The organism is Sphingopyxis sp. J-6 (genome assembly GCF_046603995.1).
Taxonomy (GTDB): Bacteria; Pseudomonadota; Alphaproteobacteria; order Sphingomonadales; family Sphingomonadaceae; genus Sphingopyxis.
Genome location: NZ_CP145810.1, coordinates 901,355 through 955,445 on the forward strand (window position 1 = coordinate 901,355; position 54,091 = coordinate 955,445).

Annotated in this window: 59 protein-coding genes (2 of these 59 cut by a window edge); 29 read left to right on the forward strand and 30 right to left on the reverse strand. The window is 66.0% G+C overall.

The genetic code is table 11. The annotated features are described in order from the left end of the window. The 4 genes from V6U71_RS04400 to V6U71_RS04415 all read right to left on the reverse strand — a co-directional run. Window positions 1–331: the 5' portion of an NAD(P)-dependent oxidoreductase gene (locus V6U71_RS04400; protein ID WP_054588637.1), read on the reverse strand. Its footprint begins 1,112 nt before the window's first position; 331 of the gene's 1,443 nt are visible here — the first part of the coding sequence; its start codon is at window positions 329–331; the stop codon falls past the left edge of the window. A gap of 157 nt (window positions 332–488) precedes the next feature. Continuing rightward, complete coding sequence (locus tag V6U71_RS04405) at window positions 489–1,289, reverse strand: undecaprenyl-diphosphate phosphatase (protein ID WP_411341113.1); 801 nt, start codon at window positions 1,287–1,289, stop codon at window positions 489–491. Window positions 1,290–1,466: 177 nt separating this feature from the next. Next, a complete protein-coding gene (locus tag V6U71_RS04410) occupies window positions 1,467–1,853 on the reverse strand; it encodes a VOC family protein (RefSeq protein WP_411341114.1) in 387 nt (128 codons plus the stop codon). Then, a complete protein-coding gene (locus tag V6U71_RS04415; RefSeq protein ID WP_411341115.1) occupies window positions 1,850–2,266 on the reverse strand; it encodes a MerC domain-containing protein in 417 nt (138 codons plus the stop codon). The genes V6U71_RS04410 and V6U71_RS04415 overlap by 4 nt, the downstream gene beginning before the upstream one ends. Window positions 2,267–2,435: 169 nt before the next feature. On the opposite strand from V6U71_RS04415, the gene thrS reads away from it, so the two are divergent. The 5 genes from thrS (at window position 2,436) to V6U71_RS04440 (ending at window position 7,962) form a co-directional block, all read left to right on the forward strand. Next, window positions 2,436–4,439: a threonine--tRNA ligase gene (gene thrS, locus V6U71_RS04420; RefSeq protein ID WP_411341116.1), complete on the forward strand. Its 2,004-nt coding sequence runs from the start codon at window positions 2,436–2,438 to the stop codon at window positions 4,437–4,439. Beyond that, complete coding sequence (locus V6U71_RS04425; RefSeq protein WP_411341117.1) at window positions 4,439–5,290, forward strand: metallophosphoesterase; 852 nt, start codon at window positions 4,439–4,441, stop codon at window positions 5,288–5,290. Before thrS ends, V6U71_RS04425 begins: the two co-directional genes overlap by 1 nt. Continuing rightward, window positions 5,287–5,967 carry an AraC family transcriptional regulator gene (locus tag V6U71_RS04430; RefSeq protein ID WP_411341118.1) on the forward strand — a complete coding sequence of 227 codons (681 nt, stop codon included), beginning with the start codon at window positions 5,287–5,289 and terminating at the stop codon, window positions 5,965–5,967. The genes V6U71_RS04425 and V6U71_RS04430 overlap by 4 nt, the downstream gene beginning before the upstream one ends. Before the next feature lie 27 nt (window positions 5,968–5,994). Beyond that, window positions 5,995–7,152 carry a hypothetical protein gene (locus V6U71_RS04435; protein ID WP_411341119.1) on the forward strand — a complete coding sequence of 386 codons (1,158 nt, stop codon included), beginning with the start codon at window positions 5,995–5,997 and terminating at the stop codon, window positions 7,150–7,152. A 108-nt stretch (window positions 7,153–7,260) separates the two neighbouring features. Beyond that, a complete protein-coding gene (locus V6U71_RS04440) occupies window positions 7,261–7,962 on the forward strand; it encodes a sulfite exporter TauE/SafE family protein (protein ID WP_054588630.1) in 702 nt (233 codons plus the stop codon). On the opposite strand, the gene V6U71_RS04445 is transcribed toward V6U71_RS04440, so the two are convergent. Both V6U71_RS04445 and V6U71_RS04450 read right to left on the reverse strand, forming a co-directional pair. Further along, entirely contained in the window at window positions 7,959–10,460 is a 2,502-nt protein-coding gene (locus V6U71_RS04445; protein ID WP_411341120.1) for an ABC transporter permease, read from the reverse strand. The two genes, V6U71_RS04440 and V6U71_RS04445, sit on opposite strands and share 4 nt — an antisense overlap. Further along, a complete protein-coding gene (locus V6U71_RS04450; protein WP_411341121.1) occupies window positions 10,461–11,132 on the reverse strand; it encodes an ABC transporter ATP-binding protein in 672 nt (223 codons plus the stop codon). Between the two features lie 44 nt (window positions 11,133–11,176). Here V6U71_RS04450 and V6U71_RS04455 point away from each other — a divergent pair, with 44 nt between their 5' ends. Then, window positions 11,177–11,890 (forward strand): arylesterase, encoded by a 714-nt coding sequence (locus tag V6U71_RS04455; RefSeq protein ID WP_411341122.1) that lies wholly within the window; start codon window positions 11,177–11,179, stop codon window positions 11,888–11,890. Between the two features lie 97 nt (window positions 11,891–11,987). Here the strand turns inward: V6U71_RS04455 and V6U71_RS04460 are convergent, their stop codons facing one another. From V6U71_RS04460 to V6U71_RS04470, 3 genes are all read right to left on the reverse strand, one after another. Next, a complete protein-coding gene (locus V6U71_RS04460) occupies window positions 11,988–12,632 on the reverse strand; it encodes an MOSC domain-containing protein (protein ID WP_411341123.1) in 645 nt (214 codons plus the stop codon). Further along, window positions 12,629–12,958, reverse strand: a complete 330-nt coding sequence (locus tag V6U71_RS04465) for a YnfA family protein (protein ID WP_411341124.1) — start codon at window positions 12,956–12,958, stop codon at window positions 12,629–12,631. Before V6U71_RS04465 ends, V6U71_RS04460 begins: the two co-directional genes overlap by 4 nt. A gap of 306 nt (window positions 12,959–13,264) precedes the next feature. Next, window positions 13,265–13,594, reverse strand: a complete 330-nt coding sequence (locus V6U71_RS04470) for a UrcA family protein (protein WP_411341125.1) — start codon at window positions 13,592–13,594, stop codon at window positions 13,265–13,267. A 151-nt stretch (window positions 13,595–13,745) separates the two neighbouring features. On the opposite strand from V6U71_RS04470, the gene V6U71_RS04475 reads away from it, so the two are divergent. Beyond that, complete coding sequence (locus V6U71_RS04475; RefSeq protein WP_411341126.1) at window positions 13,746–14,627, forward strand: LysR family transcriptional regulator; 882 nt, start codon at window positions 13,746–13,748, stop codon at window positions 14,625–14,627. A gap of 32 nt (window positions 14,628–14,659) precedes the next feature. On the opposite strand, the gene V6U71_RS04480 is transcribed toward V6U71_RS04475, so the two are convergent. Continuing rightward, window positions 14,660–15,160, reverse strand: a complete 501-nt coding sequence (locus tag V6U71_RS04480) for a hypothetical protein (protein ID WP_411341127.1) — start codon at window positions 15,158–15,160, stop codon at window positions 14,660–14,662. A gap of 170 nt (window positions 15,161–15,330) precedes the next feature. Here V6U71_RS04480 and dnaN point away from each other — a divergent pair, with 170 nt between their 5' ends. Then, window positions 15,331–16,446, forward strand: coding sequence for a DNA polymerase III subunit beta (gene dnaN, locus V6U71_RS04485; RefSeq protein WP_054725211.1), 1,116 nt, complete (start codon window positions 15,331–15,333; stop codon window positions 16,444–16,446). A gap of 22 nt (window positions 16,447–16,468) precedes the next feature. Further along, entirely contained in the window at window positions 16,469–17,014 is a 546-nt protein-coding gene (locus V6U71_RS04490) for a hypothetical protein (protein WP_411341128.1), read from the forward strand. Between the two features lie 37 nt (window positions 17,015–17,051). Here V6U71_RS04490 and V6U71_RS04495 read toward each other — a convergent pair whose 3' ends face one another. After that, entirely contained in the window at window positions 17,052–18,392 is a 1,341-nt protein-coding gene (locus V6U71_RS04495) for a PQQ-dependent sugar dehydrogenase (protein WP_411341129.1), read from the reverse strand. A gap of 182 nt (window positions 18,393–18,574) precedes the next feature. Here V6U71_RS04495 and V6U71_RS04500 point away from each other — a divergent pair, with 182 nt between their 5' ends. After that, window positions 18,575–18,790: a hypothetical protein gene (locus tag V6U71_RS04500; protein ID WP_082396223.1), complete on the forward strand. Its 216-nt coding sequence runs from the start codon at window positions 18,575–18,577 to the stop codon at window positions 18,788–18,790. 99 nt (window positions 18,791–18,889) lie between these two features. On the opposite strand, the gene argC is transcribed toward V6U71_RS04500, so the two are convergent. The 3 genes from argC to V6U71_RS04515 form a co-directional block, all read right to left on the reverse strand. Continuing rightward, the gene (gene argC, locus V6U71_RS04505; protein WP_411341130.1) at window positions 18,890–19,816 is read right to left on the reverse strand and encodes an N-acetyl-gamma-glutamyl-phosphate reductase; all 927 of its coding nucleotides are present in this window, start codon (window positions 19,814–19,816) and stop codon (window positions 18,890–18,892) included. Between the two features lie 4 nt (window positions 19,817–19,820). Continuing rightward, entirely contained in the window at window positions 19,821–20,765 is a 945-nt protein-coding gene (locus V6U71_RS04510) for a C40 family peptidase (RefSeq protein WP_411341131.1), read from the reverse strand. 74 nt (window positions 20,766–20,839) lie between these two features. Continuing rightward, window positions 20,840–22,264, reverse strand: a complete 1,425-nt coding sequence (locus V6U71_RS04515; protein ID WP_411341132.1) for a leucyl aminopeptidase family protein — start codon at window positions 22,262–22,264, stop codon at window positions 20,840–20,842. Window positions 22,265–22,318: 54 nt separating this feature from the next. Between V6U71_RS04515 and V6U71_RS04520 the strand changes: the two genes are divergently transcribed. The 4 genes from V6U71_RS04520 (at window position 22,319) to V6U71_RS04535 (ending at window position 24,954) form a co-directional block, all read left to right on the forward strand. Further along, the gene (locus V6U71_RS04520) at window positions 22,319–23,149 is read left to right on the forward strand and encodes a DUF4163 domain-containing protein (protein ID WP_411341133.1); all 831 of its coding nucleotides are present in this window, start codon (window positions 22,319–22,321) and stop codon (window positions 23,147–23,149) included. 13 nt (window positions 23,150–23,162) lie between these two features. Further along, a complete protein-coding gene (locus V6U71_RS04525) occupies window positions 23,163–24,098 on the forward strand; it encodes an SDR family oxidoreductase (protein WP_411341134.1) in 936 nt (311 codons plus the stop codon). 40 nt (window positions 24,099–24,138) lie between these two features. After that, the gene (locus tag V6U71_RS04530) at window positions 24,139–24,321 is read left to right on the forward strand and encodes a DUF3008 family protein (RefSeq protein WP_037556545.1); all 183 of its coding nucleotides are present in this window, start codon (window positions 24,139–24,141) and stop codon (window positions 24,319–24,321) included. Window positions 24,322–24,387: 66 nt separating this feature from the next. After that, window positions 24,388–24,954, forward strand: a complete 567-nt coding sequence (locus V6U71_RS04535; RefSeq protein WP_411341135.1) for a hypothetical protein — start codon at window positions 24,388–24,390, stop codon at window positions 24,952–24,954. Window positions 24,955–24,957: 3 nt separating this feature from the next. Here the strand turns inward: V6U71_RS04535 and V6U71_RS04540 are convergent, their stop codons facing one another. Further along, window positions 24,958–26,502 carry a flavin-containing monooxygenase gene (locus tag V6U71_RS04540; protein WP_411341136.1) on the reverse strand — a complete coding sequence of 515 codons (1,545 nt, stop codon included), beginning with the start codon at window positions 26,500–26,502 and terminating at the stop codon, window positions 24,958–24,960. Between the two features lie 207 nt (window positions 26,503–26,709). Here V6U71_RS04540 and V6U71_RS04545 point away from each other — a divergent pair, with 207 nt between their 5' ends. The 3 genes from V6U71_RS04545 to V6U71_RS04555 all read left to right on the forward strand — a co-directional run bounded on the left by V6U71_RS04545 (window position 26,710) and on the right by V6U71_RS04555 (window position 29,507). Further along, window positions 26,710–27,834: a DUF47 family protein gene (locus V6U71_RS04545; protein ID WP_411341137.1), complete on the forward strand. Its 1,125-nt coding sequence runs from the start codon at window positions 26,710–26,712 to the stop codon at window positions 27,832–27,834. A gap of 127 nt (window positions 27,835–27,961) precedes the next feature. Continuing rightward, window positions 27,962–28,975, forward strand: a complete 1,014-nt coding sequence (locus tag V6U71_RS04550; RefSeq protein WP_054588609.1) for an inorganic phosphate transporter — start codon at window positions 27,962–27,964, stop codon at window positions 28,973–28,975. 70 nt (window positions 28,976–29,045) lie between these two features. After that, window positions 29,046–29,507, forward strand: coding sequence for a DUF1579 domain-containing protein (locus V6U71_RS04555; protein WP_411341138.1), 462 nt, complete (start codon window positions 29,046–29,048; stop codon window positions 29,505–29,507). Window positions 29,508–29,516: 9 nt separating this feature from the next. Here V6U71_RS04555 and V6U71_RS04560 read toward each other — a convergent pair whose 3' ends face one another. Both V6U71_RS04560 and rimO read right to left on the reverse strand, forming a co-directional pair. Beyond that, window positions 29,517–30,995, reverse strand: coding sequence for a DUF4403 family protein (locus V6U71_RS04560; protein ID WP_411341139.1), 1,479 nt, complete (start codon window positions 30,993–30,995; stop codon window positions 29,517–29,519). A 252-nt stretch (window positions 30,996–31,247) separates the two neighbouring features. After that, on the reverse strand, window positions 31,248–32,615 hold the full coding sequence (gene rimO / locus V6U71_RS04565) for a 30S ribosomal protein S12 methylthiotransferase RimO (protein ID WP_411341140.1): 1,368 nt from the start codon (window positions 32,613–32,615) through the stop codon (window positions 31,248–31,250). A 93-nt stretch (window positions 32,616–32,708) separates the two neighbouring features. On the opposite strand from rimO, the gene V6U71_RS04570 reads away from it, so the two are divergent. Beyond that, window positions 32,709–33,035: a DUF423 domain-containing protein gene (locus V6U71_RS04570; protein ID WP_411341141.1), complete on the forward strand. Its 327-nt coding sequence runs from the start codon at window positions 32,709–32,711 to the stop codon at window positions 33,033–33,035. Here the strand turns inward: V6U71_RS04570 and V6U71_RS04575 are convergent. The 6 genes from V6U71_RS04575 to V6U71_RS04600 all read right to left on the reverse strand — a co-directional run bounded on the left by V6U71_RS04575 (window position 33,032) and on the right by V6U71_RS04600 (window position 38,264). After that, window positions 33,032–34,093, reverse strand: a complete 1,062-nt coding sequence (locus V6U71_RS04575) for a potassium channel family protein (protein ID WP_411341142.1) — start codon at window positions 34,091–34,093, stop codon at window positions 33,032–33,034. The genes V6U71_RS04570 and V6U71_RS04575 overlap by 4 nt on opposite strands. A 5-nt stretch (window positions 34,094–34,098) precedes the next feature. Then, window positions 34,099–35,172: a peptidoglycan DD-metalloendopeptidase family protein gene (locus V6U71_RS04580; RefSeq protein ID WP_411341143.1), complete on the reverse strand. Its 1,074-nt coding sequence runs from the start codon at window positions 35,170–35,172 to the stop codon at window positions 34,099–34,101. A 73-nt stretch (window positions 35,173–35,245) separates the two neighbouring features. Continuing rightward, entirely contained in the window at window positions 35,246–36,010 is a 765-nt protein-coding gene (gene surE / locus V6U71_RS04585) for a 5'/3'-nucleotidase SurE (RefSeq protein WP_411341144.1), read from the reverse strand. 117 nt (window positions 36,011–36,127) lie between these two features. After that, window positions 36,128–37,402: a serine--tRNA ligase gene (gene serS / locus V6U71_RS04590; RefSeq protein ID WP_411341145.1), complete on the reverse strand. Its 1,275-nt coding sequence runs from the start codon at window positions 37,400–37,402 to the stop codon at window positions 36,128–36,130. Window positions 37,403–37,444: 42 nt separating this feature from the next. Next, complete coding sequence (locus V6U71_RS04595) at window positions 37,445–37,909, reverse strand: SRPBCC domain-containing protein (RefSeq protein ID WP_411341146.1); 465 nt, start codon at window positions 37,907–37,909, stop codon at window positions 37,445–37,447. A gap of 16 nt (window positions 37,910–37,925) precedes the next feature. Beyond that, window positions 37,926–38,264: an ArsR/SmtB family transcription factor gene (locus tag V6U71_RS04600; protein ID WP_054725263.1), complete on the reverse strand. Its 339-nt coding sequence runs from the start codon at window positions 38,262–38,264 to the stop codon at window positions 37,926–37,928. Between the two features lie 357 nt (window positions 38,265–38,621). Here V6U71_RS04600 and V6U71_RS04605 point away from each other — a divergent pair, with 357 nt between their 5' ends. The 3 genes from V6U71_RS04605 (at window position 38,622) to V6U71_RS04615 (ending at window position 41,115) form a co-directional block, all read left to right on the forward strand. Next, a complete protein-coding gene (locus tag V6U71_RS04605) occupies window positions 38,622–39,437 on the forward strand; it encodes a hypothetical protein (RefSeq protein ID WP_411341147.1) in 816 nt (271 codons plus the stop codon). 710 nt (window positions 39,438–40,147) lie between these two features. Further along, the gene (gene dksA / locus V6U71_RS04610) at window positions 40,148–40,609 is read left to right on the forward strand and encodes an RNA polymerase-binding protein DksA (protein WP_054588600.1); all 462 of its coding nucleotides are present in this window, start codon (window positions 40,148–40,150) and stop codon (window positions 40,607–40,609) included. A gap of 140 nt (window positions 40,610–40,749) precedes the next feature. Further along, complete coding sequence (locus tag V6U71_RS04615) at window positions 40,750–41,115, forward strand: PilZ domain-containing protein (protein WP_234716082.1); 366 nt, start codon at window positions 40,750–40,752, stop codon at window positions 41,113–41,115. Between the two features lie 35 nt (window positions 41,116–41,150). Here the strand turns inward: V6U71_RS04615 and V6U71_RS04620 are convergent, their stop codons facing one another. Next, the gene (locus V6U71_RS04620; protein WP_411341148.1) at window positions 41,151–41,309 is read right to left on the reverse strand and encodes a YdcH family protein; all 159 of its coding nucleotides are present in this window, start codon (window positions 41,307–41,309) and stop codon (window positions 41,151–41,153) included. A gap of 125 nt (window positions 41,310–41,434) precedes the next feature. On the opposite strand from V6U71_RS04620, the gene V6U71_RS04625 reads away from it, so the two are divergent. Both V6U71_RS04625 and V6U71_RS04630 read left to right on the forward strand, forming a co-directional pair. Then, window positions 41,435–41,632, forward strand: coding sequence for a YdcH family protein (locus V6U71_RS04625; RefSeq protein WP_054588598.1), 198 nt, complete (start codon window positions 41,435–41,437; stop codon window positions 41,630–41,632). Between the two features lie 134 nt (window positions 41,633–41,766). Further along, window positions 41,767–42,237, forward strand: coding sequence for a DUF1465 family protein (locus tag V6U71_RS04630; protein ID WP_411341149.1), 471 nt, complete (start codon window positions 41,767–41,769; stop codon window positions 42,235–42,237). Here the strand turns inward: V6U71_RS04630 and V6U71_RS04635 are convergent. Continuing rightward, the gene (locus tag V6U71_RS04635; RefSeq protein ID WP_411341150.1) at window positions 42,234–43,304 is read right to left on the reverse strand and encodes an alpha/beta hydrolase family protein; all 1,071 of its coding nucleotides are present in this window, start codon (window positions 43,302–43,304) and stop codon (window positions 42,234–42,236) included. The genes V6U71_RS04630 and V6U71_RS04635 overlap by 4 nt on opposite strands. A gap of 98 nt (window positions 43,305–43,402) precedes the next feature. Continuing rightward, window positions 43,403–44,488: a DUF2332 domain-containing protein gene (locus tag V6U71_RS04640; RefSeq protein ID WP_411341151.1), complete on the reverse strand. Its 1,086-nt coding sequence runs from the start codon at window positions 44,486–44,488 to the stop codon at window positions 43,403–43,405. Window positions 44,489–44,527: 39 nt separating this feature from the next. On the opposite strand from V6U71_RS04640, the gene hisG reads away from it, so the two are divergent. From hisG to V6U71_RS04665, 5 genes are all read left to right on the forward strand, one after another. Then, a complete protein-coding gene (gene hisG, locus V6U71_RS04645) occupies window positions 44,528–45,184 on the forward strand; it encodes an ATP phosphoribosyltransferase (RefSeq protein ID WP_411341152.1) in 657 nt (218 codons plus the stop codon). Further along, window positions 45,171–46,463: a histidinol dehydrogenase gene (gene hisD / locus V6U71_RS04650; protein WP_411341153.1), complete on the forward strand. Its 1,293-nt coding sequence runs from the start codon at window positions 45,171–45,173 to the stop codon at window positions 46,461–46,463. Before hisG ends, hisD begins: the two co-directional genes overlap by 14 nt. 10 nt (window positions 46,464–46,473) lie before the next feature. Further along, on the forward strand, window positions 46,474–46,929 hold the full coding sequence (gene nusB, locus V6U71_RS04655; protein ID WP_054725281.1) for a transcription antitermination factor NusB: 456 nt from the start codon (window positions 46,474–46,476) through the stop codon (window positions 46,927–46,929). Between the two features lie 64 nt (window positions 46,930–46,993). Beyond that, window positions 46,994–47,923: a thiamine-phosphate kinase gene (gene thiL / locus V6U71_RS04660; RefSeq protein ID WP_411341154.1), complete on the forward strand. Its 930-nt coding sequence runs from the start codon at window positions 46,994–46,996 to the stop codon at window positions 47,921–47,923. A 183-nt stretch (window positions 47,924–48,106) separates the two neighbouring features. Continuing rightward, window positions 48,107–50,224: a sodium-translocating pyrophosphatase gene (locus V6U71_RS04665; protein WP_411341155.1), complete on the forward strand. Its 2,118-nt coding sequence runs from the start codon at window positions 48,107–48,109 to the stop codon at window positions 50,222–50,224. Between the two features lie 85 nt (window positions 50,225–50,309). Here V6U71_RS04665 and V6U71_RS04670 read toward each other — a convergent pair whose 3' ends face one another. Both V6U71_RS04670 and V6U71_RS04675 read right to left on the reverse strand, forming a co-directional pair. Beyond that, window positions 50,310–50,738 carry a DUF6869 domain-containing protein gene (locus V6U71_RS04670; RefSeq protein ID WP_411341156.1) on the reverse strand — a complete coding sequence of 143 codons (429 nt, stop codon included), beginning with the start codon at window positions 50,736–50,738 and terminating at the stop codon, window positions 50,310–50,312. Window positions 50,739–50,790: 52 nt separating this feature from the next. Then, window positions 50,791–51,609 carry an SDR family NAD(P)-dependent oxidoreductase gene (locus tag V6U71_RS04675; RefSeq protein ID WP_411341157.1) on the reverse strand — a complete coding sequence of 273 codons (819 nt, stop codon included), beginning with the start codon at window positions 51,607–51,609 and terminating at the stop codon, window positions 50,791–50,793. Window positions 51,610–51,923: 314 nt separating this feature from the next. Here V6U71_RS04675 and V6U71_RS04680 point away from each other — a divergent pair, with 314 nt between their 5' ends. After that, entirely contained in the window at window positions 51,924–52,454 is a 531-nt protein-coding gene (locus V6U71_RS04680) for a CarD family transcriptional regulator (protein WP_054588588.1), read from the forward strand. Between the two features lie 156 nt (window positions 52,455–52,610). On the opposite strand, the gene truA is transcribed toward V6U71_RS04680, so the two are convergent. Beyond that, a complete protein-coding gene (gene truA, locus V6U71_RS04685; RefSeq protein ID WP_411341158.1) occupies window positions 52,611–53,351 on the reverse strand; it encodes a tRNA pseudouridine(38-40) synthase TruA in 741 nt (246 codons plus the stop codon). Further along, window positions 53,348–54,091: the 3' portion of a methionyl-tRNA formyltransferase gene (gene fmt, locus V6U71_RS04690; protein ID WP_411342309.1), read on the reverse strand. Its footprint extends 177 nt past the window's final position; the window shows 744 of its 921 coding nt (coding positions 178–921); the start codon falls outside the window, past its right edge; the stop codon is at window positions 53,348–53,350. Before fmt ends, truA begins: the two co-directional genes overlap by 4 nt.

The following is a 54,091-nucleotide window of genomic DNA, read 5'->3' on the forward strand; positions in this document are numbered from 1 at the left end:
TCACGCAATTGCCTTCACACAGCCGGTCCTGCGGGCAGATGCGGCCGCAGATCTCGGGCATCGTCGATGTCGCGTTGCTGAGTTCATAGGCTTCGCGCAGCCGGCCTTCCGCCGTCAGGCGCAGCCAGTCGGGGATATGGTTGTGCAGCGGGCAGTGGACCGAGCAATAGGGCACGCCGCACTGCGAGCAGCGCGCCGCCTGCGCGTCGGCGTCGGGCGCGGCGTAGCGTTCGGCGATCTCGCGAAAGTCTTGCGCGCGGTCTTCGGCGGAGCGCTTGTCCGGATAGGATTGTTCACGCTCCACAAACCGGAGCATGCGATCGGCAGCCATGCAGTTTCCCCTTCGTTGCGGGGCAAATGCATGGCCGGACCGAGGCTGTCACGAAATTTATGCCAATTAGGACAGTATTACTGACATTAATTCAGGGCTTGGGGAGAGAATTTTGTTCCTTGCGCAACTATCTTTCGCAAATAGTAAAATATCGGACCTATCTCATGGTGAGCCATACCAGCGCTGCGGCGCCGACGATGATTCGGTACCAGGCGAAGGGTGCGAAGCCATAGCGGGTGACCACCGCGAGGAAGGCCTTGATCACCACCCACGCGACGATGAACGAGACGAAGGCGCCGAGCCCGATCAGCCCGAGATCGTTCGAGGTGATCGCATCGCGGTGCTTGAAAAGCTGCAACGCCGTCGCGCCGCTGAGCGTCGGCAGCGCGAGGAAAAAGCTGAACTCGGCGGCGGTCTTGCGGTCCACCCCGAACGACATTGCGCCGAGGATCGTTGCGCCCGACCGGCTGACCCCCGGGATCATCGCGATGCACTGGACCAGGCCGACCAGAATCGACTGCCGCGTCGTCACATTGGCAACCCCGCCGACATCCTTCGTCTTGGCAAAGCGTTCGACGAGCAGGATGGCGAAGCCGCCGATGATCAGCGCCCAGGCGACGACCACGGCGTTTTCGAGTAGCAGCTCGATATAGTCGCCGAACGCCAGCCCGAGGATGACGGCCGGGAAAAAGGCCAGCAGCAGATTGCGGACAAACGCGATGGCGACGGGGTCGCGGCGGAAGAAGCCGGTGAACATGTCCCAGAACAGCTTCCGGTAGAGCACGACGATCGCCAGGATCGCGCCCGGCTGGATCGCGATGTTGAAGATCGCCCAGCGCGATGCGTCATAGCCGAGCAATTCGGTCGCGAGGATCAGATGGCCCGTCGACGAGACGGGAAGGAATTCGGTCAGCCCCTCGACGATGCCGAGGATGATCGCGGTCAGCCAGATGCTCATCGTGCGTCACCCCGCAGTTCATGGCGCGCGGCCGGGGCGGGGCGGGGAAGCAGATCGGTGCGGGTCATGGGAATCCTGCGATGGCGATGGTCGGTCATATGCGAAAGGGCGTCCGGCCGATGCCGGGCGCCCTATTCGCGTACCGACCTACGCAGGCAGACCCGATTTTTCCAGCCGCTATTTCGGTCGATTGACGCGTTCGCTCGGCCAGCCGACCCGGAGCAGCGTCTCGTCGGGATCGGAGAGAGCGAATTCGTACATGCCCCACGGCTTGTGCGTCGGCGCCTTTTCGCGCTCGAGGATCGCGTCGCGCATCCGCTCGGCAAGCTCCGCGACACGGTCGGTGTAGAGATAGAGGCCGAACGGATTCTGTCCGGGAATCAACCAGCCCTCGGGCGCCTCGTTCGTCAGGTGCAACTGCCAGCCCTTGCCGTCTTCGAGCAGCCGGTAGCTGCCGTGGTCGCCGACGACCGACAGGCCGAGCTGTTCGTAGAAAGCGGTGCTCGCATCGAGGTCGCTGCACGGCAGGATCGCAGCGATATGGTGACGGGGCGCATCGGTCATCGCCCGAACTTAGCGCCGCGATGACGCAGCCGCCAGTTGGCAATATGCGCGCCGGCAAGCCCCAGCGCGCCGAGCGAGGTGAGCAGCCGGTCGGCCGCCGCAGGATCGGTGGCCGCAACCCATCCTTCGTGCGCCGCAAGCCCCACCGCGAGCAAGCCGACCCCCATCGCAGCCGCGAGGCCCGGAGCGATGCGCCGGTGCCGTTTCCAGCCGTCGTGCATCGCGACCAGCGCCGCTGGGACGGCGAGCAGCAATATCGCGGCATGCACCCCTTCGGGCAGCGCGATCCAGCGACTGAGCGCCGGGGCCAGCAGGATGATCAGCGGCAGCGCGAGGCAGTGGATCAGGCAGGTCAGCGACAGGAGGATTCCCGTCAGGTCGGCAAGACGCGGGCGCGCGGCGGGGAAGCACATGGGATGTCTTTCGCGGAAGGGGTTCGCGTGCGAGATAATGATACAATGTATCATTGCAAGGGCGATTGTGAATCCGCCCCTTGCCGCCCATATCGCATGCTGGCAAAGGGGCGCAGTTTTGGCGCCTTTTCACCGGTGCCGTCCAACCGCCAGAAAGGCCGATTTTTCGATGTCCCAGATGATCCGTGTCACCCTTCCCGATGGCTCTGCCCGAGAAGTCGTGCGCGGGACTACTCCGGCGCAGATTGCGGCGGACATCGGCCCCGGCCTCGCCAAGGCCGCTCTCGCCGCAAAGATCGACGGCGAACTGCGCGACATCATGCGCCCGCTGGAGGAGGATACCAACCTTGCGCTGGTGACGAGCCGCGACGAGGCCGACGCGCTCGAACTCGTGCGCCACGACTATGCGCATGTGCTGGCGGAGGCGGTGCAGAACCTGTTTCCGGGCACGCAGATCACCTTCGGCCCCTCGACGGGCGACGGCTTCTATTATGACTTCGCACCGACCGCCGGGCACGGCGCCTTCCGCGACGACGAACTGCCGCTGATCGAGGAGGAAATGCGCAAGATCATCGCCGCCGACCTTCCTTTGACGAGGGAAGTCTGGGAACGCGACAAGCTGATCGCCAAATGGGCGGCCGAGGGCGAGACCTTCAAGGCCGAATGGGCCGCCGAACTGCCGCAGGGCGAGGAACTCACCGTCTATCGCAGCGGTGATGGCTGGATGGACATGTGCCGCGGGCCTCACTTGGCCTCGACCGGCAAGCTCGACCCCGCGGCGTTCAAGCTGACGCGCGTGTCGGGCGCCTATTGGCGCGGCGACCAGAAGAATGCCCAGCTCAGCCGTATCTATGGCACCGGCTGGCTCAACAAGAAGCAACTCGCCGAGCATCTCGTCCGGCTCGAGGAAGCGGCGAAGCGCGACCATCGCAAGATCGGCCGCGAAATGGACCTCTTCCACCTGCAGGAAGAGGCGCACGGCAGCATCTTTTGGCACCCCAAGGGCTATCGCATCTACCGCGAGCTCGAGGCGTTCATGCGCCGCGCGATCGACGGCGGCGGCTATGTCGAGGTCAAGACGCCGCAGGTGATGGACGCGCGCCAGTGGGAGCAGTCGGGCCACTGGGGCAAATATCGCGAGAATATGTTCGTCATCCCCGACGAAATCCCGAACACCGAGGATGACGGCCCGATCATCTCCGACGATGCCGAATGGATGGCGCTGAAGCCGATGAACTGCCCGGCGCACGTCCTGATCTTCCGCCAGGGGATCAAGTCGTACCGCGATTTGCCGCTGCGCATGGCCGAAATGGGCTGCTGCCATCGCAACGAGCCGCATGGCGCGCTGCACGGCATCCTGCGCGTCCGCCAGTTTACGCAGGACGATGGCCATATCTTTTGCCGCGAGGACCAGATCGTCGAGGAGGTACGGACCTTCTGCGCGCTGCTCGACCGCGTTTACCGGGATCTCGGCTTCGAAAAATATGCAGTGAAGCTGGCGCTGCGTCCCGAAAAGCGCTTCGGCACCGAAGAGATGTGGGACAAGGCCGAGGCCGAACTGCGCGAAGCGGTCGCGCGCGCCGGCATGGCGAACGACGATTATGGCTGGGAAGAACTGCCGGGCGAGGGCGCCTTCTATGCGCCGAAGCTCGAATTCCACCTCACCGACGCGATCGGACGCACTTGGCAGTGCGGGACGATCCAGTCCGATCGCGTGATGCCCGAACGCCTCGATGCCTCTTATGTGGCCGAGGATGGCGAACGCCATCGCCCGGTGATGCTCCACCGCGCGATCCTCGGCACTTACGAGCGCTTCATCGGCATCCTGATCGAGCATTTCGCCGGCCGCTTCCCGACCTGGCTCGCGCCGGTGCAGGCGGTGGTTGCAACGATCGTCAGCGACGCCGACGATTATGCGAAGGACGCCGCCGAACAGCTCGCCGCCGCGGGCATCCGCGTCGAGACCGATCTGCGTAATGAGAAGATCAACTACAAGGTACGCGAGCACAGCCTGCAGAAGGTTCCGTACCTGCTCGTCGTCGGCAAGCGCGAGGCGGAGGAAGGCAGTGTCGCGATCCGCACTCTCGGGCAGGACGGTCAGCGGATCATGCCGCTCGCCGAAGCGATCGCGATGCTGAAGGGCGAAGCGACCCCGCCCGACCTCAGGGGCTGATGGCCGAGCCGCGCCGGCGCTGGCGGCGCTGGGCAGTGCTGCTCGCGCTGCTTGGCGTGGTCCTGCTCGCGAAGGGCTATTGGAACGCGACGCGCGACCCGATCGTCCGCCACGCGGCCGTCGCGGTGGCCGATTGGCCCGCCGGGCAGCCGCCGCTGAGGCTGCTGCTGCTGTCCGATATTCACGTCGCGGGCCCCGATATGCCACCCGAGCGGCTGGCACGGATCGTCGGCGAGCTCAACCGGCTGAAGCCCGACCTCGTGTTGATCGCGGGCGATCTCGTCAGCGAAAAGCGCATTGCGACCCATATCTATACGGCGGCCGAAGTCGTTGCGCCGCTCGCCGGCCTGCGCGCGCCGCTCGGCGTCGTCGTTGCGCCGGGCAATCACGATCACTGGTTCAAGCCCGACGCGCTGCGCAGCGAGATGGAGAAGCTTGGGCTCCGCGTGCTCCAGAACGAAGCGATCAGGCTCGGCCCGCTGGTCGTCGGCGGGGTCGACGACGATTTTTCCGGGCATGACGATATTGCCGCGACCTTTGCCGCGATGGACCGGCTCGGGCCGGGCGTGCCGCTGCTGCTGACCCACAGCCCCGACATCGTTCCCGACTTGCCGCGCCCGGTCGCCGCCGTCTTCGCCGGGCATACCCACTGCGGCCAGATTCGCTTTCCCGTCGTTGGCGCGATCAGCTATGTCTCGCGCTACGGCGACCGCTTCGCCTGCGGCGACATGGTCGACGGAAAGCAGCGCGTCTTCGTCGGCGCGGGTCTGGGAACGAGCATCGTCCCGCTTCGTTATCTGACCCCGCCCGACATATGGCTCGTCACCTTGGGCGCGAGCGGAAAGGAATGAGCGCTTTGCCCCAAATCGCCGAAATCGTCCGGCATGGGGCGCGGGAACGCCTGCCACGCCATCGCCACGCGCGTGCTTATGTCGCGCTGGTGCTGGGCGGCGGCTATGAGGAAGCGGGCGATCAGGGGCGGGTTGCCGCCGCCGCGGGAACGGTGGTCATCCATGGCGACTGGACCGCGCATCGCGACCTGTTCGGCCTTCGCGGGGCGCGGGTGCTCAACCTGCCGATGGCCCCCGATATGGTCCCGGGCGCCGGGCATATCGACGATCCCGACGCCGCAGCGCGCCTTGCCGAACGCGATGCCGCCGCGGCCGCCGATTATGTGCGCGATCATTTCCGACCCGGTGCCGCCCTGCAACGCGACTGGCCCGACCTGCTCGCCGCTGCGCTCGCGGACGATCCCGATATCGCGCTTGCTGGCTGGGCGGACGGGGTGGGGCTCGACCCGGCGTCGGTCAGCCGCGGCTTCATGCGCGCCTATGGCGTCACGCCGAAGCGCTTCCGGCTCGAGGCGCGGACCCGGCGGGCGTTGCTGGCACTCGCTGGTTGGCGCGGCAGTCTCGCGGCGCTCGCCGCCGACCAGGGCTTTGCCGATCAGGCGCATCTCGCGCGGTCGGTGGCCGCGATGACCGGCATGCCGCCGGTCCGGTTCCGGGCAAAGTCCGTTCAAGCCTAGGCCGCTGCCTTCGGGCTAGGTGGGGGCATGGATCGCCGCCTCTTCCTCGCCGCTGCGCTTGCCGGCCTCGCCGCTTCCGCTCTTGCTCCCATTCGCGCCAATGCCCAGCGTCCGCCCTCGCGGACGCGCTGGAAGGTCCGCGCCTCCGAAGGCTTCGATGCGCTCGCCTTTCTCGGCCCGCTTGCCGGAGGCGAGCTGTATCTGCGCTATTATCAGGCCGACGCCGATGCCTTTGCGCCGCGCCTGCCTGCGGCGGTCCGCGCCGATATCGCGGCGCTGTGGAAGGACGCCGAAACCGCCGGCTTCGGCCTCTTGGGACCGGTGCTGTCGGTGGTTTATTCGGGCGACGACGACAGCAGTCTCGCGTCGCTGATCGCGGCATCGGCCGACCCCGAAACGCTGCTTCTGCCGGCCTATCGTGCGAGCAACAATTGGGACGAAAAGGATTGGCGCTGGTTCCTGTCGGCCGCGCCGCGGCTGAAGACGGTGTTCGAGGCGATCGCGGACGCGGGTTTCGCGGCTTTCCGGGCCGAACGCACCGCCGGCCTCGACGCGCGTATCGCCGAACTCGGCCGCGATCTCGCGGCTTATGACGTGATCAGCCTGCACGAAAAGCTGACCGGCCGCAGCTTCGACCCGCAGATCGAGGTCGTGCTGCTGCAATTCTGCAAGCCGCACGGCATCAAGGTGCAGGGCCAGACTTTCCTGCAGGCGGCCGACTGGAACACCGCGATCACTGTGCGCAACGCGGCGCACGAGATGCTCCATCCGCCGGTGCCGATGGATGGCGCGGCCGCCAAAGCGGCGCTCGCGCTGCTCGAAAAGGATGCGCTCGTCATGCGCGTCGTGCGCGAGCATGATCCGAAATGGGGCTACACCACGCTCGACGGCCTGCTCAACGAGGATCTGGCGCAGGCGCTCGACCAGCTTATTGGCGAGGCACTTGGCGTCGGGCGCAATCCGGCCGATCGCTGGCGGCAATCGGACGACGGCATCCATGTGCTCGCGGGCGCCTTCTACGGCATGTTGCGCGATGACAAATGGATCGAGACCGGCGGCTCGATCGAAAACTGGCTCGCGCGGACGGTCGACAGCGGCCGGCTGGCGCCGGCGCGCCTGTACGCGATTGCTGCTCGCGTCCTCGAACGGCCCGCCGATCGTCTCTGGCCATTGATCGCGCCCTGACGCTCGGCTACGGCGACCCGCTGTAACTGGCGGGGACGAAAAATCGGCGCGATTGCTCTGCAAAACCTGATCGGGCTGCCGCCGCTGACGATTGCGGGTGCCGCGGCGATGACCTTTGGTGCGGCCTATGTCCGCGGGCTTACCGGCTTCGGCATGGCGATCATCCTTGTGCCGCTGCTCGGCCTGATCATCCCGCCGGGCGAGGCGGTGGTGATGGGCATCCTGCTGCAATTGCTGATCGGGCCGGTGGGGATCGGGCATATCGTCGCCGACGCCGACCGCTCGACCGCCGTACCGATCGGGCTGGCCGCGATGGCGACGACGCCGGTCGGCATGTTCGTGCTCGATATGACCCCCGCCGACATCGCGCGGCTGCTGATCACCGCAGCGGCCGTCGTCGCATTCATCGCGGTGCTGCTGCCGAAGAAGCCCGAGGGACATCGCCCGGGCCGGCTGGCGGTTGCCGGGACCGGGATCGCGTCGGGGATCCTTACCGGCTTCGCTGCGATGCCGGGGCCGCCGGTCGTGCCCTTCTATCTCCGCCGCCGCGTCGACCCGAAGGTCGCGCGGGCGTCGATGCTGATGATCTTTTTCATGACCGCCATCGCCGGTACGCTCGCCGCGCTGTGGGTCGGCATCGCGACCTGGCGGCTGTTCCTGCTGTCGGTCATTCTTTTTCCGCCGATGTGGCTCGGCAATTATGTCGGCGCGCGCCATTTCGGCCGCGTGCCGCCGCATGTCTGGCAGGCGATGGTCGCTGTCGTCCTCGGCATCGCTGCGGTGTCGGCAGTGGTGCGCCTGCTGAACTAGAGGCTGCGCAGCGCCTGCGCGGGCTTGGCCGAGAGCAGCGGCCAGCTTCCCGCAATCCCGATCAGGAACGACAGCCCCGCGCCGCCGATTAGCGTCGCACCGACGATCAGCGGGTCGGGCGCAAAGCTGAAATCGAAGAGCTGGGTCACGACATACCACGCCCCCGCAAGTCCCAGCCCGAGCGCGAGCAGCGCAAGGATCGACGCGAGCACCGCATATTCGAGGCCCTGCGCGCCCAGTATCTGGCCCCTCGTAGCGCCAAGCAGCTTCAGGATGACGCTGTCATAGACGCGCCGTTCGCGGCTCGCGGCGATCGCACCGATCAGCACCGCAATCCCGGCGAGGATCGCGATGCTCGCCGCCGCGGCGATCGCCTGGCTCATCTGGGTGAGCAAAGTGGTGACCTGCGACACGACGTCGCGCACCTGGATCAGCGAGGCCGAGGGGAAGGCGCGCGGAATGCTGCGCGCGAGGTCGGTCTCGGCCTTCGGGCCGACCGCGACGGTCGCGACCATATTGTGCGGCGCCGCGTCGAAGGTTCCCGGCGAGAAGACGAGCACATAGTTGAGCCCGAAATTGTCCCATTCGACGGTGCGGAAGGATGCGACCTTTGCCTGCACCTCGACCCCCAGCACATTGACCGACAGCGTGTCGCCGAGCTTGAGGCCCAGCGACGTCGCCACTTCCTGCTCGACGCTGACCAGCGACGGGCCCTTGTAATCGCTGGACCACCACGTGCCGCCGACCAGTTCGCTGCCGTTGGGCAGCGCCGGGCTGTACGTCAGCCCGCGGTCGCCGCGCAGCACCCACGCGCCCTCGGGCAGCTCGGCGAGTTCGTCGACGCGCTGGCCGCGAAATTCGGTGACGCTGCCGCGCAGCGCCGGGATCATGTTGATCTGTGCTTGCCGGTCGGCTCCGGTCACCAGCGCGCGGAAACGTTCAACGCCGTCGCGCGGCACATCGAGCACGAAGAAACTCGGCGCCCGCTGCGGCACGGTGCGCGCGATTTCGGCGGTGATGCTCGTCTGGATCGCGGCGAGCGTCACGAACAGCGTCAGCCCGAGCCCGAGCGCGACGACGAGCGCGCCGGTCGCAGCGCCAGGCCGATGGAGGTTGGCGAGCGCGAGGCGGAGCAAGGGGCGGCGCGGACGCGGCACCCGGCTCGCAGTACGGCGCACGAACCAGCCGAGCCCGACCAGGACGATGAGCAGGCCGACCGCCGCGGCGATGAAGCCCAAGGCGAACAGCGGCTCGCGCGCCGTCGCCACCGCCAGCGTCACGATCGCGGCAAAGGCCGCAGCCACCGCCACCAAAGTCCGCCGGTCGATCCGCCCGGCGCTGTCGACCGTCGCGCGGTACAGACCCGCGGCGGGCACATGCCGCGTCGCCGACAGCGGCGGCAGCGCAAAGGCGACGGCGATCAGCAGTCCATAGGCGGCGCTGACCGCCAGCGGCAGCGGATAGAGCGCAAAGCCCGGCCGCACTGGCAGCACGTCGCCGGCGATCCAGCCGATTGCCGACGGCATCAGCGCGCCGACCGCCAGCCCGAGGACGATCGATATCGCCGCGACGGCAAGGATTTGCAGGCCATAGATGCGCGCGACCGTGCCGCTGTCGGCGCCGAGCACCTTCAGCGTTGCGAGCCCCGGCCGCTTGCCCGCGAGATAGCTCGCGACGCCGTTGCCGACCCCGATCCCGGCGATGACGAGCGCGGCGAGCCCGACGAGCGACAGGAACTGCCCCATCCGCTCGATGAAGCGCCGCGTCCCCGGCGCGCCGTTGCTGCGATCGGTGACGTCCCAGCCCGCATCGGGGAATTCGGCGGTCAGCCGTTTCCCGACCGCTTCGGGGTTGGCGTCACCGGGCAGGCGGACGCGATATTTGCTTTCGTAGAGGCTGCCGGGCTGGATGAGCTGCGTCGCCGGCAGGTCGGCCAGCCCGATGATCGCCACCGGGCCGAGCGTGAAGCCTTCGCCGAGCCGGTCGGGCTCCTCGGCGATCACGCCGTCGATCAGGAACGGTTTTTCGCCGAACTTTACCCGGTCGCCGACCTTGAGGTCGAGGCGCGACGAAAGGTCTTTGCCGATCCAGATGCCGCCCGGCGGCGGCGGGCCGCGCCGCGCGCCGCTGTCGAGGCGCATCGTGCCGTAAAGCGGATAGGCGCCGTCGACCGCCTTCAGTTCGGACAGCAGCGCGTCGCCGTCGGGATCGTTCGCCATCGCGCGCAGCCGTACCGTCGCCGATGCGGCGCCGGTGCGGCGGAAGGCCGCCATTTCGGCTGCGGTGGCCTGCCGCTGCGGCAGGCTGAACTCGATGTCGCCGCCAAGGATCGTCTGGCCGCGCACCTCGAGTTCGGAGGTGATGCCGCGCGTCAGGCTGCCGATTGCCGCGAGCGTCGCGACGCCGAGGAACAGGCAGACGGCGAGCAGGCGCAGGCCGCGGATGCGCGTCGCAAGGTCGCGTCGGGCAATGCGCCAGAGGGTGGCGAGGGGCAGCACCTAGGCAGCCCGCTCTTCGATCCTGCCGTCGTGCATCACGACGACGCGGTCGCAATGTTCGGCGAGTTCGGGGTCGTGGGTGATGATCAGTAGCGTCGCGCCGAGCGCGGCCCGCCGTGCGAAGATCAGGTCGATGATCGACTGCCCCGTCGCGGTGTCGAGATTGCCCGTCGGCTCGTCGGCAAAGATGATCGCGGGCGAACTCGCCATCGCGCGCGCGATGGCGACGCGCTGCTGCTCGCCGCCCGACAGCTGGGCGGGATAGTGCGTCAGCCGGTGGCCGAGCCCGACCGCCTCGAGTTCGGCGGCGGCGCGTCCGAACGGATCTTCGATGCCTGCGAGTTCGAGCGGCACCGCGACATTTTCGAGCGCGGTCATCGTCGGCAGCAGGTGAAAGGCCTGCAGGACGATGCCGATCCGCCCGCGCCGCGCGCGCGCCAGACCATCCTCGTCCATCGTCGCGAAATCGAGACCCGCGACCCTGACCGTCCCGCCGCCCGCGCGTTCGAGGCCGGCAAGGACTGCCATCAGCGAGCTTTTGCCCGATCCCGACGGGCCGAGCAGCGCCACTGACGTGCCGGCCGCGACCTCCAAGTCGACACCGCGCAATATTTCGACGGGGGCCTTGTCGCTCCCCAAAGTCAGCGTCACATTATGGGCGGCGATCGCCATATCGGGCGATGGTCGAGTGTCGGGCAAGGAAGGACCCTTTGGAAATGCGAACGGCCGGATGGCGCTCTTACGCTCTATATGGTTGCGCGATTTTGCTTTGCCAACCACTCGCCGCCTGCGGACCCGCTGAAAAGCCGGCGGCGTCGACGAACGAAGCGGCCGCGGCGAAGGCGGCGCCCGCAATCCCCGCCGACGCGCCGCTGGTCATCGCCTTCGGCGACAGCCTCTACGCGGGTTACCAACTCGGCCCGCGGGAAGGTCTTGCGCCGCAATTGCAGGCGGCGCTCGCCGAGGACGGCGTGGTGGTGCGGGTGCAGAACGCCGGCGTTTCGGGCGATACCACCGCAGCGGGGCGGCAGCGGCTGACCTATGTGCTCGACAATGCGAAGACGAAACCGGCGCTCGTTCTTCTCGGGCTTGGCGGCAACGACATGCTGCGCGGTATCGGTCCCGACCAGACGCGCGCCAATCTCGATGCGATGCTTGCCGAACTCAAGAAGCGCGAGATTCCGGTGCTGCTGACGGGGATGGTCGCGGCGCCCAATCTCGGCAGTGATTATGCGGCGAAGTTCAATCCCATCTATCCCGAACTTGCCGCGAAATATGACGCGAGCTTCTATCCCTTCATTCTCGACAATGTCGTGGGCAAGAAGGAGTTGATGCTCGGCGACAATATCCATCCGAACGCAAAGGGCGTGACGGTCGTCGTCGATGGCCTTGCGCCGCTGGTCGAGGATGCGCTGCCCGACGCGAAATAATCCCGTCATTGCGAGCGGAGCGAAGCAATCTCCAGCTAACGGCCGAAATGGACACGGGCTGGAGATTGCTTCGTCGCTACGCTCCTCGCAATGACGATTAGCCCAGCAGCTTCGCTGCCCGCGCGCGCCAGGTGGTCGCCAGCACTTCCATCGCGGCAAGCAGGCGGAGCGCCTCGGGCTCGCGCTTCCCCGCGCCGCCGATCAGCAGCGCGAAGACGCGCTCGACACTCCATCCGGGCAGCGGCCGCTCGACCAGTTCCAGCGCGTCGCCCGCCGCGACGGCGCCTTCTTCGATCACCCGGTAATACCAGCCGCTCCGCCGCGTCGTGACCACTGTCGCCGGCACCGTTGCCACCCCGAAGCGGTGGCCCAGCTTCCAGCAGGGCTGCCGTCCCTGGCTGATCTCGACGAGCGCAGTGCCGAGCCGGTAGCGGTCGCCGATACACGCCTCGGTCTCGATCAGGCCCTGGGTAGAGATATTCTCACCGAACGCGCCCGGCGCGGCGAGCAGGACATGGTCGCCAAGCTCGCCCGACCACCAGCCGTAATGATCGCGCGGATAATGGTGGATCGCCTTGTCGACCCCGCCATGCACCGTCAGGTCGGCCTGTTCGTCGCCGTCGATCCCGAGCAAGCCGACGTGCAACGCCCCGCGGACCGGGGTCTTTGCGATCGCGCTCGCTTCCTCGCCGCGAAAGGTGCGCGCCTTGCCGGTCAGCACCGCATCGATCGCATAACTCATGCCGCGGCACCCCGCGGCCCGAACAGGATGATCGCCGCGCCGCCAAGACAGATGACGGCACCGATCAGGTCCCACCGATCGGGCCTCGCGCCTTCGACCGCCCACAGCCACAGGAGCGCGGAGACGATATAGACGCCGCCATAAGCGGCATAGGTGCGCCCCGCATGGTCGGAATCGACGAGCGTCAGCAGCCACGCGAACAGCGCGAGCGAGGCCATGCCCGGTACGATCCACCACACCGATTTGTCGAGCCGCAGCCACGCCCAGAAGGCGAAGCATCCGGCGATTTCGGCAAGCGCCGCTCCGATATAGGCCAATGCGGTCATGCGGGCACCGTGGCGGCGGCGGGGCGGAAAGAAAAGTGGTTTGTGCGTGATCCGCCATTCTCGTCCGGGATGGGAAAATGTCTCGAAGCGGCCGGGAGCAGACATGTCCTTCTTCGTCACCCCGGACTTGATCCGGGGTCCATGACTTCAGCGCCGCAGTGGATCCCGGATCAAGTCCGGGATGACGAAAATGGGTGGAGCTATGTCAGCTCTCACCCCAATGCCGTCATACCGTAAAAAGACGGGGTCGCGATCGTGCCCTGATCGCGGCCCCGGTTCTGGCGAGCCCCGCAGCGGGGTGCGCCGTCATCTCTGGATCGAACTGACCTGGATTGCCCGGTCGCGCGCGGCGCCCGCGATCGCCAACTCGGCCTGCGCCGAAGCTAGCACCCGGGTATCCTTGCGGCACTGCCGCACGTCGTTCTTGCCTTCGATATCGAAATCGGACGCGGTGCCGCAGACGGTCGCGACGGCGTGGCGGATGCGGTGCTGGAGCGTGCGGGCGCCGGCCTCGGTCCGCAGGTCGAGGTCGCTATGCTGAACGACCACCGTCGGGTTTGCGGGCGCGGGCCGCGCGAAGGCGGGCTGGCCGAACGAAGCGGTGGCCAGCGTGGCGAGGATCAGAAGCTTTTTCATCTCATGTCTCCATCGGCCGGCTGAAGGGGAGGGGAGGAAGCCGGTGGAGCAGAGATAATCGGTACGCGGCGCCGAAAGGAGCAACGATGTTGCGCGACCATTCTGCAAAATTGCAGAATGAGGCGAAGGCGATTATGGCGCACAAGGCGTCATGTACGATTGGAACGACCTCAAAGCCTTTCTTGCGGTGGCCGAAACGGGCAGCACGCTGTCCGCCGCGCAGGCGCTGCGCGTCAGCCAGACGACCGTCGCCCGGCGCATCGCCGCGCTCGAAGAAGCGACCGGGCTGAGCCTGTTCGAAAGGCGTCAGGCCGGCTACGCGCTAACACCGGTGGGCGAGGCGATGCTGGCGAGCGCGCTGGCCGTCAGGGAAGCCGCCGACCGCTTCGGCGAAGCGGCGCGCGCGCGTTCGCGCGATGCGGGCGGAACGGTCAGCGTGACGACGATGGAGATTTTCGCGGTAACCGTGCTGCCGCCGATCCTCCGCGACCTGCGTGCCGCGCATCCCGAAATCCACATCCATCTCGACACGGCGGACGAGCCGCGCGACCTTGCCGCCGGCGCCGCCGACATCGCGATCCGCAGCAGCAAGCAACCCGCCGGCGCCGGGCTCGTCGGGCGGCGCATCGCCGACAATCCGTGGACGCTCTATTGCAGCCGCGACTATGCCGACCGTCACGGCATCCCGCACACCCGCGCCGAACTCGCCACCCACCCGTTCATCGGCGGTGGCGGCGGGGTCTGGGAACCCTATCAGGCCTGGCTGCGGCAGTACGGGCTCGAAGCGTCGGTGGTCATGCAATATGACAGCGGCACCGGCCTGCTCGCCGGGGTCCGTTCGGGGATGGGGCTTACTATCCTGCCCGCCTTCCTCGCTGACCGCGAACCCGACCTCATCCGCTGCCTGCCGCCCAAGAGCGAAGATACGACAGGCCTTTGGCTGCTGACGCACGAACGGTTGCGTCATGTTCCGCGCGTGCGGATGGTGCTCGATTTCCTCGCTGCGGCGCTGACGAAACTGGGGCGGGGGTAGGTGCTGACCCTACCGCGTCCGGCGCTACGGCCTCACCGCAGCCTTGCGCATCCCAGCGCCGCCGCGTCGATCGCGGTCGCGGCGCCGCGCAGGCGATAGGTATCGGCGATCGCGCCGCCGTTCGGCGTGCTGCTTTCGACGCTCATGCTCGGCGCCGACCGCATCGCGGCGATGATCGCGGCGTCCATCCGCGCGTCGCTCGCCCAGCCGTGCGCGCCGTTGCCGGTCAGGATGAAACGGCGGTTGCCGACCGTCAGCCGCAATTCGCGCTGAGGATTGCGGGCTTTCGACAGGCGGACATAGAATTGTCCGCGGATGCGCGATTTCGGCCAGTAACCGACGCTGGCATAGGCTTTGACCTGCGGCGTGCCGATCGTCGCGGCGGGGGCGGCGATCGCATAGCATCGCGGCGCTGCGGGATCGCGGAAGGCCCCCCAGCCGTCGAAAATGCCGAGCGCGGTGCGGGCGGCCGCGGGGGGCGCCGCCGCGATGCCGAAAAGCAGGGGGGCAAGGAGAAGGAGCGCGCGCCGCATCGGCCCTCGTTTGCGCGAAAGTGGATGCTTTGCAAGCATGGCTTGCCTAGAGCCACGCGTGCGTTAAGGAAGGTGGACATTTTCAGGGGCCGGGAATCGGGGCTGCGAATCGCCTCCGATGCTTGTCCCCTCGGGAAATCTCCCGCGAAACAAGGGATGGCGGAGTTAGAATGAAAGCGACGATCGAACGCGCAGTGTTGTTGAAGAGCCTCGGCCACGTCCAGTCGGTGGTCGAACGGCGCAATACCATCCCCATCCTCTCGAACGTCCTCATCGAAGCCGATGCGTCGGGACAGCTCAAACTGATGGCGACCGACCTCGACCTGCAAGTCGTCGAAACCATCGCGGCGAAGGTCGAAACCCCGGGCACCACGACGGTGTCGGCGCACACCCTGTTCGAAATCGCCCGCAAACTGCCCGAAGGCACCGAGGTTAGCCTCGCCGCCGCCGAGGGCAAGATGCAGGTCAAGGCCGGCCGGTCGAACTTCAACCTGCCGACGCTGCCGCGCGACGATTTCCCGGTGATCGCCGAAGGCGACCTGCCGACCAATTTCGAACTGCCGGTTGCCGAGCTGATCCAGATCATCGACAAGACGCGCTTCGCGATCTCGACCGAGGAAACGCGCTATTATCTCAACGGCATCTTCCTGCATGTCGCAGAGGATGCATCGGGTCCGGTGCTGAAGGCTGCGGCGACCGACGGCCACCGTCTTGCCCGCTACACGGTGACGCGCCCCGACGGCGCCTCGTCGATGCCCGACGTCATCGTGCCGCGTAAATGCGTCGGCGAGATCCGCAAGCTGCTCGACGAGGCCGAGGGCAATGTCGAGATCAGCCTGTCGGCGAGCAAGATCCGCTTCCAGCTCGGCAACGCCGTGCTCACCTCGAAGCTGATCGACGGGACCTTCCCCGATTACAGCCGAGTCATCCCGACCGCGAACGACAAGCTCCTGAAAGTCGATCCCAAGAGCCTGTTCCAAGGCGTCGACCGCGTCTCGACGATCGCCAGCGAAAAGACCCGCGCGGTCAAGGTCGGGCTCGACAAGGATCGCATCACGCTCAGCGTCACCAGCCCCGAAAACGGCACCGCGGCCGAAGAACTCGCCGCAGCTTACGACAGCGATGCGATGGAGATCGGTTTCAACGCCCGTTATCTCAGCGATATCCTCGGGCAGGTCGATGGCGACAATGTCGAACTCCACCTCGCCGACGCCAACGCCCCGACGTTGATCCGCGAGAGCGAGAAGAGCCCGGCACTTTATGTGCTGATGCCGATGCGGGTGTAACGTTGAATCGGAAAGCTGGAAGTTGAGTGACAATGTATCGGGCCGTTTGGTCAATATTGTCACCCCAAGAACCGCGACGATGCTATTTGTTATATTCGTTACGTTTTTCGGGCTGTTTCTATTTTTCGTTTTCTATGAATCTTGGGCTAGGGCGATCTGGGCCCTTAGCGAAGTCGCGCCGGCTTTGATTGGCATAGCGGCATTGTTTGGATGGATAGTCTGGGCGGAATTTACCCACGTTGTTCAATGGGATGAAGAAGCGATATATTTTCGCCCGCAATGCGAACCGTGGGAGCTTCCTCGACGCCCGATTGCAAGAATGAAATTCGAAGACATGCTCAAGATTGGCGCGCCTCAAAGCAGGAATTTCGGCGGTAGTTCGAGGTATCAGCCGGGCGCGGTCATCGAAATATCCGGCTTATCGGATCCGCCAAACAAATATGACAATGCTATCCAAGTGCGGTTTGATAATTTTAAAAGAGACTCAATCTTGGACTTGATGAGGCAAATTTACCGCAAAAGGCCGGAGTTGGTTCCTCCGGGCTGGGTTAGGCAAATAGCAGTTTAGGATGTCGTCCTAACTCGCGAGCCTGATTCAAATCCATTTACCCCGCTTTCGCTACCCGCCAGATCGTGTTGCCCGCGTCGTCGGCAACCAGTGCGCTGCCGTCCTTCGCGACCTTCACATCGGCTGGGCGACCGCGCGTCGTCTTGCCATCCTTGGCCAGGAACTGGTCGAGCAGCGTGACGGGGAGCGCATTGACCGGCTTGCCGTTGGCGCCGAACTTGACGAACACGACGTCATAGCCCGCAACGGGTTCGCGGTTCCACGATCCGTGCCGGGCGATCAGCGCACCGTTCGTCCAGCGCTCGCCAAGGTCGAGACCGGTGGAGAAGGTGAAGCCGAGCGGCGCGGTGTGGGCGCCGAGGCCGTAATCGGGGCGCTTGACATATTGCCGGCGGTCCTCGGCCTCGGGCTCGACGCGCGGGTCGATGAAGCCGCCCCAATAATACCAGGGCCAGCCATAGAAATCGCCCTCGGTGACGTCGGTCAGATAATCGGGAACGAGGTCGCTGCCCAGCATGTCGCGTTCGTTGACGACGGTCCACAGCCGGTCGCTGCCCGGGTAGAAGGCGACGCCGACGGGGTTGCGGATGCCCGCGGCAAAGGTGCGCATATATTTGTTTTCGGGGCGCACCTCGAGGATGCTGGCGCGGCGGAATTCGCGGTTCATCCCCGCTTCGCCGATATTGCTGTCGGCGCCGACGCCAATATAGAGCCAGCCGTTGGGGGCAGCGGCAAGGCTTTTGGTCCAGTGGCGGTTGGTGCCCTTGGCGGGCAGGTCGACGAGCTTTTCGCCCTTGCCGCTCATCTTCGTCTCGCCCTCGACATAGGGAAAGGCGAGCAGCGCGTCGGTGTTCGCGACATAGAGCGTCTTGCCGACCAGCGCCATGCCATAAGGAGAATTAAGTCCGCTGATATAGGCGGTCTTCACCTCGGCCTTGCCGTCGCCGTCGGCGTCGCGGAGCAGGGTGATGCGGTTCGCCGATTGGCCGCCGGCGCCGGCCTTGCCCATCAGCGCGCCCATGATCTTGCCCTCGACCCCCGAGGTGTCGCGCGGCGGGCTCTGCGATTCCGCGACGAGCACGTCGCCGTTGGGCAGCACGAGCATGTTGCGCGGATGATCGAGCCCTTCGGCGAAGCGCGTCACCGCCAGCCCCGCGGCGGCGCGCGGCGCCTGCCCGGTGGGCCAGCTCGTCGCTTCGGGCACGTTCATCGTCGGGAAGCTCTCGGTCTTCTGCGATGCCATCACCGGTACCCGGCCGCTGAGCTCCGCGGTCGAGAAGCGCGCAACATCGGGGCGCGACATGATGTACAGGGTGATCCCGCCGACGATCACGAGGACCAGCAGGGCGAGGGCGGCATATTTCAGGATCTTGCGCATGGCCCATGTCTACACGGGCGAAGCGCGGCGGCAAAGGTCGAAACGCGGCTCGTCCGCACGGTACAAAGGTTAACGCCGCGGCCGCTGGGATTAACCTTACCCGCCTGTTCATCACGGTTGGGAACGGGGCAGTGATCGCCCCGCGCTAGGAGAAAGGCGTGACGCAACCGACCGGGAACCCGATGCAACTGCCAGCCCCATTTCTTGCCGACCGCGCCGCGGTCGACGATGCCCATGCGCTGATCGCCCAGCATGGCGAGGAAGCGGGCTATGCGGCAGCGGCGCGCGCCGAGCAATATCGCGTGCTCGGCAACCACATCCATTTCGCGCGCTGGCGCCAGATCGAACGGCTCATCACCTATTTGTCAGTCGAGGATGTGCTCGACACGGTGCACTGAGGGTTGATCATCATCGTCACCCCGGCGCAGGCCGGGGTCTCGACCTAACGTGATAACGCACCGGCGAGATCCCGGCCTGCGCCGGGATGACGAACAAAATTAAAGCCGCAGGCCCGCCGTTTCGGGCAACCCCGCCATGATGTTGAGGTTCTGGACGCAGGCGCCGCTGGCGCCCTTGCCGAGATTGTCGAGCCGCGCGACGAGGCGCGCCTGGCTGCCGCCCGAATTGCCGAACACGAACAATTCGATCCGGTCGTCACCGCCCTGCGACCCGCGCAGCAACATCTCGCCGTCCGCAGGTGTGCTGCCCATCGCGACGACGGGGCTGGCGGCGTAAAATTCCGCGAGCGTAGCGCGCAGCGCATCGGGCGTCGCTGCGCCGGGCATTGCGGCGAGGGGCAGAGGCACTTCGACGACCATTCCGCGATGCGCCGCGATGACCGCGGGCGAAAAGAGCGGCGCGATCGACAGTCCGCAGTTCGACTGCATTTCGGGCACATGTTTGTGGCCGAGGGCGAGGGCATAGCCGCGCCAGGCAATGTCTGTGTCCTGCTCGAAGCGTTCGATCAACGCCTTGCCGCCGCCCGAATAGCCGCTGACCGCGTTGCAACTATAGGGCCAGTCGGCAGGGAGCAGGCCGGCACGCACCAGCGGCGCGACCAGCGCGATGAAGCCAGTCGAATAGCAGCCGGGATTGCTGACACGCGCCGCTGCGGCGACAGCCTCGTGCCCGCTGACTTCGGGAAAGCCATAGACCCAGCCGGGCGCGACGCGATGCGCGGTCGACGCGTCGATGACGCGCGTCGTGTTGTTTTCGATCATTGCGACGGATTCGCGCGCTGCCTCGTCGGGCAGGCAGAGGATGACGAAATCGGCACCGTTCAGCGCTTCGCGCCGTGCCGACACATCTTTGCGGCGCGCGTCGTCGAGCGTGATCAGCGAAAACTCGCTGCGCCCGGCCAGCCGCTCGGCGATTTCCAGGCCCGTCGTTCCCGCCGCGCCGTCGATGAAGACTGTCTGTGTCATGATTTTACCGCAATCGTTTATGGCCGGAGACCGGCACATCATTCCCTTTCGCCGCCGAACGCGCGATGACGTCGGCCAGCGGTTCGCTGTTCACCGCCATCCATCGTCGGCTGGCGTGGATGATGTTGGCGTCGTCGGCCATGATCCCGACATGGCCGGGAAAGAAGACGAGGTCGCCGCGCGCCAGCGCTGCGGGGTCGACATCCTTGTCCGGGCCCAGCGATGCGAGTTGCAGGTCGCTGTCGCGCGGCAACTGGACACCCGCCATGCTCCATGCGAGCTGGACGAGCCCCGAGCAGTCGATGCCCTTTGCGGTGCGGCCGCCCCAGACATAAGGGGTGCCGGTGAGCGCTTCGGCGACCGCCGCCGGGTCATCGTCCCGGGCGTCGACGTCGACCAGCGCCGCAAGCGGCAGGAAACCGTGCGATGTGGCGAGCCATTCGCCCTCGGCTTCGCCCATGACGAGCGCACCGCGCGGCAGGATCGCCGAGCCGCCGGCCGCGGCGTCGGGGGCGCTGTGCAGGATCGCCTCGGCGGCATGGACGCGGTGGGTCGGCGCGATCGGCACGCCGAGCGCATCGGCGGCGAGATAGCCGACATAATGATCGGCGAGGCTGTAACCCCACGCCCAGCCGCCGGTGAGGTCGAGCAGCGCAAAGCCCTCGCCGAACAGCAATTCGCTCGTCTGTTCGGCGTCGAGCGAGGGGGCGGCGCGCATCGTCGCGGCGGGTAGCACGCCGCTGCGCATCATCGGCGCGGCATAGTGCGGCGCGAAATGCTGTCCGGCGACGGCGATATCGGCCAGATCGGGACGGATTGCGACGACGCGCGGATCGAACGCCTGCGACGTGCCGGTCAGGCCGAAGCGGTCACGCCCGGCGCCGACGACGCCGGGGCGTCCCATGCGCACGCGGTTCGCCGCTATACTGTCGCCATTCTTCGCTGTCACATGCCGTCCTGTAGAAGTCGTCGCCCGCCCGCGGCGGACAATCGCGGCGCATTAGACCAGCAGGCCCGCCTTTATCAAGACGCTTCGCCCACCGGGCCGCGCTGGCTGCGGCGGTCGTAGCGCGCCTGCAACATCGCCCATGCTGCACGCAGTCCGAGCGCGGCGCCGCCCTTCGGCCGGCCGGGTTTCGCTGAGGGCCGCCAGGCGAAGGTGTCGAAATGCGCCCAGGCGGTATTGTCGGGGATGAAGCGCTTGAGAAAGAGCGCCGCGGTGATGGTCCCGGCGAAAGCCGAACTCCCGGCATTGCCGATATCGGCGATGTCGGTTTCGAGGAGGTCGGCATAACCGTCCCACAGCGGCATCCGCCACAGCGGATCGTCGCGTTCGCTGCCGCCTTTCAGCAAATCGTCGGCGAGACTGTCGTCGTTGGCGAACAGCGCAGGCAGGTCGGGGCCCAGTGCGACGCGCGCGGCGCCGGTCAGCGTTGCGAAATCGAGGATCAGTTCGGGCTTGTCCTCACCCGCCTTGGCGAGCGCGTCGCCGAGGACGAGCCGCCCCTCGGCATCGGTGTTGCCGATCTCGACCGTCAGCCCAAGCCGGCTCTTGAGGACGTCGCCGGGGCGAAAAGCGTCGGCGGAAATCGCGTTCTCCGCCGCGGCGACGAGGCAGTGCAGACGCACCGGCAGCCCCGCTGCCATCACCAGTTCGGCGAGCGCGAGCACATGCGCGGCACCGCCCATATCCTTCTTCATCAGCCGCATGCCCGCCGACGGCTTGATGTCCAGCCCGCCGCTGTCGAAGCTGATCCCCTTGCCGACCAGCGCGACGCGCGGATGATCTTCCTTGCCCCAGACGATCTCGATCAGCCGCGGCGCGTGGTGCTTCGCCGCTGCACGCCCGACCGCGTGGATCATCGGATAGCCCTGCTCGAGCGCTTCGCCCTTCGTGACGCTGAGCTTGCCGCCATGCGCCTTGGCAATCCGTTCGGCCGCCTTCTCGATGCTCGCCGGACCCATGTCGGCGGCAGGCGTGTTGACGAGGTCGCGGACGAGCGCGGTTGCGCGCGCCTCGGCGACCATCGGCGCGATCGCGCCGACATCGTTGGTCAGCAGCACGCGGGCGCCCTTGGTCTCGACCTTCTTGCGATAGGCATCGAAGCGATATTGCGCGCTCATCCAGCCGAACAGCGCCTTGCCCGGCTGCCGCCCTTCGACGCGATAACGTCCTTCGGGTAATATCTGACCCAGCTTGGCGAGGCACCAGGCCGAGAGGTTTTCGACGTCGGCGACGGTCGTCACCACACCCCAGCGTTCGGGATCGTCGCCGGGCAGGATCGCGTGGACGAAGGCGTCGGGCTTGAACCCGACGGCGGCAAGGTGCGCGCGCTCGCGCGCGCTGCGGTCCTTCAGCCAGCCGTCATAGCCTTTCTTGTCGACGAGGTGGATGGCGCGGGCGTCCTGCCCCTGGTCGGGCTGGATCATGTCGGAATAGTCGATCATGCCAGCGTGCTAGGCCTGCAAGGAAACTTTGTCGATTCCCGGCGTTGTTCGGGGATGACGAACCTTCGACACTATCCTTCCGCTGCGCTGCTCCTGTCGGGCGCGCTGATCCTGACCGCCTGTTCGGAGAAGCCCGATACGCCCGCCGAAAAGGCGGCCGCCGCCGCCGTCCCCGGCGCACCGCCGGGCGGGCCGGCCGATGTCGCGGCGAAAAATGCGCCGGCATCCGACGTCAAGGAGAAGAACGATCTTGTCGAGTTTGCTTATAGCTATCCCGCCGAAGCGGCGCAGATTTCCGGGCTTGCGGCATGGCTCGACAATGACCGGGCAACGCAGCGCGATGCGCTGGTAAGCGCTGCGCGCCGCGATCAGGAGGCCGCGAAGAAGGAGGGCTTTCCCTATTATGCGCACAGCCACCTCCAGAAATGGCAGCGGATAACCAGCACGCCGCGCTTCCTCAGCCTATCGGCGGAGATCGAGACCTATATGGGCGGCGCGCATGGCATGCAGACCTTCGACACGCTGGTCTGGGACCGCAATCGCGCGAAGCGGCTCAAGCCGCTCGACATGTTCGCCAGCGGCGAGGCGTTCGACAAGGCGGTGAACGACGACCTGTGCGCGGCGATCGAACGCGCGAAGAAGGCGCGAGGCGCCGAATGGGTCCGCGACGGCAGCCCCTTCGGCAAATGCCCGTCCGCCTCGGCGCAGACGATATGGCTCGGCTCGTCCGACGGCCGCTATCTCGACCGGCTGACGATCGCGATCGCCCCCTATGAGATCGGCGCCTATGCCGAGGGCAGCTACAAGATCAACCTGCCGATGTCGCAGGCGATCGTGCACGCGGTGAAGCCCGAATATGCCCGCGATTTCCTGCCGACGAAATGAAGGAGGCGTAGCGATGGCGAAGCAGCCCAAGGCCGGTAAGGTCGGCGAGACGCCCAAGGAGAAGAAGGGCAAGGCGCGTGCTGCCGCGAAGCTGCGCAAAGCGGTGGGGCCCGCCAAATCGATCGCGAAGCCGCCGTCGGACCGCGAGGCCGACCTCGACCGCGCGCCGAAATGGCAGCCGCGCTATCCGGGATCGGGCCGCCTCGACGGCAAGGTCGCGATCGTCACCGGCGGCGACAGCGGCATCGGCCGCGCGGTGTGCGCGCTGTTCGCGCGCGAGGGCGCCGACATCGCGCTCGTCTATCACAGCAACAAGGACGACGCCGCCGATACGGTAGCGATCGTCGAGAGCGAAGGGCGCCGTGCGATCGCGATCAAGGCCGATGTCGGCAAACCCGATGCTGGCGAACGGATCGTTGCGCGTACCGTCGAAAAGTTCGGCCGGCTCGATGTCATCGTCAACAACGCCGGCGAGCAGCATCCCGCCGCCGATATCCGCGACATCAGCGCCGAGCAGTTGCAGCGCACCTTCGCCACCAACATCTTCGGCATGTTCTATCTGGTGCAGGCGGCGCTGCCGCACCTCGGCAAGGGCGCGGCGATCGTCAATTGCACCAGCGTCACCATGTATCAGGGGTCTGAGAGCCTGCTCGATTACAGCGCCACCAAGGGCGCGATCACTGCCTTCACCCGTTCGCTCAGCGAAAATCTGGTGGGCAAAGGCATTCGCGTCAACGCGGTCGCGCCGGGGCCGATCTGGACCCCGCTCAACCCGCGTGGCGGCGCGCCTGCGAAGAAGGTCGAGAGTTTCGGCGAAAGCACGCCGATGAAACGCCCCGGCGAACCCAATGAGGTTGCGCCGGCCTTCCTGTTCCTCGCCTGCGACGACAGCAGCTATATGTCGGGTCAGGTGCTGCATCCCAACGGCGGCACGATCGTTAATGGATAGAGGGCGTTAACGGATTGCGGGGGCGGACAGGAGCATTGTCATGCCAGCCAAATCGAAAGCGCAGCAGAAGGCGGCCGGCGCTGCGCTAAGTGCGAAACGCGGCGATACGCCCAAATCGAAGCTCAAGGGCGCGTCGAAACAGATGGTCGACAGCATGACCGAAAAGCAGCTCGAGGATTTTGCGAAAGGATCGACCAAGGGCAAGCCCGAACACGTCGATTAGCGGAAGACTGGATTATCGCGCCAAAATCCGTCATCTTTCCTGCGGGCCATCAGCAGGGGACGGGTGATGGGTTATTTCCGGCACAGCGGTTTCGTGATTTTTGCGGCGGTGGCGTTGGGCGGCTGCAGCTTTCAGGCGGCGCTCGACAAGCTGGTGACGCCCGAGCGGCAGAAGGAGCTCGTCGCGATCGCCGAGGGCTTCTGCACCGATCCCGCCGGCGCGAAGTCGCTGCTGCATCCCGAGATTGCCAATTCGACGATCGAGGCCGCACCGGCGCTGCCGCGCGAATGCCCCGAGGGCAAGGCGACGTGGCAGCTTGCGTCTTACAACTGGAAAACCAACGCCACCCCGGGACTCAAGGAGCGACAGGAAGAGGTGGTGGTGGTCGGCGCCAGTCCCGGCAAATGGACGACGGTTTCGCTGCGATTTTACGCCCAGAATGACGGGCCGATGCAGGTCACCGAATGGAATGTCCTCGGCAGCAAGACCAAGCCGCCCGCGCTCGAATTCATCGACCAATATGAAGCGGGGGCGCGGACGATGCGGATCGCCTTGCCCGTCCTGCTCCTGATCATCGGCGGGCTTGTCTTCTGGCTGGTCCGGCGGCACCGCGCCAAGAAGCGCGGCGCCTGACCGTCATTCCGCCGCTTCGAGGGCCGGCACTGCGGCGCTGGGTGCCACCTCGCCTGCCCGGCTGAACGCGAGCACGCCGTCGGCGATCGCGCCGCTGCGCATATCGATGCGATCCTGCACATAATTCTGGCTGAGCCGCCACGGCAGGGCGTCGGCATTCTTCGGCATGATGTGCAGCGAGCGCTGGATATAACCCGACGAGAAGTCGAAGATATTCTCCTCGTTCAGCGTCGACGGGTCGGCGAGCACCGGCGTTGCCGCGTCGGTGCCGGTCGCCTGCATATGATTGAGCACGCGGCAGACATATTCGGCGACGATGTCGGCGCGCAGCGTCCACGATGCATTCAGATATCCGAACACCGCCGAAAAATTCGGGACGTTCGAGAACATGCACGCCTTGTAATAGAAATGCTCGCTCCAATCGACCGGGTCGCCGTCGACGCGGACGGGAATCTTGCCGGCGACGGCGAGCTTGAGCCCGGTCGCGGTGACGATGATGTCGGCATCGAGATGCTTGCCCGACTTGAGCTGGACGCCGGTGGCGTCGAAGCGTTCGATATGGTCGGTGACCACTGACGCCTTGTCCGCCTTCATCGCCTCGAAGAAATCGGCGTCGGGGACGAGGCAGAGCCGCTGTTCCCACGGGTTATAGGGCGGGGTGAAGGCGGTCGCGTCGTAACGGTCGCCGAGCGCGGCCTTCAGCTTCTTGGTCAGGAAATCCTTGACCTTTTGGGGCTTCTCGCGGGCGCGCCGGAAACTGATGTCCTGCAGCTTCACATTCTTGAAGCGCGTGATCCGGTAGGCGAGTTCTTCGGGCAGCACCTTGCGCAGGAAGTTCGCAAGCCCGTCCTTCGCGGGGCGGATGAAGTACCAGGTCGGCGTCCGCTGGAGCATCGTCACATGCGCTGCCTTGTCGGTCATCGCGGGAACGATCGTTACCGCGGTTGCGCCCGATCCGATCACGACGATCTTCTTGTCGGCGTAGTCGAGATCCTTCGGCCAGAATTGCGGATGCAATATCTGTCCCTGGAAATCCTCGCGTCCCGTGAATTGCGCGTCGAACGGCTCGTCATAGTCGTAATAGCCCGAGCCCAGATAGAGCCAGCGCGCGGTTGTCGTCGTGATCGCGCCCTTGTCGTCCTCCATCGTCACGGTCCAGCGGGCCGCGGCGCTGTCCCAGTCGGCACCGACGACCTTTTTGTTGAAGCGGATGCGCTCGCGGATGTGGCGTTCGTCGACGATGCGGTTCAGATATTCGAGGATCGCGGGGCCGTCGGCGATCGTCTTTTCATGCTTCCACGGTTCGAAGACGAAACCGAGCGTGTGCATGTCGCTGTCCGACCGGATGCCCGGATAGCGGAACAGGTCCCACGTACCGCCAAGGTCGGCGCGGCGCTCGACGAGCGCGAAGCTGCGGTCCGGGCTGTGTTGCTGGAGATGCACCGCCATGCCGATGCCCGAAATTCCCGCTCCGACGATCAGCACGTCCTGATCGACCGGTGCAGCCTTCGTCCCCGCGGGACGTTCCATCGTCGCCGTGCCTGCCATCATCCTGTCTCCCGACTATGTTTGAAGGGGAGATTACGCGCCGCGTTTCATTTTGCAATCGAATTGACAGGGGTGAAAGTAGGGGGGGTAGGGGGTGTGAAGCCTCCTTGTCGCTGTCACATTATTGTCATAGGGGCGTAACGCTTTTGTCACCTGGGCGTCCCGCGCCTTGAATCTTCGCCCGAATCTTTGGAAAGGATCGAGCATATGCGCCAGATTGCCGTCCTTCCCTATCGATTCGGCGGCCCCGCGCAGGACGGACCGACCGAAATCCTGCTGATTACGTCGCGCGAGACGAAGCGCTGGGTGGTGCCGAAGGGCAATCCGCTGACCGGAATGGAACGCCATGCCGCCGCGGCGATCGAGGCCGAGGAGGAAGCGGGCGTGATCGGCGCCGTCTGTCCGACGCCGATCGGCAGTTATGAATATCGCAAGCGCCGGGCGAATGGCGCATCGATCATGTACAACGTCGAAGTTTTTCCGCTCGCCGTGACCAACGAGCTCGACGACTGGAAGGAAATGGACGAACGCGACCGCAAATGGTTCTCGTTCCGCGATGCCGCGTCGGCGGTCGAGGAACCCGATTTGCAGGCGCTGATCCGCTCGTTCGGCGACGGCGGTTTTCGTGCCGTCGCCCAGCCGCGCGGGGTCGTCCAGAATGTAGCCGACAAAACAGGGGTAAGCTGGATGTTCGCTTGGTTTCAGCGTTTGCTGCCGCGACAGGGAAATTTCTTCGAATTGTTCGAAAGCCACGCTGCGACGCTGGTCGCCGGGGCGAACGCCTTGTCGCGGATGTTGCAGGGCGGCGAGGGCATGGCCGACCATGTTCAGGAAATCGTCGAGCGCGAGCATGACGCCGACGCGATCACCCGCGAAGTGCTGCAGACCGTTCGCCGCACCTTCCTCACCCCCTTCGACCGCAGCGCGATCACCGATCTGATCGCGTCGATGGATGATGCGATCGACGAGATGCAGAAGACCGCGGGCGCCGTCGACCTCTATGACGTCACCGAATTCGAACCCGAAATGCGCGACATCGGCGGCATCATCGTCGACGCCGCGCGCCTGACTGCCGAGGCGCTGCCGCTGCTGCGCAACATTTCGGCCAATGCCGTGCGCCTTCACGAACTGACCGAACGGCTGGTGCGGATGGAAGGCCATGCCGACGAAATCCACGCCGCGGGCCTCAAGCGCCTGTTCAAGGAACATGGGCAGTCGAACAGCGTCCGCTTTCTGATCGGGCGCGAACTCTACCGTCATCTCGAACGCGTCACCGACAGTTTCGAGGATGTCGCGAACGAGATCGACGGTCTAGTTATCGACCACGCGTGATGTTTATGGCGCCGTACCAGCCCGCTCTCCCACCCAGCCTCCCAACAGCGTATCCTGAAATGGGAGGCTGGGCGGGAGAGCGGGCTGGTACGGCGCGTTCCGGCATAGCCGGAAACAAAGACTGACCATGCACGAACTCGCTTTCCCGCTCCTCGTCGGCCTTGTCATCCTCGCGCTGGCGTTCGATTTCCTCAACGGGCTGCACGATGCCGCGAACAGCATCGCGACGGTCGTCGCGACCCGGCTGTTGCGGCCGGTGCAGGCGGTGCTATTTGCGGCCTTTTTCAACTTTGCCGCCTATTTCCTGTCGATCATTTTCCCCGAGCTGCACAAGGTCGCCGAGACGATCGGCAAGGGGATTATCGACAAGGATCTGGTGACCCCGGCGGTGGTGTTCGGGGCGCTCGTCGGGGCGATGTTCTGGAATGTCGTGACCTGGCTCAAAGGCATTCCCTCGTCGTCGAGCCACGCGCTGGTCGGCGGCATCGTCGGCGCCGGCGTCGCGCACGCCGGGTTCGAAGGGATCGAGTGGACCGGGCTCAACAAGACGGTCGTGGCGATTTTCCTGTCGCCCCTGCTCGGCATGCTGCTCGCGATGCTGGTGATGCTGGTCAGCAGCTGGGCGCTGCGCCGCGCGACCGCCAGCTTTGCCGAGAAGACCTTTCGCCATCTCCACCTCCTGTCGTCGGCCGCCTATTCGATCAGCCATGGTCTCAACGATGCGCAGAAGACGATGGGGATCATCACCGTCCTCCTCTATTCGACCGGCTATCTCGGCGGCGAATTCCATGTCCCGCACTGGGTCGCGTTCAGCTGCTATATCGCGATCGCGCTCGGCACATTGTCGGGCGGGTGGAAGATCATCGAAACGATGGGTGGCCGGATCACCAAGCTGTCGCATCATCAGGGCTTTGCCGCCTCGACCGGCGGGTCGATCATGGTCTTCACCGCCAGCCTGCTCGGCATTCCTGTATCGACGACGCACACGATCACCGGCAGCATCATCGGCGCCGGTGTCGCGCGCCGCGCCAGTGCGGTGCGCTGGGGCGTTGCAGGCAATGTCGTCGCGGCGTGGTTCATCACCATCCCGGCAAGCGCGATCGTCGCCGCGATCTTCTACGCGATCACCCGCCTGTTCTGATCTCATCAGGGGGTTGCGTTCGGATGAGAACGTAATAGGAACATTCCGCTGAAAAAGCGGAGTGCAGGCGATGACGAGCGATTTCGATTTCGAGTTCGGCAACTGGCGGGTGAAGCATCGCCGCCTGAAAGCGCGGCTGGTCGGCTGCGACGAATGGGACGAGTTCGAGGGGAGCTGCGAGACGCGGCCGATCCTCGGCGGCCATGGCAATGTCGAGGATAATGTCATCCACCTTCCGGGCGGCACCTATCGCGCCATCGCGCTCCGCTCCTACGATCCGGCGCATGATAGCTGGGCGATCTGGTGGCTCGACGCGCGCAGCCCGCACGCGCTCGACGTCCCGGTCGTCGGCAGTTTCAGGGACGGCGTCGGCCATTTCCATGCCGACGATAGTCACGACGGGCAGCCGGTCCGGCTGCGCTTCATCTGGAGCCGCACCGACACCGCGTCGCCGCGCTGGGAGCAGGCGATGTCGGTCGACGGCGGCGAGACGTGGGAGCTCAACTGGACGATGGATTTCGAGCGGGCCTAGCGTCCTGATCTATTTACCGGGTCGATAATCGACACTCGCGCCGCCGACCATGCGCACCGGCAGGTAGAGGCCGTTGCCATAGGCGGTGATCTCGCCGGTCTCGAAGCTGTCGATGCGGGTGCGGATGACGAAGGCGCCTTCGCGCCGCTGGTCGATCGCGCGCCGGATCTTGCCCTGTAATTCCGCAAGGTCGCGGGTGAAATTCTGCGTCAGCGCGTCGGCGATCAGCGGTGCGAAGCCTTCGCTTTCCGCGATGCCGAGTAACAGGTCGCCTTTCAGCCCGTCGGTATCGCCATCGACTTTCAGGTCGATGAAGCTCACTTCCGCCGAACCGGGCGCGTTCACCGGCCGCGCGGTGACCCAGACGCGGCCGCGGGTCGGCTCGCGCTTTGCGCCTTGGACCAGCGCCTCGAGGTCGATCCCGACGGCGATCCGGTTGTCGGGCGCGCCATAGGTGGTCACCTTGCCGAACTTCGCCATCACGGGGCCAATTGCAGGCAGGACGAAGGGTCGCGCCGAACGCTTGACGAGAGCGCGGTGGATCACCGGCTCAAGCTGGGCATAGTCGGCGAGCACCGGCACCCGGACGTCGAAATGCGGTTTGGGCGTTTCGCGTACCAATCGTGGCAGCGGGGTCGGCACAGGATCGCGCGGACGGCCCGACACAAAGGTCTCGGTGATCGCCTCCAGCCCGAGGTTGAGCCGCATCTGCTGGCCGTCGAGGCGGTAGCCGCCATAGAGGATGCGCTGCGGCGTCACGCGCATCCACACCGGCGGGTTTTCGCGGTTGAGTTCGAGCGTGGTGAAGCTTTGCCGCCAGACCTCGGCCGCCTGCTTGCGAATGTCGATCTTCGCGATCTCGCGGTTCACCTCGCGCTCGACGTCGCGGACGACGGGTTTCAGCTTGGCGTCGGCCTCATCGGTGAAGGTGATCCGCCGCCCGAGGAAATCGATCCCCGGCGCGTTGGTCCAGCCATAGCTGATCCGCGCCTTGCCCTGCGTGCGCCAGTCGGGGGTCAGCTCGATCTTCACCCGCGCATGCGCCATCGCGGCGCCGGTCGCGGTCTCGCCCTTCAGCACGCCGCCGACATCGCGCGCGCTGATCGTGGCATGGATCGGCACATCGACGACGATCTCGCTGCCTTCACCGCGCAGCCGCAGCGGCCCGCGCGTCACCTGACCGACGATCGTGCAGGCGATCGGCGGGGTGACCTTGACCTTCTTGCCGAAGACCTTGACCCGCTGCGGCTTGACGCACGCGCGTTCGCGCTGGTTGATCGTCCACAATGTCTTCGGCACCGCGCGTTCGAGCGCGGTTTTCAGCGACGCGGTGCTGGCGTTGATCGGCACCGCGATGAGCGATGTCTGGGTGGGCGAGGGCGCCTCGTCGGTCGCGCGCGGCGGCGGCTCGACCTCGGTCTTGCGCTCGCAGGCGGCGAGAGATGCGGTGAGCAGCAATGCGACGGTCGTCAGTCGGATTAGACGCATATGGTGCCCCTGATGCGGTCTCTATCGCCTATAACATCGGAAGGTGCAAAGCTGTTCCATCGGTATGGAAGAGGGAAATAACTACTTTCGGCCGTTTGCGGACACTAGCCCGATAACCGTCGCCCCCGCGAAGGCGGGCGCCGCTATCGGCCTAGCGCAAGGTTGCCAGCGGCCCCCGCCTTCGCGGGGGCGACGGATTGGGAACGGCAGCTCACCACCCCAAAACCGCAGGCCCTGCTTTACAGCGCCGCTTTACGCCACGACCCCGAACAGGTCGTGCTCGTCGGCGTCCTCGATCTCGACATCGACGATATCGCCGGCCTTCAGCGTCGCGGCGACGTCGCGGAGGTAGACATGACCATCGATTTCGGGGGCGTCGGCCTGTGAGCGGCCCGTTGCGCCGATGCTGCCGTCTTCATCCGCCTCGCCGACCTCGTCGATGATGACGGGCAAGGTGCGGCCGATCTTGGCTTCGAGCTTGGCGGCGCTGATCGCGGCGGTCTTGGCCATGATCCGCTGATAACGCTCTTCCTTGACCTCTTCGGGTACCGGATTGTCGAGCGCATTGGCCTGCGCCCCCGCCACGGGTTCGAAGCGGAAGGCGCCGACGCGGTCGAGCTGCGCTTCGTCGAGCCAGTCGAGGAGATACTGGAAATCCGCCTCGGTCTCGCCGGGGAAGCCGACGACGAAGCTCGAGCGGATCGAAATTTCGGGGGCGATCGCGCGCCAGCTCTTCAGTCGTTCGAGCACCTTCGCTTCGTTCGCGGGGCGCTTCATGCGCTTGAGCACGCTCGGGGCCGCGTGCTGGAAGGGGATGTCGAGATAAGGCGTCAACAGCCCCTCGGCCATCAGCGGAATGACCGCGTCGACGTGCGGATAGGGATAGACATAGTGGAGGCGCACCCACGGGGCGCGGCCTTCGCTGGTCTTGAGCTGGCCGAGTTCGCGCGCGAGGTCGGTCATATGCGCGCGCACTTCGCGGCCGTGCCACTGACGCGGGTCGTGCTTGATGTCGACGCCGTAAGCCGAGGTGTCCTGGCTGATCACCAGCAGTTCCTTGGTGCCCGCGGCGACGAGCTTTTCGGCCTCGCGCAGCACCGCGTCGATGCGGCGGCTGACGAGTTTACCGCGGAGGTCCGGGATGATGCAGAAGGAGCAGCTATGGTTGCAGCCTTCGGAAATCTTCAGATAGCTGTAGTGACGCGGGGTCAGCTTCAGCCCACCCTCGGGGACAAGATCGATGAACGGTCCCTGCGTCGGCGGCGCGGCGTCGTGGACGGCGTCGACGACCTGCTCGTACTGATGTGCACCGGTGACCGCGAGGACGTTGGGGAAACGCGCGCGGATGACCTCGGCCTCGTTGCCCATGCAGCCGGTGACGATGACGCGGCCGTTTTCGGCCATCGCTTCGCCGATCGCCTCGAGGCTTTCTTCCTTCGCCGAATCGAGGAAGCCGCAGGTGTTGACGAGCACGACGTCGGCGCCCGCATAGTCGGGCGACAGGCCATAGCCGTCGGCGCGCAGTTTGGTCAGAATCCGTTCGCTGTCGACGAGCGCCTTCGGGCAGCCGAGCGACACCATGCCGACTTTCGGCTGGGCGGGAAGAGTCTTGGTTGTCATGATTGGCCGCGCCTTTAATCGATTTTGCGGCTCTTGTCACGCCCGGCGCGCGGCGGCATGGATGATGCCCGGCAGACAAAGGATGGACGCAGGATGATTGGCCTATTTGCAGCAGTTTCGGCGGCGCTTGCCGTTGCGGCCGGGGCGTTCGGCGCCCATGGCGCGGCGGGGCAGCAGGAGGCCGAATGGCTGCGCACCGGCGGGCTGTACCAGTTGATCCACGCCGTCGGCGCGCTCGCGATCATGGGTTTCGCGCGCGGGCCGGCGATCCTGCTGCTGGTCGGCGGCGCGATCTTTGCCATCACCCTCTATGCGATGGCGCTCGGCGGACCGCGCTGGCTGGGCGCCGTGACGCCGATCGGCGGCAGCCTGCTGATCATCGGCTGGCTGTGGGCCGGCTGGCTGTTCTGGCGGGGCTAACCCCCCGGCACGCTCGCTTCGCATTCCTCGCAGTTGATCACCTCGACGATCAGGTCGCCGGGTTCGAGGCGCTTCGCTTCCGCTTCCCAAAAGCCATAGGGTTTGCCGCCGCGATAGATGCGCAGGCCGCGGCCGCCGCTGGCGAGCTGGTCGATGCTGCGCCCGATTTCTTCGCCGCTGACGGGGCGTTCGCGGAGCTGGACGCGGCCGCCGACGCTGGCGAGGTCGGCCATATAGTCGGCGACATGCGCGCCCTGCGCCGACCCGGCGAGCAGCAGGCCCGTGAAGCTGACCGGGTTGATGACGTTATTCGCGCCCGCCTGCCGTGCGAGCAGTTCATTGTCCTGGGCGCGAATGACGACGCTGATCGGCACCTTGGGAGCAAGGTGGCGCACGGTCAGAACCATCAGGATCGACGCGTCGTCGCGCCCCGCCGAGACAAGGACCGACTGTGCCTTTGCAATCTGGACGTCGATCAACGTGTCGTCGTTCGATGCATCGCCCTGCAACACGTTGCAGCCGGCGGCTTCGGCTTCGGCGATCCGCGATCCCGACTGGTCGATCACGACGATGCAGGCGGGATCGGTGCCGCGCGCGATCAGTTCCCTGACCGCTTCGCTGCCGCTGATGCCATAGCCGAGCACGACGATGTGGTTGGTGAGCTTTGCCTGGATGCGGGCCATACGCCATTTTTCCCATGTGCGCTTGAGGACGAAATTATAGGCGGTGCCGACGAAGATGAAGAGTACCATGATGCGGATCGGCGTCACGATGACAGCCTCGATCAGCCGCGAGCGGTCGGACACCGGCGCGATGTCGCCGAAGCCCGTCGTGGTGACGGAGATCATGGTGAAATAGACGACATCGAGGAAGCTGATCTGACCGTCGTGGCTGTCCTTCAGTCCCGCGCGGTCGATCCAGTGGACGAGCACGACGAAAGCGATCAGCAGGAAGGCGACGCCCAGCCGCGTGACGACGTCGGCCCAGATCGGCCATTTGCTCATGCGGCGCAGCGGATTGAACCGGTGCTCGAAAGAAGGGCGGCGGGGCTTGGCCATCGCCGTTATCTTGGCGGCAATTGCTTCAACGGGTCAATCGGAATGCGATTCTTGCGGAGCTGGAAATGGAGCTGCGGCGACTGGACCTGGCCGCTCGCCCCGGCGCGGCCGATGATGTCGCCGGCCTTGACCGCCTGACCGCGCTGGACGTCGATCCGCCCCGCATGGCCATAGGCGCTGACCCAGCCGCCGCCATGGTTGATCAGGATCAGCCCGCCATAGACGCCGATCTGGTCGCCGGCATAGGCGACGACGCCCGGCGCGGCCGCATGGATCGGGGTGCCGGTCGCGGCGGCGATGTTGATCCCGTCGTTGACCTTGCCCGGCGCGAGCGGACCGAATTTCGCGATGATCTTTCCGGTGAGCGGCCACTGGAACCGCCCCGCGAAGCTGGCGGGCGCGGCGATCGCGGTGGTGACGGGTTTCGTCGGTGCAGCGCTGGCGGCGGTCGGCCGCGCGCTTTCGGCCAGCGCGGGCTGGCTGCCGGTCGCGATATCGTCGATGTCGAGGTTGAAGGCAGCGGCGCGCGCGGCGACGTCAACCGCCTTTGGCGGCAGCGCCTTGGCGTGCGAAGGCAGCCGCAGCCGCTGCCCGATGCGCAGGATATAGGGCTCGGCGAGTGCGTTGATCGTGATGATCTCGCCCCAGTCGACACCGTAAGCGGCCGCGATGCCGATCCCCGTCTCACCGGTCGCGACGCGGTGGTACAGGCCTGCCGGAACGCGGAGCTGTTGTCCGGGTAACAGCGTGTAGGGCGGCGTGAGATCATTCTCCATCGCCAGCGCTTCGGAGCCGACGCCCGTCATCTCGCCGATTGCGCGCAACGTGTCGCCGCGGCGCACAATATAAAGGCTACCCCCGACCCATCGCGCGTTGGTCGCGACCGGTTTCAGCGTCCAGGTCGGCCGGGCGTCGCCGCCCATGACGTCCTGCCGCACATAGCTGTCGGCTTCGGGTTCGGGACTTGCGCTCGCCGGCGGCGGGGCGGGGCGGCTCGGCGCACTGGCCGCAGGAATACAGCCGGCGAGCAACAGCACGCCCGGCAGCCATAGCGCATTACGGTGTGTGACACCCCCCATGCACCCTCTTTGCCAAAGCCGGGGCGCGATGGCTAGGCTTCTGTTCCGCTATGGCACAGATAATGCGAAAGGATCAGGCGGCGTAGGCGCTCCGCAGCGCGGCTAGCGAGGCGTCGTGAGTGAGGTCGAGCTGGAGCGGGGTGACCGAGATATATTTGTCGTCGATCGCCTCGAGGTCGCTGTCGTGGCCGAGGCTATGCTCGATGCCGTGCAGGCCGAACCAGAAATAGGGATAGCCGCGCGGGTCGGTGCCCTCGACGATCGAACCGCGGCCATAGTCGTGGAAGCCCTGCCGCGTCACCCGGATCCCTTGCACCTCGGCGGCGGGGATCGCGGGGAAGTTGATGTTGATCAGCGTGCGCGGCGCCATCTCCATATCGAGCAGCGGGCGCAGGACCTTGGCGCCCCACGCTTCGGCTGCCTCGAACGGCACGCTGTCGCCCATGCCTTCGCGGGCATAGACCTGGCTGAGCGCGATCGAACGGATGCCCGCGAGCGCACCCTCGATCGCGGCGGAGACCGTACCGGAATAGGTAACGTCGTCGCCGAGATTGGCGCCGCGATTGACCCCCGACAGGATCAGGTCGGGCTTTTCGGGCATCAGCTTGCCGATCGCCATCATCACCGAATCGGTCGGGGTGCCGCTGCACGACCAGCGCCGTTCGCCGTGCCGGCGGATACGCACCGGACGCGACAGGGTGAGCGAATGGCCGGCGCCGGACTGTTCCTCCGACGGTGCGCACACCCAAATATCGTCCGAAAGCTGGCGCGCGATCGCTTCCAGCACCGCCATGCCGGGGGCGTGATAGCCGTCGTCGTTGGTGAGGAGGATGCGCATCGCTGTTATCCAAACATACCGTCATTGCGAGGAGCGCAGCGACGAAGCAATCTCCAGCAGGAAGGGTTACGCTTGGTCGAAGGCTGGAGATTGCTTCGCTGCGCTCGCAATGACGGATCAGGGCGTCAGCTTCGTAATCCCGCCCATATAGGGCAGCAGCACCTGCGGAATGTCGACGCTGCCATCGGCCTGCTGGTAATTTTCGAGAATCGCCACCAGCGTCCGCCCGACCGCAAGGCCCGACCCGTTCAGCGTGTGGACGAACTCGTTGCCCTTTGCGCCGTCGCGGCGGAAGCGGGTGTTCATCCGCCGTGCCTGGAAATCGCCGCAGTTCGAACAGCTCGAAATCTCGCGATAGGCATTCTGGCCGGGAAGCCAGACTTCGAGGTCATAGGTCTTGCGCGCGCCGAACCCCATGTCGCCGGCGCACAGCAGCATCCGGCGATACGGCAGTTCGAGCGCTTCGAGGATCGCCTCGGCGGCGCGCGTCTTGCGTTCGAGTTCGGCGTCGCTGTCCTCGGGGCGGGTGATCGAGACAAGCTCGACCTTCCAGAACTGGTGCTGGCGGATATAGCCGCGCGTGTCGCGCCCCGCCGACCCGGCCTCGGACCGGAAGCAGGGGGTGAGCGCGGTCATGCGGACAGGCAGCTCGGCTTCGGGCAAAATCTCCTCGCGCACCGCATTGGTCAGGCTCATCTCCGACGTCGAGATCAGCCAGCGGCCGTCGGTGGTCTGGAACAGATCCTCGCGGAACTTGGGGAGCTGCGCGGTGCCATAGGCCGCCTCGTCGCGGACCATCAGCGGGCTCGCGCATTCGGTATAGCCGGCCTCGATCGTCTGGCGGTCGATCATATATTGGCCGAGCGCGCGTTCGAGCCGCGCCATCTGGCCCTTCAGGAAGGCGAAGCGCGCGCCCGACATCTTTGCCGCGGTTTCGAAATCGAGCCCGAGCGCGGGCGCGAAATCGGCATGTTCCTGCGGCGCGAAGTCGAAGCTGCGCGGGGTTCCCCAGCGCGAAATCTCGACATTGCCCTCTTCGTCCTCGCCCTCGGGGACGTCGGCGGCGGGCAGGTTGGGGAGGGCGGCAAGCCTGTCGTGCAGCGCGGCGAGCTGCTCGCGCTCGGCCTCCTCCTTGGCGGGAAGCGCGGCCTTGAGGTCGGCGACCTCGGCCTTCAGCGCCTCGGCGCCGTCCTTGTCGCCCTTTGCCATTGCCTGGCCGATCAGCTTCGAGGCTTCGTTGCGGCGCGCGAGCGACGACTGGATATCGGTCTGTAGCGCGCGCAGCGATGCGTCGGCGGCGAGGATTTCGGCAGACAAAGGTTCGAGACCGCGGCGTGCGAGACCGGCGTCGAAAGCTTGCGGGTTATCCCGGATCAGGCGGATATCGTGCATGCGCCGCGCTATGGCGGCGCGGCGCGGGCGGTGCAAGCCCGGTTATCGCTCGGTCAACTCTGCCAGTTGGGCGATCGCCGTGCCCCAGCCCTCGTGGAAGCCGAGCTCGAGATGCTTACTGCTATCGTCGGGATTCTTGTGGAGCACGCGCGCGGCGTAAAGCGTGCCGCCGTCCTGCGGTTCGAAGGTCAGGATCGCGGTCAGCGCGAGCCATGGTTCGGCGGGCTGCCAGCCTTCGGTCAGCACGGTGGTGAAAACGATCTTCTTCTCCGGCACCACGTCGAGGAAGCAGCCATCGACATGCGGCTGGAAATCGGCGGCGCCCTCTTCGCGCATGCGCGTGACGAAGCCGCCGCCGGGGCGCAGGTCGAGCGTGTCGACCCGGCACTCTATCGGCGCAGGAATCCACCATTTTTCCAGGTTTTCGGGGATGCTCCACGCATTCCATACAGCGACGGGCGGGGCGGCGATCAGGCGCGATATGGTGAGTTCGCTTGGGTTGGTCATGCTGCTTGCTCCGCTGTCATTTTGTGGGGGGATTTTGCGATTCGACGAAGGCGGCGAGGCGGTCGGTGCGCCCCTGCCAGACCGCCCGCTGTTCCGAGAGCCAGTCCTCGGCCGCGGCCAGCCGGTCGGCGTTGAGGTGGCAGGTCCGGACGCGGCCCGCCTTTTCGGAGCGGATCAGCCCCGATGTTTCGAGCACCGACAAATGCTTCATGAACGCGGGCAGGCCCATCGCAAAGGGTTCGGCCAGCCGCTTCACCGGCGCCGCGCCGCCGAGCAGGCGGCCGATCACCGCGCGCCGCGTCGGATCGGCAAGGGCATGGAAGACGGTGTCGAGCGAGGTTTGTTGGTTCGCCATATGGTGAACTATAGAGATGGTTTTCCGGATGGCAAACTGTTTTTGCGTGGCGGCATTGGGGTGGGGAACTGCCTTTTGACTGTAGGCCCATATTCCCCTCCCGCTTGCGGGAGGGGCAGCGAGGCTTGCCAGCTTGCTGGCTAGCCGCAGCGGGGAGGGTGTGTTGCGCCGTTACAGGCCCTCCCCCGACCCCTCCCGCAAGCGGGAGGGGAGATAGGGGCCACTTCCGGCCGAAACCATCCTGCCCGGCCACCACGCACAAAAAAGGGCCGCCCCGAAGGGCGGCCCGAATTTGGTGGCCGGTATGCCGGCCGCCAGTGGATGGCTTATGCCGCGTCCTGATCCTCGGCGTTGCGGTTGGCAGCGCGGCGACGCGCGACGAGCGCGGCGGCGGCGGCACCGAACAGGAGCATCATCGGCGGCGCCGGGACGGGGGTCGGGTCGCCCGACGAACCGCCATGGCTGCTGCTGCCGCCCGAGCTCGACGACGAGCTGGAGGACGAGGAACTGCTGCTCGACGACGAAGACGACGAGCTGCTCGTTGCGCCGAAGCTGCTGCTGCCGCCGGTCGCGCCCGACGAGGTCGCGCCGCTCGACGTGCTGCTGCTCGACGACGAAGAGGACGAGGAAGAGCTCGACGAGGAGCTGCTCGAACCACCCTTCGACGAGCCGCCCCAGCCCGAGCTGCCGTGCGAAGAACCGTGCGAGCTGCCGCCCTTCGACGAGCCGCCCGACGAGGACGAGCTCGACGAGGAGGAGGAGGAAGACGAGGACGAGCTCGACGACGAACTGCTGCTCGACGACGAGGTGCTGACGTTGCCGGACGAGGTCGAAACGTTGCCCGACGAAGTGCTGACATTGCCCGACGAGGTCGAAACACCGCCGGTCGAGGTGCTGACGCCGCCCGTCGACGTCGAGACGCCACCGGTCGAGGTGCTGACGCCGCCGGTCGAGGTCGACACGCCCGACGAGGTGCTGGTGGTCGAGCTGAGGCCGCCGGTGGTGGTCGAGGTGACCACGACGCTGCCGCTGCTGCCGCCGCCGCTCGAACCGCCGAAGAAGCCGCCGAAGAAGCCGCCGCCGAAACCGCCGCCGAAACCGCCGCCGATCACGGTCACGCCGCCGCCACCACCGCCACCTTCAAAACCGCCGCGCTGCGGGAAGGGGGCATAGGGGATCGGGGGAAGCGGGATCGTCTGCGTCACCACCTGCGTTTGCGGGGTCGCGGTGCGGATCACCTTCTTGGTCGTTACGACGCGGCGCACGCGCTTGACCGGCTTGCGTGCCGCATGACGCTTGCGGACGACTTTCTTGGCCGGTCCCGCGCAGGGCGAACAGGACTGGGCTGCACGTGCCTTCGGAACGTCGGCGATCTGCATCGCGCCGGTTCCGATGATCGCGCCGCCGCAGGTGCAGGCGCAAAGCTTGGCGAGGGCCATTCGGACAGACATAGGTTTCTCTCTTCTTTCCCGTTGCAGGTGCGTTGGCGCCTCCGCCCACACCCCCATGCACCTTCTACTGAAGCCAAAAGGCCAAAGCTTTATGAACGCCGCAATTGCGTTAACCGCGTTTGTCTGTCCGCCATCGGGAATTGAGGGGCGGAATCAACCAAAATGACGACTTCTGTCCCAAAAAAGCACAAAATATGCGGCAATTCTATGCGGATAGTTAACTTCCGGCCCTATTCGGGCGAGTCCGGGCGCGCAGGAAGGGTCGTCCGGAATCACCCTTTCCGGCACTGGTTCAGCCGCGCTTCACCGGACGGGGGGCATGGCCATGCTTCGGCGCTTGTGTCGTAACCGGTGGCTGGTTATAGGCGCGGCGCAATCCTTGGATCGTCATCCTCGGCGACCAGGCGACAGGAAAGGACGCGGAAGGCCCTTATGCCAACCCAGATCGCCGACGTTGGTGCCGACGCGCTCCGCGAAGCTAAATCGAACCTCGATTCGGACTATATTCCCCGCGACGACGAAGAGTTCATGAACGAGCGGCAGCAGGAATATTTCCGCGGCCTGTTGCTCGCATGGAAAAAGTCGATCCTGACCGAGGCGGAATCGACCCTCGCCCATCTGCAGGACGGCCCGCTGCGCGAGCCCGATCTGGCGGATCGCGCGTCGAGCGAGACCGACTGGGCGATCGAACTCCGCACCCGAGACCGTCAGCGCAAGCTGATCGCCAAGATAGATTCGGCGATCCGTCGCATCGACGAGGGCGAATATGGCTATTGCGCGGTGACGGGCGAACCGATTTCGCTTGCTCGCCTCCAGGCGCGCCCGATCGCGACGATGACGCTCGAGGCGCAGGAACGTCACGAGCGGAACGAGCGGATTTCGCGCGAGGATTGACGCGCGGCTGCGCGATGCCGGATTTCGGTCCGGCGTTTTCCGCAACGCCCCTTTACGTTTCGGCAAGGGCTCCATTTTAGATTCGTCGCCTCACGCTAGCGAGGAACGGGTTGCAGATGGATTCGCGCGGACCAGTATCTTTGGATGAAGAAGTCGCTGCATTGTCGCGCGGCGCCGATCGCGACAGCCTGTTCATGCAGGCGGCGCTGACGATTCCGGGACATGCCGAGCCGGTGCTCGTCCGCGTCCGCAACCTGTCGGCGGGCGGCATGCTCGCGGAAAGTCCGGCGCGGGTCGCCGAAGGCGCGACGGTCGAGGTCGAGCTGCGCAACGTTGGCGCTGTGCCGGGGCGCATCGTTTGGGTCGGCGAAGGCAAGTTTGGCGTCGCGTTCGACCGGGCGGTCAATCCGCAGGCGGTACGTCGTCAGGTGGTTCAGAAACAGGATTTGCCGCCGCATCTTTCCCGGCTCGGCAAGCCTGACAAGGCCATCTACCGCCGACGCTGATCATGACCAGCGGGCGGTAGCGGCCGGACGATCGATCAGGCGATCGTCACCATCTCTTCCTTGATTCTCAATTTCTGCTTTTTCATCTGCGCCAGCACGGCCATGTCGGGGGCGGGGCGGCGCTCTTCATTCGCAATTTTCTCGTCGAGGTCCGCGTGACGGGACTTCAGGGCGGAAAGGTGCGAGGTGCTCATTGGCCATTCTCCTTTTCGACTCGATTGGCAGGGCCGAGTAAATCACGAATCGCCCCGATTGTCGTGACGATTCGCCAGACCGGTCCCCGTTGCGGACAGGCCGTGATCATGGCAGGAGGGCGGGCGTGAACCCCGAAGAAATCACCCAGCGCCTCGAACTGCTTCGCATCGAACATCGTGACCTCGATGCCGCGATCATCGCGCTTGGCGATGCGACCGTGCCCGATCAACTGCAACTCGCGCGGCTCAAGAAACGCAAGCTGCGCCTGCGCGACGAAATCGCATGGTGTGAGGATCAACTGCTTCCCGACATCATCGCCTGAACGGCCGGCCGCGCATAACGGAAGCATCCGTGACGCGAAACGGGACATCGGGCGAACCGAAAGATGGTTAGCGCCATTGCTCCCGGCGGGCGCACCATGGCATCTCCTGTTCCGCAAGACGGGGACAAGGGAAGATGATGGCGTTCGGTCTGCCGGTACAACGTGCCCAGGTTGAAAATCTCTATGTCGAGGCGATGCTGCTTGCCGACGAGGCGCATGCGGCATTTGCGGTGCAGCGCGATCTTGGCCGGATCGACGGGGGCCGGATCGCAGGCGGCCGCGACAGCCTGCACCTCGTCGGCCTTGCTTGCGAATCGCTCAAGACGACAACGCGGCTGATGCACATCATCGCTTGGCTGCTCCACCGCCGCGCGATGATCGCGGGCGATCCGGGGGCCGGCGCGAACGACAGCGCGGCACGGATCGGCGAGCCTGTTGCCGCCGACTGGAGCGTGTGCCTCGGCTTCGACTCCGCGATCCGGCGTATCATCGCGGCGAGCGAGCGCCTGTTCGAGCGCGTCGCGGCGCTGGAAGCGGGGTGGGACACGCCGCAGGCGGTCACTCCGGTGCAGGAACTGCTCGCGCAGCTCGAAGCCCGGCTCTAACCGGCGATAAACCCGCGCCGCGTCAGCCAGGCCGTGAGCACCGCAATATATTCGGGCGAGTCCGCCTGTTCGGTCCCGTCATATTTCGGGTCGAGCGAAATTTTCTCGTCGGCCGAGACCTGCATTGCATGGTCGGCAGCGGCGACGACATGGAGCTCCATTTCGGGCATCCGTCCGGCAACGGACTTCAGCCGTTCGACCGACTCGGCGACCGGCACCACCGCATCGTTCGCGCCATAGAGGACGAGCGTCGGCACGGTGACAGCGGTCAAATTGGTCAGCGGATCGTTCTCGATCTCCTTGCGCCAGCCCGAAACCGCGCGGTCGCGAACCGTTTCGCCCATGTAGAGATATTTGAACCATGGCTTTGTCTTCGCGGCGTCGACCCGGCGCTGTGCCGCCTCCCGGCTCGCCGTGCCGCGCATATAATCGTCGACCGCCTTGCGCGTCGCGACCATCTGGTCGATGTCCGCCTGCGGATAGCCGTTGGCGCGCAAATGGTTGGTCGAGGAGAAGATCATCTGGACGTCGGCGGTGACGACGGGAGCGGACACCGAAATCACGAAAGCGATATCGCCGCTGCGCGACGCCGCCAACGGCGAGATCCAGCCGCCCTGGCTCAGTCCCCATGTCCCGATCCGTTTCGTGTCGATGCGCGGGTCGGTCTTCAGGCTTTGGACGGCGGCAATGGCATCGTCGGCAAGCGTGGTGAAATTGCCGCCTGCGTCCCTGGTTCCCGACTGTCCCGAACCGCGCCGGTCATAGGTGAAGACGGCGATACCGAGCGCGGGCAGCATTGCTTTCAGATGATCGTAAAGCGACGCATTGCCGAGCGGCGACGAGGCGCTGTGGGTGACGACGATCGCGGCAACGGGCTTGTCGCTGCGCGGTAGATAGAGCGTTCCCGCCAGTTCGGCGTCGCCGCTCGTGAAACGGCGCTCCTCCGCCACCACCTGCGTCGTGGCTTGGGCTCCCCATGGGGCTGCCGAAGCAGCCTCCGCCGCCGCGACCGGCCGGGCGAGACACAGGGCGGCAGCAAGGACAGACAAGCCGGCAACAACACGCATCGAACGACCTCCAGCGCAAGGAGGCGATACCCTATCCGCCGCGAACGGCGCCCGTCAAATTTCCAGCGAACCAATGGCTTGCGATGCCGAACCGGCCCTCATGGATTTGCCAGCCACTCGATCCACGCGCCATGCGCGTGCGCATGGCCGAGCATCTGCGGCGCGTCGCCGCCGGGCCAGTAGCGCAGCACCAGCTCGTGGCGGTGCAGCGTCCGGTTCGCCTCGAGCGCGATCCAGGCGAGCGGCCGGTCGGGGGTGGCGGCGGCGCCGGCTGCCTCCATCGCGGCGGTCACCCGCGCCTGCTGGTCGGCGGGAACATATTGCCAGACGATCGAATGCATCAGCACCCGCGTCGTCTCCGCCGCCTGCGGCTTCGCCAGTTCGGCCTCGACGAAGTCGGCGGCGTTCATGTCGACGAGATCGGGCTTCTTTTCGCGCGCCGCGGCGACCGCAGCCTCCATGCGCGCGAACCGGACGTCATGCTCGGGCCAGATATAGGCCTTGAGCCGTAGCGCCTGCGCCGGATCGGTCAGGTCGACGGGCGCGACGTCGCAGCCCTTGAGACTCTCGAACGCGATCCGGTGCTGCGGCGGATGCATGCCGCGCCATTCGGGTGTGAAGGCCATCACGCCCGGCTGCGGCCCGACCTGCACCCCGGCAAGATCGTAGTGATAGCGGTCGAGCATCAGGTTGATCCCGGCGCTCGATCCGATCTCCAGACATTGAAAGCGCGGCGGCAGGCCCTGCTCGACGAGCCACAGCATCGCCGCGACGAAGTTCGACGAGCGCCCCGCTTCGTTGGTCTGCGGCGGGCCGTCGAGCCAGGGCAGCAGCGCCGCTTCGTGCCGCCGCACGACCCCCGCGACGATCGCGACGTCGTTGATGTCGTCGGCATTGGCATAGATCGGTGCGAGTTCGCTCGCCGCGCCCGACAGGTGCAGCGCGTGGATGCCGCCGGCGGCGCGCAGCGGCAGCGCGTCGGCAAGCGGCATGCCGTCCCAGTCGGCGATCCGCTGCGCAAATCCGGTCGCAGGCTGGTCGAGCAGCGCGCCGAGCGCCGCGACGACGCGCGCGGTCACCGGGGCGTCGTTGGCGCGGCAATAGGCGACCTGATTGGCAAAGGCGGTGCGCACCGCCGCAGGCCCGGTCTCCGCCATGTCGACCAATTGATAGCGCTCGCTCATTGCCCTTTCTCCCGCCGCCGCTTATGGGCTGGCGCGCTTATGCCCGAACCGATCATCTTTGCCATCCCGAAAGGGAGGATTCTCGACGAGGCGCTGCCGCTGCTGGTAGCGGTCGGCATCGAGCCTGCGGCCGATTTTTTCGACAAGAAAAGCCGCGCGCTGGTGTTCGCGACGAACCAGCCGCATATCTCGCTGATCCGGGTGCGCGCGTTCGACGTCGCGACCTTCGTGGCGCATGGCGCGGCGCAGCTCGGCATCGTCGGCTCCGACGTCATCGACGAGTTCGACTATTCGGAACTTTATGCGCCGGTCGATCTCGGCATCGGCCATTGCCGCCTGTCGCTCGCGGGGCCCGAAGGCAGTGCGCCGCCCGGGCTCGGCGCCAGCCACATTCGCGTCGCGACCAAATATCCCGCGATCACCCGCCGCTGGTTCGAGGGTCAGGGCATCCAGGCCGAGTGCATCAAATTGAACGGCGCGATGGAGATCGCCCCGAAGCTCGGACTCGCGTCGCACATCGTCGACCTTGTTTCGACCGGGCGCACGCTCGTCGAAAATGCGCTCGCCGAGCAGACGGTGATCAGCGAGGTGTCGGCGCGGCTGATCGTCAACCGCGCCGCCTTCAAGCTGCGTTCGACCGAAGTTCCGGCGCTGGTCGAGAAATTCCGGCAGGCGGCTGGCAATGCGGCGGCTTGACGCCTCGACGCCCGGCTTTGCGGCCGCGTTCGACGCGCTGGTGAACGACCGGCGCGAGAGCGCGTCCGACGTTTCGGCCGATGTTGCGGCGATCGTCGCGCGGGTGAAGGTCGCGGGCGACGCGGCGCTCGCCGAATACACCGCGGAGTTCGATCGCTTCGATCTCGATGCGAGCGGCTGGAGCATCTCGAAAGACGAATGCGCCGCGGCCTATGACGCGCTGGCGCCTGAACTGCGCGACGCGCTGAACCTCGCCGCCGACCGTATCCGCGCCTATCACGCCGCGCAGCTTCCCGAAAACCGCGACTATCGCGACGACAGCGGCGCGCGCCTCGGTGCGCGGTGGAATGCCGTCGATGCGGCGGGGGTTTATGTGCCGGGCGGCCGCGCCGCCTATCCCTCGTCGGTACTGATGAACATCCTGCCCGCCAAGGTCGCGGGGGTCGAACGCATCGTGATGATGACCCCGACCCCGGGCGGCGAGACCAACCCGGTGGTGATGGCGGCGGCGCATATCGGCGGGGTCGACGAGATCTGGCGCGTCGGCGGGGCGCAGGCGGTTGCGGCGCTCGCTTATGGCACCGATCGCATCGCGCCGGTCGATGTCGTCACCGGTCCCGGCAATGCCTGGGTCGCCGAGGCGAAGCGCCAGCTTTACGGCGTCGTCGGCATCGACATGGTCGCGGGGCCGAGCGAGATCGTCGTGATCGCCGACGCCCGGAACGACGCGCGCCGGATCGCCGCCGACCTTTTGAGTCAGGCCGAGCATGATCCGACCAGCCAGTCGATCCTGTTCACCGACGATGCGGCATTCGCCGATGCGGTCGCCGACGCGGTCGATGCGATCATTCCGACGCTGTCGACTGCGGCGACGATGCGCGAAAGCTGGGATGCCAACGGCGCGATCGTCGTCGTCCCGACGCTCGCCGATGCGATCCCGCTCAGCGATCGCCTCGCGCCCGAACATCTCGAACTCGCGGTCGATGCGGACGAAGCCGACGCGCTGTTCGACAAGGTCCGCCACGCGGGCTCGGTCTTCCTCGGCCGCCACACGCCCGAAGCGATCGGCGACTATGTCGCGGGTCCCAACCATGTGCTGCCGACCGGCCGCCGCGCGCGTTTTTCGAGCGGGTTGTCGGTCACCGACTTCATGAAGCGCACCAGCTTCCTCGCGCTCGACGAAGCGAGCCTCGCCGCGATCGGCCCGGCCGCGGTCGCGCTCGCCGGGGCCGAGGGGCTTCCCGCGCATGCGCTTTCGGTCAGCCAGCGTCTCAGCTAAGAAAAGAACGATGAATAAACGCGCCCAGTCCCGCTCCGCCGCCCGTCTCGCCGCCGTGCAGGCGCTTTACCAGCACGAGATGGAAGCGACGCCGGTCGCCAAGCTGATCCACGAATTTCACCAGCACCGTATCGGCGCGATCATCGAGGACGCCGAATATGCCGATGCCGACCTGCCCTTCTTCGACGATATCGTGAAGGGCGCGCTCGCGCGGCTGCCCGAAGTCGACGCGGCGATCACCGCCCGACTCGCCAGCGGCTGGACGATGGAGCGGCTCGACCGCACGATGAAGGCGATCCTGCGCGCCGGCACCTATGAACTGATCGCGCGCGGCGACGTGCCGATCGGTGCGGTGGTCAGCGAATATGTCGACGTTGCCAAGGCGTTTTTCGACACGCGCGAGGCGGGGTTCGCGAACGGGCTGCTCGACGCCATCGGGAAGTCGGTGCGGGGAACCGCCGCTTAGGCTATCCGTTCGCATCGAGCGAAGCCGAATGGACAAGGCGCCCGCATCGAAACGAGAGGGTGATATGAGCGAAGCCGATTTCATCGCCCGCCTGCGCGCCATCGCGACCGACCCCGCCGCGCGCGGCCTCGCCGACGATGCGGCGGAGTGGGAGGGTCTGGTCCTCACCCACGACATGATCGTCGAGGGTATCCATTTTCTTCCCGACGACACGCCGCAGGACGTTGCGTGGAAACTGGTGGCGGTGAACCTGTCCGATCTCGCCGCGAAAGGCGCTGCGCCGGTCGGCATACTCGTCGGCTACAGCCTCGGCGACGACGCGTGGGATGCTGCCTTCGTCGAGGGGCTCGACGTGGCGCTGCGCCGTTTCGGGATCATCCTGCTTGGCGGCGACACGGTGCGGGTGCCCGCTGGGGCACCGCGCAGCTTCGGCCTCACCGCGATCGGCCGGGCGCCCGCGGGCGGCGCGCCGTCGCGCGCCGGGATGCGGCCGGGCGACCAGCTCTGGGTGACGGGGACGATCGGCAACGCCGGGCTCGGCCTCGCGATGCGGCTGGGGCAGGTCGAACCGAACGAGACCTGTCTCGCCGCCTATCGCCGCCCGCAGCCGCAACTGACATTCGGTCAGGCGGTCGTGCCACATGTCCATGCGATGATGGACGTGTCCGACGGCCTGCTGATCGATGCCGAGCGCATGGCGACGGCGAGCGGCTGTCAGCTTGTCCTGATGCTCGAATCGCTGCCGCTGTCGGCGGCGCTGCTCGCGGTGCGCCCCGATGTGCTCGATACGCGACTTGCGGCGGCAACAGCGGGTGACGATTACCAGCTTCTCTTTGCCGCCGATCCGGCCGCGACGGCGAGCATTCGCGAGATTGCTGCCGGGCTCGATATTGCCGCGACACCGATCGGTCATGCCGGGGTGGGGGAGGGAATCGTCTTGACCCACCGCGCCCAGCGGATCGCACTGCCCGAGCGTCTCGGTTTCATGCACTGAGCGCGAAACCTCGGAAAATTGCCGAATAACCGGGGTTGCGTGTCGCATTCTTTCTTCCCATAACTCGGCGTCCAAATTTGGGGCGGTCGCATCAGGGGAGAGAGCGAACCGGCAACAATACGTCGGACGTGCTCGACTGCTAACTTCTGCGTCGCCCTTCTCATGGGGAAGGAACAGTCACGCATGAATCCGGTTTTGATCGCGATAGCGTGCGGCCTTTTGGCCGTGCTCTATGGATTCATTACCTCGCGGCAGGTGCTCAGCGCATCGGCGGGTAATGAAAAGATGCAGGAAATCGCCGGCGCCATCCAGGAAGGCGCCAAGGCCTATCTGGGCCGCCAATATCGTACCATCGCCATCGTCGGCGTCGTCGTTGCCGTGCTGGTCGGGGTCTTCCTCGGCCCGATCTCGGCGACCGGCTTCGTCATCGGTGCCGTCCTGTCGGGGGTTGCCGGCTTCGTCGGCATGAACATCTCGGTGAAGGCGAACGTCCGCACTGCGGCGGCGGCGCAGACGGGCCTGCAGGCGGGCCTGACCATGGCGTTCCGCGCCGGCGCGATCACCGGCATGCTGGTGGCGGGCCTCGCGCTCCTCGCGATCTCGGTCTTCTTCTGGTACCTCGTCGGCCCCGGCGGCTACACCGTCGGCGGTGAGGATCGCACCGTCGTCGACGCGCTCGTCGCCCTCGCTTTCGGCGCTTCGCTCATCTCGATCTTCGCGCGCCTCGGCGGCGGCATCTTCACCAAGGCGGCCGACGTCGGCGCCGACCTCGTCGGCAAGGTCGAGGCCGGAATTCCCGAAGACGATCCGCGCAACCCCGCGGTGATCGCCGACAATGTCGGCGACAATGTCGGCGACTGCGCCGGCATGGCGGCCGACCTTTTCGAAACCTATGTCGTCACCGTCGGCGCCACCATGGTGCTGATCGCGCTGCTGCTGAAGGGTGCCGGCGACATGCTGGTGCCGCTGATGACGCTGCCGCTGCTGATGGGCGGCGTGTGCATCATCACCTCGATCATCGGCACGTATTTCGTCCGTCTCGGCAGCGGGACCAACGTCATGGGTGCGATGTACAAGGGCTTCCTCGTCACCGCCGTGCTGTCGATTCCCGCAATCTGGTTCTCGACCAGCTATGCGCTTGGCGGCGACATGAGCACGAACATCACGGGCACCGACTTCAACGGCAGCGACCTTTTCTATTGCTCGCTGCTCGGGCTCGTCATCACCGGTCTGATCATCTGGATCACCGAATATTACACCGGCACCAACTATCGTCCGGTGCGCAGCATCGCCAAGGCATCGGAAACGGGCCACGGCACCAACGTGATTCAGGGCCTCGCTATCAGCCTCGAATCGACCGCGCTGCCGACGCTCGTCATCTGCGTCGGCATCATCGTCGCCTATCAGACCGCGGGCATCATCGGCATCGCCTTCGCCGCGACCGCGATGCTCGCGCTTGCCGGCATGGTCGTCGCGCTCGACGCCTATGGCCCGGTCACCGACAACGCCGGCGGCATCGCCGAAATGGCGGGTCTCGACGATTCGGTTCGTGAAAAGACCGACCTGCTCGACGCGGTGGGCAACACGACCAAGGCGGTGACCAAAGGCTATGCCATCGGTTCGGCGGGCCTCGCGGCGCTGGTGCTGTTCGGTACTTATACGGCCGACATCGCCGAATATTCGGCGAAGCTCGGGATTGACGCGCCGCTGACCTTCTCGCTGTCGTCGCCCTACGTCATCGTCGGACTGCTGCTCGGCGCGCTCCTGCCGTACCTATTCGGTGCGATGGGCATGACCGCGGTCGGCCGCGCGGCGGGCGACGTGGTGAAGGACGTCCGCGACCAGTTCGCGAACAACAAGGGCATCATGGACGGCACCAGCCGCCCCGACTACGCCCGCACCGTCGACCTCGTCACCAAGGCAGCGATCAAGGAAATGATCATTCCGTCGCTGCTGCCGGTGCTCGCGCCGATCGTCGTCTATTTCGTGATCCGCGCGGTTGCCGGTCCGGCTGCGGCGCTCGAAGCGCTCGGCGCGCTGTTGCTCGGCGTGATCGTCGGCGGGCTGTTCGTTGCCATCTCGATGACCTCGGGCGGCGGCGCATGGGACAATGCCAAGAAATATATCGAGGACGGCAACCACGGCGGCAAGGGCAGCGAAGCCCATAAGGCCGCGGTTACCGGCGACACCGTCGGCGATCCGTACAAGGACACCGCGGGCCCGGCGGTCAACCCGATGATCAAGATCACCAACATCGTGGCGATCCTGCTCCTCGCGGCGCTGGCGCACGGCGCGGCGTAAGCTGCGCCGCCTTTACGGGCAAAGAAAGGCCCCGCCGGAGCGATCCGGCGGGGCTTTTTCTTTTCGGCTTTGGAGTGGGGAGCGGTCAATCGGTAGTTGGCCGTTCCCAATATGAGTAATCCGCTGCACTTTGGACTCGAGCCCAAACATCGTCTGTCATTGTGAGCTTCCAAACACCGCCGAGCGCCCAAGCCATTCTGCGATCTCGGCGAGCTTCTTCTTCAACGGCGTGGATAGATGTTGGTCCGGAGATCGATAGCCAATCTTCCAGCGGCCCCGCCGCAAGGTGCCCAACGACTTCTTGCGCTTCGGTCCGCTCTGCCGAGTAAAAATCCTCTTCCTGATAGCTTCTAACGACAGCCTTGATGACTTCCCACGCAACTACCGGGTTATCTTCTGCGAGTTCGTACAAGACCCACGCCCGCGCTGCTATCTCAGCGGGCGCATCATTCGGGTCCGTATAGCGCGCATTTTCTATCCAATCCGCAGCTACCTGGTCGATGTCATACTTCATTAGCTACGCTGCCACGGTGCTGAAATGACTGCAATCGCTCACCAGCCGTCCTTCACGACGCCGACGTCGCCTTCATCTGCTGCGCATAGCCCGCCTGCACCATCGCGCTCATCCGGTCGAATAGCGCGTCGGGATCGCTGCGGCGCAGCGCGGCGGTGGCGGCTTCGGCGCCTTCGGCGACCACCAGCTCGCGCGTGCCCGCCGCGACCGCATCGAGGATCTGCTTCGCCGCAAAATCGGGCGACAGGCCGTTGTCGATCGCTGCGTCGCTTGCCCCGCGCACGCTGCCGTCGGCGTTCAGCGCGTTGCGGCTGACGTTGGTCGCGACCGATCCCGGCGCGACGACGAGGACTTTCAGCCCGAGGTGCTCATTCTCTGCCCGCACGCTGTCATGATAGCCGATCAGTCCATGCTTTGCGGCGCAATAGGCGCTGCGCAGCGGCACGCCCGCGATTCCCGCGACGCTCGATATGGCGACCACCTGACCGCCGCCGGCGCCGACCATCCGCGGCAGCAGCGCCTGCGTCAGCGCGATCGGCGCGAGCAGGTCGACCGCGACGATCCGTTCATAGACCGGGAAATCGGTTTCGATCGCCAGGCTGCGCTGCGAAATGCCGGCATTGTTGACCAGCCCGTCGATGCGTCCGCACCAGTTCCACGCCTGTTCGGCAAGCGCGGGAATCGCGGCATAATCGGTCGCCTCGAACGGCAGGATCATCGTCCCGGCGCCGCAGTCCTTCGCCACCGCCTCCAGCGCCGCGACATTGCGCCCCGACAGGATTAGCTTTGCGCCGCGCGCTGCCAGCGCGCGCGCCAGCGCCGCGCCGATTCCCGACGAAGCCCCGGTAATCCACCAGATTTGATCTTTCATGACGGCTCCCTATCTCTGTTTCGTTTCAACCTGAAACGGGTGGGAACGGGCGTCAAGCCAGCACCCCGACGCATTTCCGCGCAGGGGTGGCAATTTTGTTGCGAATCTGTTATAATTAATAACAACACGCCGACATTCTGCCTCTTCCCGCCGCTTGGGCTGGGGCACATTCGGCGTTCCTATGGAGCCATATCCCTTGCCACTCTGACTGGCTAGCGCCGCCCGAATTGCTGATCCCCCTCAAACCGGAGGGCGGGATGCACCGGTGTTGTCGCAGTTTCCAGCCGCGGTCAAGGCAGCAGAAAGGAATTTGCATGTCGGCGAACACGCTTTTGTTCGAAGTCGGTGATTATGTCGTTTATCCCAAACATGGCGTGGGGCGCGTCATCGAGTTGCAAAAGTCCGAAATCGCGGGAATGCAGCTCGAACTTTATGTCCTCCGCTTCGAAAAGGAAAAGATGACGCTTCGCGTGCCGACGAACAAGGCGGAAGGCGTCGGGATGCGCAAGCTGTCGTCGGACAAGACGCTGAAGGAAGCGCTGCAGGTGCTGACCACCAAGCCGAAGGTCAAGCGCACCATGTGGTCGCGCCGCGCGCAGGAATATGAAGCCAAGATCAACTCGGGCGACCTCGTGTCGATCGCCGAAGTGACCCGCGACCTGTTCCGCGCCGATGACCAGCCCGAACAGAGCTATTCGGAGCGCCAGATCTTCGAAGCGGCGTCGAGCCGCCTCGCGCGCGAACTCGGCGCGATGGAGGAAAGCGACGAAAAGACGGCGCAGGCGAAGATCCTCCAGATCCTCAACGAACATGCGCCGCTCTATTATGCCGAAAAGGCGCTCTGAGGCAGGCTTTCCAAAAAGGGGAAAGAGAGGGCGGTCCCGCAAGGGCCGCCCTTTTCGATTCTGTCATTGCGAGCGAAGCAAAGCAATCTCCAGCTATTGCAATGCCTGGACGCCAGCAGGAGATTGCCGCGTCGCCACGCTCCTCGCAATGACGCGCTAGGGATATTTCGCCTCGACGAAATAGAGCCCGTCGGGGGGCGCGTTCAGCCCCAGCGCGCTGCGATCGGCGGCGTCGAGCGCGGCTTTCAGATCGCGCGCCGACCATTTTCCTTCGCCGACCATGCTGAGACAGCCGACCATCGAGCGCACCTGATGGTGGAGGAAGCTGCGCGCCGCGGTTTCGATGATGATCTCGTCGCCGTGGCGACTGACGCTGATCCGGTCGAGCGTCTTGACCGGACTGTCGGCCTGGCAATGCACCGAGCGGAAGGTCGTGAAGTCATGGCGTCCGACCAGCGCCTGCGCGGCGCCGTGCATCGCTTCGGCGTCGAGCGGCTTGGCGAACTGCCACGACAGCCCCTTGTCCCACGTCAGCGGCGCGCGGCGGTTGACGATGCGATATTCATAGGCGCGCCCGATGCACGAAAAGCGCGCGTGCCAGTCGCCCGCCACCTCGGCGCAGGCGAGCACCGCGACGGGCGCGGGGCGAAGCTGCGCATTGAGCGCCTCCATCAGCCGGAACGGCTGGATCGGCTTTTCGATGTCGACATGCGCGCGCATCGCGATCGCGTGGACCCCGGCGTCGGTGCGGCCCGCGCCGTGGACCGCGGTGGCTTCGCCGGTGATGCGCGTGACGGCCTCTTCCAGCGCCTGCTGGACGCTCGGCCCGTGGCTCTGCCGCTGCCAGCCCATGAAGGGGCGGCCGTCGAATTCGACGGTGAGCGCGAAACGCGTCATGCGAGGCGCGTCCCTTTCGGAATCGCGCGGCCGCGCAGCAGTTCGGCAGTGTCCATCGCGGGCTTTCCGGCGCGCTGGACGCGTGTCGCGCGGATCGCGCCGGGGTTGCAGGCGATGGTCAGATTGTCGTCCGTCGTCACGCCGGGGACGGCGCCCGCGACGGCTTCCGACGGATGCACGACCTCCGCGGCGAGGATCTTGTAACGCTCGCCCTCCAGCTCGAAAAAGGCGCCGGGCACCGGGTTGAAGGCGCGAATTTGCCGTTCGGCCTGCACCGCGCTCACGAGGAAATCGAGCCGCGCCTCGCTCTTGTCGATCTTGGCCGCATAGGTGACGCCGTCCTCGGGCTGCGGTTCGGGGATGAAGGCGTGCAGGTCGCTCAGCACGCGGCGCATCATCAGCGCGCCCATCTCGGCGAGTTCGCCGGTCAGCGCGCCGGCGGTCTTTCCCGCGACCGGCGTCGTCTCGATCAGCCGCATCGCCCCGGTGTCGAGCCCGATGTCCATCTGCATGATCGTGACGCCCGTGGCGCTATCGCCCGCCAGGATCGCGCGTTGTACCGGCGCCGCGCCGCGCCAGCGCGGCAGGATCGAGCCATGGACGTTGAGGCACCCCTCGCGCGGGGCGCCCAGCACCGCCTGCGGCAGGATCAGGCCATAGGCGGCGACCACCGCGACATCGAGGTCGAGCGCGGCGAATTCGGCCTGCGCCGCCTCGTCCTTCAGGCTCCGCGGCGTGCG

Bases quoted from the DNA above. Each gene is read 5' to 3' on its own strand.
- V6U71_RS04405 (WP_411341113.1), bottom strand. From the start codon at position 1,289: ATGAGCATCTGGCTGACCGCGATCATCCTCGGCATCGTCGAGGGGCTG.
- V6U71_RS04410 (WP_411341114.1), bottom strand. From the start codon at position 1,853: ATGACCGATGCGCCCCGTCACCATATCGCTGCGATCCTGCCGTGCAGC.
- V6U71_RS04415 (WP_411341115.1), bottom strand. From the start codon at position 2,266: ATGTGCTTCCCCGCCGCGCGCCCGCGTCTTGCCGACCTGACGGGAATC.
- thrS (WP_411341116.1), top strand. From the start codon at position 2,436: ATGTCCCAGATGATCCGTGTCACCCTTCCCGATGGCTCTGCCCGAGAA.
- V6U71_RS04425 (WP_411341117.1), top strand. From the start codon at position 4,439: ATGGCCGAGCCGCGCCGGCGCTGGCGGCGCTGGGCAGTGCTGCTCGCG.
- V6U71_RS04430 (WP_411341118.1), top strand. From the start codon at position 5,287: ATGAGCGCTTTGCCCCAAATCGCCGAAATCGTCCGGCATGGGGCGCGG.
- V6U71_RS04435 (WP_411341119.1), top strand. From the start codon at position 5,995: ATGGATCGCCGCCTCTTCCTCGCCGCTGCGCTTGCCGGCCTCGCCGCT.
- V6U71_RS04440 (WP_054588630.1), top strand. From the start codon at position 7,261: ATGACCTTTGGTGCGGCCTATGTCCGCGGGCTTACCGGCTTCGGCATG.
- V6U71_RS04450 (WP_411341121.1), bottom strand. From the start codon at position 11,132: ATGGCGATCGCCGCCCATAATGTGACGCTGACTTTGGGGAGCGACAAG.
- V6U71_RS04455 (WP_411341122.1), top strand. From the start codon at position 11,177: ATGCGAACGGCCGGATGGCGCTCTTACGCTCTATATGGTTGCGCGATT.
- V6U71_RS04460 (WP_411341123.1), bottom strand. From the start codon at position 12,632: ATGAGTTATGCGATCGATGCGGTGCTGACCGGCAAGGCGCGCACCTTT.
- V6U71_RS04465 (WP_411341124.1), bottom strand. From the start codon at position 12,958: ATGACCGCATTGGCCTATATCGGAGCGGCGCTTGCCGAAATCGCCGGA.
- V6U71_RS04470 (WP_411341125.1), bottom strand. From the start codon at position 13,594: ATGAAAAAGCTTCTGATCCTCGCCACGCTGGCCACCGCTTCGTTCGGC.
- V6U71_RS04475 (WP_411341126.1), top strand. From the start codon at position 13,746: ATGTACGATTGGAACGACCTCAAAGCCTTTCTTGCGGTGGCCGAAACG.
- V6U71_RS04480 (WP_411341127.1), bottom strand. From the start codon at position 15,160: ATGCGGCGCGCGCTCCTTCTCCTTGCCCCCCTGCTTTTCGGCATCGCG.
- dnaN (WP_054725211.1), top strand. From the start codon at position 15,331: ATGAAAGCGACGATCGAACGCGCAGTGTTGTTGAAGAGCCTCGGCCAC.
- V6U71_RS04495 (WP_411341129.1), bottom strand. From the start codon at position 18,392: ATGCGCAAGATCCTGAAATATGCCGCCCTCGCCCTGCTGGTCCTCGTG.
- V6U71_RS04500 (WP_082396223.1), top strand. From the start codon at position 18,575: ATGCAACTGCCAGCCCCATTTCTTGCCGACCGCGCCGCGGTCGACGAT.
- argC (WP_411341130.1), bottom strand. From the start codon at position 19,816: ATGACACAGACAGTCTTCATCGACGGCGCGGCGGGAACGACGGGCCTG.
- V6U71_RS04515 (WP_411341132.1), bottom strand. From the start codon at position 22,264: ATGATCGACTATTCCGACATGATCCAGCCCGACCAGGGGCAGGACGCC.
- V6U71_RS04520 (WP_411341133.1), top strand. From the start codon at position 22,319: ATGACGAACCTTCGACACTATCCTTCCGCTGCGCTGCTCCTGTCGGGC.
- V6U71_RS04525 (WP_411341134.1), top strand. From the start codon at position 23,163: ATGGCGAAGCAGCCCAAGGCCGGTAAGGTCGGCGAGACGCCCAAGGAG.
- V6U71_RS04530 (WP_037556545.1), top strand. From the start codon at position 24,139: ATGCCAGCCAAATCGAAAGCGCAGCAGAAGGCGGCCGGCGCTGCGCTA.
- V6U71_RS04535 (WP_411341135.1), top strand. From the start codon at position 24,388: ATGGGTTATTTCCGGCACAGCGGTTTCGTGATTTTTGCGGCGGTGGCG.
- V6U71_RS04540 (WP_411341136.1), bottom strand. From the start codon at position 26,502: ATGGCAGGCACGGCGACGATGGAACGTCCCGCGGGGACGAAGGCTGCA.
- V6U71_RS04545 (WP_411341137.1), top strand. From the start codon at position 26,710: ATGCGCCAGATTGCCGTCCTTCCCTATCGATTCGGCGGCCCCGCGCAG.
- V6U71_RS04550 (WP_054588609.1), top strand. From the start codon at position 27,962: ATGCACGAACTCGCTTTCCCGCTCCTCGTCGGCCTTGTCATCCTCGCG.
- V6U71_RS04555 (WP_411341138.1), top strand. From the start codon at position 29,046: ATGACGAGCGATTTCGATTTCGAGTTCGGCAACTGGCGGGTGAAGCAT.
- V6U71_RS04560 (WP_411341139.1), bottom strand. From the start codon at position 30,995: ATGCGTCTAATCCGACTGACGACCGTCGCATTGCTGCTCACCGCATCT.
- rimO (WP_411341140.1), bottom strand. From the start codon at position 32,615: ATGACAACCAAGACTCTTCCCGCCCAGCCGAAAGTCGGCATGGTGTCG.
- V6U71_RS04570 (WP_411341141.1), top strand. From the start codon at position 32,709: ATGATTGGCCTATTTGCAGCAGTTTCGGCGGCGCTTGCCGTTGCGGCC.
- V6U71_RS04575 (WP_411341142.1), bottom strand. From the start codon at position 34,093: ATGGCCAAGCCCCGCCGCCCTTCTTTCGAGCACCGGTTCAATCCGCTG.
- V6U71_RS04580 (WP_411341143.1), bottom strand. From the start codon at position 35,172: ATGGGGGGTGTCACACACCGTAATGCGCTATGGCTGCCGGGCGTGCTG.
- surE (WP_411341144.1), bottom strand. From the start codon at position 36,010: ATGCGCATCCTCCTCACCAACGACGACGGCTATCACGCCCCCGGCATG.
- serS (WP_411341145.1), bottom strand. From the start codon at position 37,402: ATGCACGATATCCGCCTGATCCGGGATAACCCGCAAGCTTTCGACGCC.
- V6U71_RS04595 (WP_411341146.1), bottom strand. From the start codon at position 37,909: ATGACCAACCCAAGCGAACTCACCATATCGCGCCTGATCGCCGCCCCG.
- V6U71_RS04600 (WP_054725263.1), bottom strand. From the start codon at position 38,264: ATGGCGAACCAACAAACCTCGCTCGACACCGTCTTCCATGCCCTTGCC.
- dksA (WP_054588600.1), top strand. From the start codon at position 40,148: ATGCCAACCCAGATCGCCGACGTTGGTGCCGACGCGCTCCGCGAAGCT.
- V6U71_RS04620 (WP_411341148.1), bottom strand. From the start codon at position 41,309: ATGAGCACCTCGCACCTTTCCGCCCTGAAGTCCCGTCACGCGGACCTC.
- V6U71_RS04630 (WP_411341149.1), top strand. From the start codon at position 41,767: ATGATGGCGTTCGGTCTGCCGGTACAACGTGCCCAGGTTGAAAATCTC.
- V6U71_RS04635 (WP_411341150.1), bottom strand. From the start codon at position 43,304: ATGCGTGTTGTTGCCGGCTTGTCTGTCCTTGCTGCCGCCCTGTGTCTC.
- V6U71_RS04640 (WP_411341151.1), bottom strand. From the start codon at position 44,488: ATGAGCGAGCGCTATCAATTGGTCGACATGGCGGAGACCGGGCCTGCG.
- hisG (WP_411341152.1), top strand. From the start codon at position 44,528: ATGCCCGAACCGATCATCTTTGCCATCCCGAAAGGGAGGATTCTCGAC.
- hisD (WP_411341153.1), top strand. From the start codon at position 45,171: ATGCGGCGGCTTGACGCCTCGACGCCCGGCTTTGCGGCCGCGTTCGAC.
- nusB (WP_054725281.1), top strand. From the start codon at position 46,474: ATGAATAAACGCGCCCAGTCCCGCTCCGCCGCCCGTCTCGCCGCCGTG.
- thiL (WP_411341154.1), top strand. From the start codon at position 46,994: ATGAGCGAAGCCGATTTCATCGCCCGCCTGCGCGCCATCGCGACCGAC.
- V6U71_RS04665 (WP_411341155.1), top strand. From the start codon at position 48,107: ATGAATCCGGTTTTGATCGCGATAGCGTGCGGCCTTTTGGCCGTGCTC.
- V6U71_RS04670 (WP_411341156.1), bottom strand. From the start codon at position 50,738: ATGAAGTATGACATCGACCAGGTAGCTGCGGATTGGATAGAAAATGCG.
- V6U71_RS04675 (WP_411341157.1), bottom strand. From the start codon at position 51,609: ATGAAAGATCAAATCTGGTGGATTACCGGGGCTTCGTCGGGAATCGGC.
- V6U71_RS04680 (WP_054588588.1), top strand. From the start codon at position 51,924: ATGTCGGCGAACACGCTTTTGTTCGAAGTCGGTGATTATGTCGTTTAT.
- truA (WP_411341158.1), bottom strand. From the start codon at position 53,351: ATGACGCGTTTCGCGCTCACCGTCGAATTCGACGGCCGCCCCTTCATG.